The organism is Dialister sp. (genome assembly GCF_036343215.1).
Taxonomy (GTDB): Bacteria; Bacillota; Negativicutes; order Veillonellales; family Dialisteraceae; genus Dialister.
In genome coordinates this window covers 1-41,836 of the sequence record NZ_JAZASU010000007.1, presented here as the reverse complement: position 1 = coordinate 41,836, position 41,836 = coordinate 1, and the positions used below count along the sequence as shown (strand labels likewise).

The window sequence follows — 41,836 nt, the reverse complement described above, 5'->3', positions numbered from 1 at the left end:
TTGGAAATGATTCATTTTTTTATATAAAAAGGCCGCTTTTCCTTCGTAATGGCCCACCACAACTGCGAACTGATAACTAATAACTGATAACTTTTGTCCCTAAAGTTTTTAAAATAATGATTTCTATTTTTGTACACCCTCATATATGATTTCTATAAATAAAAAAGGAAATACGAAATTATCTCCCTTTCGTATTTCCTCTTTTTTATGAAGAAAGGTTATTCCTGCTTTGTGGAAATTCTGATTACTGCGAACTGATAACTGATCACTTTTATCCATACAGTAAAATCACATACAAGTCTTTATCGTATAAAGCTATCTTCTTTCCAATCTCGCCAGGATCCGGCTGGTGACGAGGGTCAGGATGAGGTAAATGATGCCGGTGGTAATGAAAGTTTCCCAGACCCTGTAATACTGGGCATTGGCCGCATTGGCCCAGTACATGAGCTCCGGTGTGGCAATGGTGGAAGCCAGGGAAGAATCCTTGATGAGGCTCACGAAGGAATTTCCAAGAGCCGGCACCACATCCCGGAGGGCCTGGGGCAATATGACATACCGCATGCTTTGGAAATGGGAAAGGCCCAGCGCTTTGGCTGCTTCCAGCTGTCCTTCATCTACAGAAAGGATTCCGCCGCGGATGGTTTCCGCGATGTAGGCTCCCGCATTGATGGAAAGGGCCAGCATGGAGGCGATTTCCCCATCCGGTTTCCGCATGAGAAGCGGAATGATTCCGAAATAGGCCACCAGAATCTGCAGGAGAAGCGGGGTCCCGCGGATGCTTTCAATGAAGCATACCGCAGGGACGGAAAGCCATCTTCTGGAGGAAAGTCTTGCCAGAGCCAGAAAAAGTCCCAGGAAAAATCCGATGATAATGGCCACGATGGAAAGTTTGATTGTGAGAATGGTCCCGGAGACGAAGAAAGGCGCATATTCTTCCAGAATCGATAATTTCAGGTCAAACATAGAGTTTCCTACTTTCCAAGTTTCTGCAGGATATCGTCAGCCGGTTTCGTCTTGAACCACTTTTCATAAAGCTTTGCATAGGTGCCGTCTTTGACGATTTCGGAGAGAGTCTTGTCCAGTCTCGCCTGAAGTTCTCCGCCCTTGTCTTTCGGATAAATGATGCCGAAATATTCCGGCGTGAAAGCCTCGTCATCATAAATGATTTTCAGGTGCTGGTCCGGGTACTGGGCCTGGATGGATTTCAGGGACGTTTCATCCCCCACATGGGCATCCACCTGGCCCCCAATAATCATCTGGATGGACAGCGGTGTCTTTTTAATGGAAGGATTGTTCTTCCCCATCAGTTTTTCCAGGGCAATCTGACCAGTGGAACCGTTCTGCACGGCTACGGTTTTGCCATTCAGGAGATCTTTGGCCGATTGTACATCGCTTCCTTCCGGAACGATGATGGCCTGGCGGGAAATGAAGTAAGGTTTCGAGAAAAGATAGGATTCTTTCCGTTCATTGGTAATGGTAATGCCAGAAATGGCAGCGTCGGCGGAATGGTTCCGAATCTGCTCGAAAATGGCTTCCCAGCCGGCATCGGTGATTTCCGTGGAAAGTCCTGCCCTTTTGGCAGCCTCATTGATGAGGTCGATATCAAAACCCACGATTTTCCCTTCCTTCAGGTATTCGAAGGGATTCCAGTTCGCATGGGTCACCAGGTGAATCTGTTTTGGAGATGAGGAAGAAGACGGCGCGCTTTGGCCGCAGCCGGCCATTATGAAACATCCTGCTGTCAAAAGCGCTGCGCCTGCCAGTAACCATTTCTTCATATTTCATTCCTCCTGTAACTTATTGTGATTTTTATTTTCAACCATTATACTCCCTTTTTAATTACAATACAAGTTGTTCATTAAAATAGGAGTTGTATGATTATCTGATTTCATACAATAAAAAAGTGAAACAGGAAATTCCCGTTTCACTTTTTATTTCTTAAGAGGCCCTATGGCACATAGGCCCTGGTGGCATGGCCTATGATGGAAAGGTGCATATCCGTGAGGAGGGCCATACGGATGGGGAGCACCCGGCGTGTTTCGGTGAAAATATCCACTTCCGCTTCTTTCATGGTCTGCATAAGGACAGAAATCTTTTCTTCCATTTCAGTAAGAAGGGCCACAAGTTCTTCTGCTTTCCTGATATTCTGCTGCATGACCACAGGAGAGGAAACGATCGGAGATTCCGCAGGCACAGGCTGCCGGCCGGAGATGAAGGCGAGGACCTCTTTCCAGGTGAGGATGGGTTTTCCGGAGAGTTCTCTTTCCACCCAGAAGAGGCGGATCACCATGAAAAGAGCGGAACAAAAAACGCCAAAGTCAAGACCCAGCCAGAAGGAATCGGCACCCAGAGAAGTATGGGCATCCAGAAAGAGGCTCATGGGAAAACAGCCGCCCCAGTAAGCCAGGACCATCAGTACGAAAGAAACGCGGGTATCTTTGAGACCGCGGAGAATTCCCTGAATCGGTGTGGAAACAGCATCGAAGAGCTGCCAGCCCGCACTGTAAATCAGGAACTGTCCTGCAATCAGGGCCACGGCGGCATCATCGGTATAAACGGAACCGATATGATTCCGGAAAAGTACGGTAAAGGAGGCAGTGAGTGCCGCACCTGAAAGGGCAACGATGAAACCGGCCCTTTTATAGCGGTACGCCATTTCCATATTTCCTGCGCCCACTTCGGTAGCAATCAGGATGGTAAGAGCCATGGAGCAGGAAACGGGAAGCATGTAAACGAGGGATGCGAAATTATCTGCAATCTGGTAGGCCGCCAGGGCATCGGTGCCATAACGGGCCAGGAATACGATGATGAGGGAGAAAAGGCTCATTTCCATGAAAATGGAAAGGCCGCTCGGAACGCCGACCACCAGGTATTCCTTCACGTCGGAGAGACGGATTTTCGAAGAGGCAAAAATCTGATTTCCCAAAAGGTCTTTCGATTTCAGGACCACCGTAAGGAAAAGTCCGAAAAGTACGGCATAAGTCAGCATGGTGGCAATGCCGGCGCCGATTCCTCCAAGCCTTGGTGCGCCGAAATGACCATAAATGAAGATATAGTTGAAGGCGCCGTTCACGAAGGGAGCCGCCATGAAAAGTTTCATGGAAATAGAAGTGGATCCGGCTGTATCGGTCAGACAGCGGAGGGGAATGATGAGGGATACGAAAAGGACCACACCTACCATGTTCAAAAGGTAGTACCGGGCAATATGTTCCACCTGAGGTTCCAGGGAGAGGGAATTCATGAGGGCATCGATGCCAAGAACATAGCCGAAAGCAAAGAGAGTCCATACGGCAAGTCCGATGACCACGCCGGTCCGTACGATATAAGGAAGCGATTCCTTATTCTTTTTTCCCAGAAGGTTTGCCATGAGCGGGGTTCCTGCCATGAGAAGTCCGATGAAGGAGGCCAGAAGCGGATAGAAAAGTCCGGCTCCTACCGATACTCCTGCCAGGTCATCAGCTCCCGCATGACCGGCCATGGTCGTATTGATAAAGGTTACTCCTGCCGTAGATACCTGGGCGATCAGGATCGGTATCATCACAGACAGCAGTTTATGAATATCTTTTTTCACGAAAAACATTTGAAATACATCTCCGGGATTCCATCAAAAAAGACGCCAGCGGCGTCATCATTGGAATTTCTGTAGATGTATAGAGCCTTCCGGGCGCACTCAAAAAAGGTTTTGTGCCTCAAAAGTAATCAGGCTCCATGGCCGCATGGGGTTTCCCCCATGCCTTCAGGCGAAGGAGAAAACCTGGTATCCCGTAAAAGATACCCCGTCGTTCAGTTTTACTTCGGTTACTTTCCGCCCGAATGGTTTCAGGGCGAAAAGATCCCATCCCCCTGCCCCGATGAAACCCTTGAAGAAGGAGGCAAAAGCAGAAAGGACCCGTTTGAAATTCATGTTCAATCTATCCGGTACGAGAAGGTTCGCGCCTTCCTGGTAGAAAAAGGCCATGGCAAAGAGCAGGTACATGCTTCCGTACATTTCAAGGTCCATGATTTCTTCGATTTCCATTTGTCTCCCTCCTTTCCAAAGGTATTAACAGTTAGTGCTATAAAAAATTTATCATTATTTTTATCAGCAATTTCAATAGCTGTATATAGTATACCCCAGCCGGATTAAAAAGGCAAATATTCCAATTCGTTTTAACTGAAAATCTTTCTTTATGATACTAAATAATCAGAATGGTGATTTGACGTGGATTTTACAAGAAATATTGGGAAATTCCGTATAGTTATGCGAAGGGCGGCATGAAAATGATTCAGATTTCCTCCGTTCTTTATTTGCCCATATTATGCAAAATAAGAATAAAAATAACCTCGTTCCCATGCGGATTTTCCCCCTGACCCCCCCATGAAATTAAAACACATTCCCATGAGACGCCGCCGATGGCGGGCATCCGTGGATTTTTATTTTATCTCTCCCCTCCGGCAGGGAGGAAATCACTCCGGGCTCTGCTTCTACCAGTGAAAAAAATTCTTCAAAATTTTTAAATTGGCTATTTCCGTTTCCTTTCATTTTCTATAAAATAGAGGCAAGGAATTGAACCCTTACGAGGTATCTCTTTATATATAAAGGAGGTATTATGAACCTATGAACAGGCTTAAAATTGCTTACTCCGACCATGCCTTTGAACTTTTCGGCGCCCTTCCCGGGCGGGAATCGCTCCGTGTGAATGATACGGACTTCACCGATGTGGCTGCCATCATCATCACCGACAGGGATACGGAAATCCTTGAAAATGAAATGATTTCCGCATTCAAAATCCCTGTTCTTCTCATCCGTACGAAAAAGGAACCGGTTTCTGATGAAGTCATACAGAAAGTCTATCGCGTCTTTGACCTGAACGATACGGACCGGGAATTCTATAAAAGGCAGGCTGAAAGCGCGGCCGCCCGCTATGAAGACGCCCTGCTCCCGCCATTCTTCAAGGATTTGAAGAAATACGTGGAAAACGGCTATGCCCAGTTTGACTGCCCCGGCCATCAGGGAGGCGCCTATTTCCGGAAACATCCGGCAGGCCGCGCCTTTTATGATTTCTTCGGAGAAAATACTTTCCGCGCCGATCTCTGTAATGCCGATGTGGCCATGGGGGATCTCCTCATTCATGAAGGCCCGGCCCTCTCGGCCCAGAAACATGCGGCCCGGGTCTATAATGCGGACAAGACTTATTTCGTATTAAACGGCACTTCCACTTCCAATAAAGTGGTGCTGAATGCCGTCCTCACACCGGGAGATATCGTCCTTTTCGACCGGAACAATCATAAATCCATCGCCCATGGAGCCCTTGTCATGGCGGGAGCCACTCCAGTCTATCTGGAAACGGCAAGAAATACCTTCGGTTCCATCGGCGGTATCCTGGATCACTGCTTTAATGAAGAGTATATCCGAAAACTGATTGCCGAAAAAGATCCGGAAAAGGCGAAGGAAAAACGGCCCATCCGGCTGGCCGTGATTCAGCTGGGGACCTATGACGGCTGTATTTATAATGCCCGGCAGGTGGTGGACCGGATCGGCCATCTCTGTGATTACATTTTCTTTGATTCCGCCTGGGTGGGCTATGAACAGTTCATTCCCATGATGAAGGACTGCTCTCCCCTCCTCCTTGATCTGGGGCCGAAGGATCCGGGGATTTTCGTCACCCAGTCCGTCCATAAACAGCAGGCCGGTTTCTCCCAGACTTCCCAGATTCATAAAAAAGATGCCCACATCAAAGGACAGGCAAGGTATGTTTCCCACAAACAGTTCAACAATGCCTTCATGATGCATGCTTCCACGTCTCCCCTTTACCAGCTTTTTGCAGCCCTCGATGTGAATGCAAAAATGCAGGAAGGCGAAGCGGGAAGAAAGCTCTGGCGGGATACGGTGAAACTGGTCATTGAAACGAGAAAACAGATTCTCCGGAACTGCCATTATATCTATCCCCTCGTTCCTCCCATGGTTTACGGAAAAAAATGGGAGGAGGGCGACACGGAAAAAATGGCCTCCGACATGAATTACTGGGCCTTCGATCCCGATGCGAAATGGCATGGCTTCAAAGGCTATGGAAAGGGCCAGTACTTCATCGATCCCATGAAACTTCTCCTCGTTACCGACGGAATCGATGCGGAAAAAGACTGCTATGAAGAATTCGGCATTCCCGGAAATATCCTGGCCGGTTACCTCCGTGAAAACGGCATCATTCCCGAGAAAAATGACCTGAATGATATCCTTTTCCTCATGACTCCTGCTGAAAGCACGACGAAAATGAATGATCTCGTGGCAAAACTCATCCGTTTCGAACAGCTCATCGATGAAGATGCGCCCATGTCCTATGTGCTCCCCTCCATTTATAAAGCCTATGAAGAGAAATACAGGGGCTATACCATCCGAAGGCTCTGTCAGGAAATGCACGATTTCTATAAGGACCGGGAAGTTTCCACCCTGCAGAAACGGCTTTTCCTCAAGGACTATTTCCCTGCCTATGCCATGAATCCACAGGATGCCCAGTATGAATTCATGCGGGGTCACGGCGAGCTGGTGGATCTGGAAAAAGCAGAAGGAAGGATTGCCCTGGAAGGAGCCCTCCCCTATCCGCCCGGCGTCCTCTGCGTCTATCCCGGTGAAAAATGGTCAAAAACCGCAGTCACCTACTTCCTGGACCTGGTGGAAGGCATCAATGCCCTCCCCGGCTTTGCTCCTGAAATCCAGGGAGTTTATGTACAGGATGGCCCGGACGGAAAAAAGCATGCTTACGGGTATGTGCTGAAGGAGTGATCAACTGTCAGCCGTTAGCTGTTAGCCATTAGCCATCAGCTGTTTATTAAAAACATAAAAATCGTCAGCCTCGTTCTGAGACTGACGGTTTTTTATTCTGCCTTTTTTATTTCCTCCTTAATCCGGTCCAGGCCGCCGAAAATGAAATCTTCGCTGATTCGGATCTGGGCTTCCAGATTCTGTTCTTCCCTGCCGGAAAGGCGATACAGGATGGACCCTGTCTGCTGATGCCCGGAAAGAAGAAGGAGAAAGAAGGGCGCCATGACGGTGAAGAAACATCTTGCCACGCGATCATCATCGGGCGGGAGCTGCAGATACTCCCCCAGGACTTTCGTAATCGTTCCCAGCTTGGCTCCGATGATTTTCGAAGTATATTCCATATAGAAAGGCGTGGGCTGCACCAGTTCACGGATGGCCACGCGGATCTGCCAGCTTTTGGAAAGAATCGCCTCTTTCAGGTAAATTTTCAGCAGATTTTCCAGTTTCTCCCGGGGGCTTGTGGAAGCATCCGCCACTTTTTTCAGTTCTGACAAAGGCAGGATATGGGTAAATACATTTTTCAGCACGGCCCGGTATAATCCGTCCCGGGTGCCGAAGTGATAATTCACGGCCGCCAGATTCGTGCCTGCCATTCTGCAGATTTCCTTGCTGGTGGTCCGGTCATAGCCCTGGTCTGCAATGAGGCGGCCTGCGCATTCGATCAGTTTATTTCTTGTTTCCTCCCCGTCTTCCCGGAGAGTTTTTTTCGTTTTTACCATAGGGCCTCCTCAGTTCAGGCTGTGACGGAAAAGGTATGCCGCCAGCGTCAGCGTCACTGCGGCGATACAGGTGAGGGGAATGAAATTCATGTAAAGGTCTCCCAGGGTCAGTCCCTCGAGATAAATTCTCCGGATGAGCTCCAGGGCAAACCGGAGCGGGTCGATGTAAGTCACGATCTGCAGGGCTTCCGGCATATTCCGGATGGGCGTAACGATTCCGGAAAGAAGGGCCATAGGAACCATGAAAACGATGGTATAGACCAGGACCTGCTGCATATTTCTGGAAATAGAAGATACGATGAGCCCGCAGCCCGTGGACGATAAGAGGTAGAAGAAAAGGGCCGTATAGAAAGTGCCAAAGGAACCGGCAAAGGGCACTTCAAACCAGAAATAGGAAATACAGAAAATAATGGTACACTGAATGAAACCGACAATGATGGGCGGTACGGCTTTTCCTATAAGGATAATGGCCGGAGAAACCGGAGCTACCAGCAATTGCTCGAAAGTTCCTTCTTCCCTTTCTCTTGCCACGGAAAGGCCGGAAAGGAGGAAAACCTGGGCAAAGCTCATGAGCCCGATGATGCCGGGCATGAAGAAATACCGGGTAATTTGGTTCGGATTGAACCAGGTGCGGGACTCAATCGTCACAGGAGACGTCCGTCCCAGGCGGTCCTGATTGTACTGACCCACGATCCTGGCCGCATAACCGGAAGCAAGGCCGCTGGTCATGGTATTTCTTCCATCCGTAATGATCTGGATGGGCGACCTTTCTCCCCGGTCCAGTTTTTTCTGAAAATCCTCCGGAATGACGATGGCCATGACCGCTTTATTTTGGGAAATATACTCTCCCATTTCCGATGGCGACTGAAGGGACGCCACCCGGTGGAAAAGGGTGGTTCCATCCAGCCTGGAAAGGAGATCGGCCGAGGCTTCACTGTGACTCATATCCACGGATACATAAGGGGCATCTTCCAGATTGTAATTGGCCGCATAACCGAAAAGGAAACCCAGGATAATGACCGGAACCACTACGATTCTCCGGGTGGCAGGATCTTTGAAAATGGAAAGGATTTCCTTCCGGCAGATGACGAGAAGCTGCTGAAGAATGAGCGCAAATCCTTCCATCATTCCACCTTCTTTCTGGTCATACGGAATGCGGCACTCACGAAAATCACCGCATAAAGGAGCAGGAGTCCCCCCTGCTTCAGAAGGATTTCCATATCCGTTCCCGAAAGGAAAAGGGACCGGATGCAGACAAGATAATGAGAGAAAGGAAGAATCTGCCCTACGGCCTGCACCACGATGGGCGTATTTCTAAGGTCAAAAATAAATCCGGAAAGCACAAAGCAGGGCAGGAAGGAAATGAGAAGGGAAAACTGGCAGGCCAGGAACTGGCGCTTTGTGATGGCCGAAATGACAAGACCGATCCCCAGGGCCACAAAAAGATAAATCATGGAAATCAGAAGGACTGCCGAGAGGGCGCCCTGCATAGGGACTTCAAAAAGAAATCTTGACAGCACCAGGCAGATTCCCATGCCAAGCAAAGCCACGCAGAAATAGGGCACCATTTTGGCAAGGACCAGTTCCATAGGTCTTACGGGCGTCACGAAAAGAGATTCAAAGGTCCCCCGCTCCCATTCCCGGGCCATAACAACTGATGTCAGCATGACTCCGATAATTGTCATAATCAGCATAATAAGTCCCGGAATAAAAAACCAGGTGGACGAATTGGCATCATTGAACCACATCCGGTTCACGATGGCTGCTCCCCCATAGCCGGCAAGGCCTTTCCGCATCATCCAGGAAGAAATCCCGCTTTCCACATAACCTCCCGTGCTCATGGCTGTCGCCGTTTCCACACCATCCAGAATGACCTGGATTTTTCCCCGTCCTTCATAGACAGCCCTGGAAAAATCGGACGGAATATCGATGAGGACATTCACTTTCCGGTCAAGAAGGAGCTGTTCTCCCTCCTGACGGCTGGTCACATAGGTGGGCTCAAAATAATCGGAGCCATTCAGGAAAGACACCGCATCCTGAGCAAAGGGGGAAGAATCTTCCAGGACCACGGCAGTGGGCACATTTTTTACATCCAGGGAAATCCCGTAACCGATAATGAGGATGAGCACGATGGGAAGCAGGATGCCCAGAAGGAGGGAGCTGGAATCCCGGGAAAGCTGGAGGAATTCTTTATAGATCAGCGCTTTCATGCGCCGCCGGAAACCTTCCATCACGCACCCTCTCCTTTCTCTCTTGCATTTTCCACGATGGCAATGAAAATATCGTCCATATCTGCTTTCGATTTCCCCAGTTTTTCACGGATTTCCGAAGAACTTCCGATAGCCAGCAGATGGCCGTTATCCTGAATCATGAAACGGTCACAGTATTCCGCTTCTTCCATGAAATGAGTGGTAATGATAATTGTGGTTCCCTCGGCAGCCAGGGTCGTAATCTGTCTCCAGAAATTCCGCCTTGCCAGGGGATCGATGCCGGAAGTAGGTTCATCCAGAAATAAGATCTTCGGCTCATGAAGGAGGGCACAGGCCATGGAAAGGCGCTGTTTATAGCCGCCCGGAAGATCTCCTGCCTTTCTGTCAAGCCGGTCCGTAAGATAAAACTGCTGAGACACTTCCTGAATTCTCTCTTTCAGCCGCTTCGGCGAAAGACCATAGACGCCGCCGTAAAACTCCAGATTTTCCCTGGCCGTCATATGGCTGTAGAGGGAAAATTTCTGGGCCACATAACCGATATTGGCCCGGGCTCTCGTCCGTGCCTTCCGAAGGTCCACACCGGCCACGGACAGAAATCCGCCGGTCTCCGGAAGAAGGCCGCAGAGCATTTTGAAGGTGGTCGTCTTTCCTGCGCCATTGGGGCCGAGAAGGCCGAATATTTCCCCCTTGTGTACCTCAAAAGAAGTATGGGCCACGGCAGTGAAATCGCCGAATTTCTTCACCAGGTCCTTCACGATGATATTGGCTTCACCGGAAGGTTTTCCTCCGCTTTCGAGCGCCTTCTTTTCTTCCTCCGAAGGCGGGAGCATTTCTTTTTCCGCCTGATGGAGAAGAATCATAAATCCATCTTCCAGCTGCGGAGCGGCCGGAGTCACTTTGAGATTTTTCCGGGTCAGATAAGGCACCGGTTCCGTCCCTTTCGTAATGAAATGGACTTCTCCTCCCCTTGGGACGGCATCCACGATATGGTCCCGGTCATCCAGCAGATGGGCCTGGAGGATTCTCGTAGGCATGCCTTCTTCCGGATAGACGCCAAAACACCGCCCTTTTCCGATATTTCTCAAATCTTCAGGACTTCCGTCCGAAAGGACATGGCCTTTATGCAGGACGTACACATGGGAGCACATTTCCGCTTCATTCATGTAAGCCGTGGAAACAAAGACGGAAAGGCCCTCTTCCTTCACGAATTCTTTCAGTATTTCCCAAAGCTCCCGGCGGGAAAGAGGATCCACCCCGACTGTCGGTTCATCGAGGAGGAGCAAATCCGGCGAACGGACAAGGGTGCAGGCAAGGCCCAGTTTCTGTTTCATGCCGCCGGAAAGTTTTCCGGCAAAACGGCCTGTAAACCGTTCGAGCCCCATCATTTCCAGAAGCCTTTTAAACCGCGCCGGCCGCCTCTCCACGGGAACGCCATGAAGGTCGGCATAGAGATTCATATTTTCCGAAACCGTCAGATCCTCATAGAGCCCGAATTTCTGGGGCATGTAGGAAATACGGCTCTGGATTTCCTCCGAATCCTTCACCGAATCAAGCCCCAGCACGGAAAGTTTCCCTTCCGAATGGTCCATGAGTCCGCAGATGAGACGCATAAGGGTCGTTTTTCCTGCCCCGTCAGGACCAATGACTGCCGTCAGTTCTCCCTGCCGGACAGAAAGGTCGATATGATCCAGGGCGGTCAGTGACCGGCTGCCGATTTTGAAAACTTTGGTCAGTTTTTCGGCAGAAATAATCCTGTTGTCCAAAGTCATCACCCTTTACAGCTTTACTTTGACCGTAGCCGGCATGCCCATGCGGAGTTTATTGTCCGGATCCGTCACATAAACCCGGACTTCATAGAGAAGAGCCGTCCGGAGTTCGCTGGTTTCCACATTTTTCGGTGTAAATTCAGCAGTGGAAGAAATATAGCCGACCTGCCCTTCGATGCCGTTTTCCGGGTCACTGTCGATATAAACCTCTGCCCTGCTGCCTTCATGAATTTTGCCCAGGTCTTTTTCCGACACATAGACGCGGACCCATTTCTTTGAATTTAAAGAAATACGGTACACCGGTTTCTGGGGAGAAGCCATATCTCCCACTTCCAGGAGACGGGAACGGACCACACCGTCGGAAGGCGCGATGAGCTCTGACTGGGAAAGATTGTATTCCTGGCGGGCCAGGGTGCTCTTCAGACTTTCCAGCTGGGCTTCTCCGGCTGCCACATCTTCACTCCGGGGACCTGCAATGGCAAGGTTATTGGCTTCTTCTGCCTGATTCATCCGGGCTTCTGCCACTTTCAGTTTCGTCCGGGCGTCTTCTAAAACCTGACGGCTTACGGATTTGCCTCCGGATGCGTTGTAGGCATCCAGTTTTCTCCGGTAATCGGCCGTGAGGAAATCTTTTTCTGCCCTGGCTTCATCCAGTTTGGCACGGGCCTGGGCCAGATCTTCCGTTCTTGTGCCATTGTGCAGTTTATCCACCTGGGCCTGCTGGGCGCCGATATTGGCCTTCGTCACCGCAATCTGGTGCAGCTGGTCTTCGGTTTCCAGTTTTGCCAGGACCTGGCCTTTCGTAACCCGGTCTCCTTCTTCCACAAACATTTCGGAAATCCGGTCGCTGTTCCGGAAAGCGAGGGACACTTCGCGAAGGTCCACATTGCCTTTGAGGGTAAGCTCAGACGCGGCCAGTCTTTCCGCACTTTTTTCTCTAACCATATAGAAACCTGCTCCCAGAATGACAAGGACAATAAGCAGGATGATAACCAGTTTTTTATTTCCTTTGATTTTTTCCATCATTTCTTTCTACCTCTGCCCTTACTTTCCTGCCTCAATCTCTTTGGCTGCCAGTGGTTTCCAGCCGCCGCCCAGGGCTTTGAAAAGGGAAATCATATCCGTCAGTTCCTGCCCTTTCGCCAGGGTGTATTGCTGGTCAAGGGCAAGATAGTGCCGCTCTGCATCAAGGACTCCCATATAATCGGAAAGGCCGTAATGGAACTGATTCTTTGAGAGCTCCAGCGCTTCTTTTGCTTTGTCCCGCCCCATTTCCAGGGAATCTTTACGGATTTTATCCTGGGATACAGAAGTCATGGCATTTCTGACTTCTATAGCTGCTTTAAGCACTGTATTTTCAAAGTCTGCCTGTTTTTCCGTTTCCCGCGCGCTCTGGATTTCTACCTGCTTTCGAAGGGCGCCCCCGTTAAAGAGCGGATAGGTCACGGATGGCGAAAATCCGAAAGCCCTGGCGCCGGAGGAGAAAAGGCCTCCGCCCAGTGCGGCAAAGCCCAAAAGGCCAAGAATGGAAAATTTCGGCTTCATTTCGGCCCTGGCTTCCTTTGTCTTTTCGATCTGGGCCATCCAGGCCATTTCGGCTGCATGGACATCGGGACGCTGGCGGAGCCAGTCAGCGGGAATGGCATTATACAGCTCCGCATCCATTTCGGGAAGGGGCGAAGGTTTCATCAGTTTTTCATTGAGTGCCCCCGGGATGGTCCCGGTAAGGATGGAAATACGGTTCAACGTGCCGGCGATCTCTTTCTTCAGTTCCGGGATCCTGGCTTCCGATTCATGGAGCGTATAAGAGGCCTGGTCCGCGGGAAGGGAGGAAAGAAGGCCTTTCTCTTCATTGACCTTCAATAGATTCAGATTTTCTTTCTGGTTTGCCATATGGGCTTCCGTCACGGTCAGTTCTTCCTGAAGGGTCCGGAGGGTGATATAATTCATGGCCACTTCTGCGGAAATGGATACCCAGGTGCTGTAAAGCATGCCTTCCTGAGCAGAGAGGGAATATTCGGAAGACTTCACTTTTGCCCGGTTCTTGCCCCAAACATCAAATTCCCAGGATGCATCGAGTCCTGCATAGCTCAGATTGTGATCATTTTCAATGCCCATGCCGGGCATCTGTTTCATGGGTTTCGGAGTGACGTCGGAAATCATTTCATCCGGCGCTTCTGCCCTTGCCCAGCCGGCGCCGGCCTGGATCCAGGGGACTCTCGACGCTTTGCTGATCCCTACGGCAGCTCTCGCTTCCCGTAGTTTTCCCCGGGCCCCGGCGAGATCCCTGTTGTTTGCAAGAGAAAGCTGAATCAGTTCTTCCAGCGTATCATCATGGAAAAGAGTCCACCATTGGGAAAGGACTTCCGATGGCAGGGCTGCTCCCTCTTTATGCAGATAAAAGGGATTTTCATACTGCGAAGCCATGGCCGTCCAGGAAGTCTTCCTGAAATCGGTCTCCTCCGCGTGGGCCTGTGGAAAAACACAGAAGGCAGCCATCAGTACCCATGCTGAAAGAGCTGCCTTTTTCTTTCTATTCATCCATTCCACCTCCATGATCCGGTATGGAATATGCCTGCCTGTGACAGGAGAATCATTTCTTTTATGCCGCCATTATATCAAATTCAAATTTGAATTTCAAATGTGGATTTGAACTATTCCTTATGACACATAAAAACCGGTAGAAATGAAAATTTCATTTCTGCCGGTTTCTATTTCTCTACTAAAGACTAAAAGCTAACGGCTAACGGCTAACGGCTAACGGCTAATGGCTCACTACTACTTCTTCAGTACTTTCACGATTTCACCCATGTATATGCTGTGATTGTTATTGGCATGACTGCCGGTATTCCAGGTTTCATAGACTTCATGGTTCGTGTAGAATTCTTCCTTCATTTCATGGGTATAAATCTTTCTGCACACGAAAATGAGGTCTGCTTCGGATACGCCTGCTGCCGTTTCATCGATGAATTCAGGATGAAGTCCGCTGCCTTCGAATTTATCCCCGTCCCGGCCGGAATGGGAACCCATGTAGCTTTCCTGTTTCTTATAGGATTCGGGCAGGAAGGAAAGGGTGAAATAATCCTGGGAGTCCAGAATGGTCTTCGTATAGCGGGTCTGGCGGATATAGACCGTGGCCACCGGTTTTCTCCACATAATGCCAAAGCCGCCCCAGGTAACGAGCATGGGGTTGTATTTTTCCTTATTTCCTGCAGTAACGAGGCAGTACTTCGTGAGATCGGTAAACGGATTGATGCCGCATTCGGCAACTGGAATTTCTTTAAAGGACATAGTATTTCTCCTCTCTTATTAAAAAATCTATGGAAATTATACCACATTTCATCTGTTCTTAAGAATGATATGGTAAAATAAATGCACCTTGAAAGGAGCAGTTCATGACTCAGAAACAAGCCGATTTACTACTTTTAAGCGCCGCCTTTCTCTGGGGCTCTTCCTATGGCCTCATGAAGCTGGGTGCAGAAACACTTACCCCCATTTCCATCGCTTCCATGCGCTGTCTTTTTGCTTTTCTCATCCTCTGTCCCTTTTTCCTGAAACGTTTAAGAAATACGACAGAGGAAATCCTGAAATACAGCGCCACCACCGGTTTTCTCATTGCCGGCGTTTTTATCGGAGTCATTTACGGAGTCATTGGAACTTCGGCAAGTACTGCGGGATTTCTGATTTCCACTTCCGTCATCATGGTGCCCATCCTTCATGCTTTATTTACACGAAAATGGCCCACCCTTCCCGTTTTGGCAGGAACCCTCATCGTCACGCTGGGACTTCTCATTTTTAATGGCGTTTCGAGCATCGAAATGGATACAGGTTTCATCCTCTGCCTTGGCGCCGCTTTTCTCTATGCCCTGGACATCCTTTTCACGAATGCTTTCGCCCGCCGCATCGATTCGCTCCTCCTTGGCATATGGCAGCTGGGATTTGCGGGCCTTTTTGCAGGGATCGTCAGTTTTTCCCTTGAAAATCCCGTATGCCCCTCCACTCTTAATGAATGGGTGAGCATCCTGGGCCTTGCCATTTTCTCCACCGCCTGGGGTTTCACCGTGCAGGCCATGGCCCAGGAATATACGACCCCTGAGCGGGCAGCCTTCATCTTTTCATTAGAACCGGTCTTTGCCGCTATTTTTGCCTGTTTCGTGCTGGATGAGGAAATGGGATTCACCGCCCTCATCGGGGCAGCCCTCATTCTGATTGGCGTATGGGTGGCGGGAATCAAGCGGAAAAATTGAAATATACATTATTTTCATAGGCTTTACCGGTTACGTTTTTAGTTCTTGGTTTTTAGTGAAATCAGGCGCCTGAGGCGCTTTTATATATATAAAAAAGGATTTGAAAGAGCAGAGACCTTTCAAATCCTTTTTAACAGATATTTCACAGGAGAGTTATTCTGATAACCTGCAGCCAGGCACTGCATGCTAAAACTAATTACTAATTACTAACTGCTAAATGCTAACGGCTAACGGCTGACGGCTAACGGCTGACAGCTTCATTATTGATTCAGCCCACCCACCAGTGTTTCCACATCAGAAAGCTCACACTGGAAAGACCCCTGCATGATATCCTTTCCGCCGCCCCGGCCGTGAAGCTGCTGATTCCAAACTTTAAGAAGCGGTTTCAGATTGATGCCCGGGCTGCCGATGGCAAAGTTGAGAGACTTTTCATCTTTCTTTGAAACGAGGAAAATGATTTCCGCTGCATTTTCTTCGATGAGGTATTCGCAGAATTTACGGAGTTCCATGGGGCCCATGCCATCTTCGGCAAGGAGCACTGCTTTCTTTCCTGAAGGAATGGAAGCCCTTCTCATGGTGAAGTACCGTTTGTTCATTTCATTGATTTTCTGGCGGAGCTCCAGTACGTCTTTTTCCACCTTTTCGATGGCTTTCACCGTTTCATAGGGTTTCACGGAGAAGCGGACCGCAATGTCCCGGTTCAGTTCATGGATGGTATCGTAATCTTCCATGGCCCTTCTGCCGCAGGTGATTTCCACGCGGACTCCACCCTTATGATTCATAAGGGAAAGGACTTTGATGAGGCCGATTTCACCGGTCCTCTTTACATGGGTGCCGCAGCAGGCGCAGATATCGCCTCCCGGAAATTCCACGATTCGTACCTTTCCGGTGAGTTCGATTTTGCTGCGGTAAGGAATGGTCTTCAATTCTTCCGGCGTGGGGAAGGTAATTTTCGTTTCCACATCGTCATAAATGAGCTGATTGGCTTCTTTTTCGATTTCTTTGGCATCTTCCCAGGTCATGGGACCATTGAAATCGATGGTAACAATCTGGTCCATGTGGAAACCCACATTGTCATACTTGAATTTCTTGTGAACCAGTCCGGAATAGATGTGTTCGCCGGAATGATTCTGCATGAAATCAAAGCGCCGCTGCCAGTCGATTTTTCCATGAACTTTTGCACCCACGGCGAGCGGCTTATCCGTATAATGGACCACCAGCCCCTCTTTCCGATGGACGTCCAGCACCTTCGCATCTCCCAAAGTTCCATGGTCTCCCGGCTGTCCGCCTCCTTCGGGATAAAAAGCGGTGTCGTCCAGAATCACCTCAAAATGTTTCTTCGCTTCCGTGCAGGAAACGACAGTGGCATCAAATTCCTTCAGATAGGCATCTTTATAAAAAAGTTCGCTCATTTCTTCCATGAGAAATTCCTCCTTTGTATTTTATTAATCATGACACAATTTCTGAAATTGGTCCAGTGGTTTTTGGAAATAAGATGGGCAGGCAGTGGTTGGCAGTCAGCAAAAATGACCATATATAAAAAACGTCTCTATGAATTTCAGGGCGCCACCTTCCCAAGTCCCCCGATAGTCCCGATATCCCCGATTCAAAAGTTGTTTTGGTAAAATATTTCCTGTGATATTCATCAATCCTGTGAAACACTCTGTAAAAACCCTATTTCCATTTGGTATAATAATAGTAATATGACTATTTGGTATTGGAGGAGTCTTCATGGAAAAAGAAGGGCAGTGCACCATCATTATGAATCCCACGGCGGGTCATGAACGGGCACCGAAGTATCTTCCCCTGCTGCAGGAAGTCCTAGAAACGCGTTTCAAAGAAGTAGAAGTCAAAATCACGAAAAAACCGGGCGATGCCACCACTTTTGCCAGGGAAGCTGCCCTGGCAGGACGGGATGTGATCTGCATGGGCGGAGATGGAACGATCAATGAAACCATCAATGGCATGGTTCCTGTAGACAGTTCCTCCACCTTTGGCTTTATTCCCTTCGGTACGGTCAACGATCTGGCCCGGGCCCTCCATATCCCCCGTTCCCCGAAAGGGGCCATCCGTATGCTGGAAACGGCAGTACGGACAAAAATCGATGTGGGCAAAGTGAATGACCGTTACTTCATCAACGTAGTAGCTGCCGGTTCCATTTCTGAAGCTGTAGGGAAAGTAACGATTAAAGAAAAGACCCTTTTCGGCTCCCTCGCTTATTTCATGAAAGGCGCCACGGTCCTCAATAAACAGAAATCCTACCATTTCAAAGTAGAAACGGATACGGGCCGTAAAGTCGAAGTCACTTCAACCCTTATTGCTGCCATGCTCACCGATTCCGCCGGAAGTTTCCATAATCTTCTTCCTCCGGAAGAGAGGAACAAGGGACTCATCAAACTCTGTCTCATGCATAATTTCGAATGGCTCTGGGCCATCAAATCGGCACCGAAACTCCTCTCCGGCATGCAGATGGGCCCGGATTTCCTCACCGTGGTTTCCTTCAAAAAAGCCCATCTTTCCATTGCGGAAAACGAACCCATCGCCACCAATGTGGATGGGGATCTGGGACCCACCTTCCCCCTGGATCTGGAAATCTTCCCGGACCGCCTCACCATTTTCACACCGAAAGACCCCGTGGAAGACCGGGGCATCCTGCCGAAATTTTCCAAAATGCACGTCCATCTGCCCTGGAGCGAAGAAGAGTAGTCAGCCGTTAGTTGTTAGCCGTTAGCAGTCAGCCTTCAGTTGATGGCTTGTCATTTCAGGAAATAAAAAAACAGTGGAAACCGGAAAGGGTTTTCACTGTTTTTATTTGGGAAATCAGAAGGAATAACGGGCAGTGAGGGTATAGGTTCTGCCGTCACCTACATAGTAATGGTTGGATACGATATCTTCATCGTAGTATTCACGGTCAAAGAGATTATTGATACCGAACTGGAGATTAAAGTTCTTTGTGAACTGATAGGCGGCACTGACATTCATAAGGAAGTAGGTATCTCTTGCCTTGAAATGACCGCTCTTCAGGCCTGCTTCAGTGCGGTCGGAAATGAACATGCCGTCCGCATTGAAAGTCCAGGCATCTTTATTGTAGGTGGTTCCCAAATGGAGCAGATGGCGGGGGATATCATAATTCTTGTCTCCGTCTACCTTGCCGATCTGCCAGGTATAGTTGATGTAGGAGGTCCACGCATCGCTGTGACGCTGGTTCAGGGAAAGTTCGAAGCCATGAGTCTTGGATTCGCCGCGGTTCTGGTACTGCTTGGTCTTTCCTGCAGGATCAAGAGGTTCCAGTCCGATATCATCCTTGGTCTTTGCATAGAATACGTCTGCATGGATATCGGTCTTGTTCCCAATCTTTTTCTTCAGGCCCAGTTCCCAGGTATCCGTGGTTTCCGGCTTCAGGGACGGGTTGGTTTCATACTTGGTGCCGCTTCTGTCTGCATAGCGGTATACCTGGTACAGGATCGGCGGATTGAAGGATTTGCCGTAGGAAATATAAGCATTGGTATTGTCATCAAATGCATAGTCCACGGACAGCTTCGGGGAGAATTTGTCATAGGAAGCGGAGCCGAATGTCTTGGCATCCTGTCCGGCATACTGGTTATAGCCGTCATATTTCTTGTAATGGTCATACCGGCCGCCTACGTAGGCAGTCCACTTTTTGGAAATAGCCCATTTATCCTGGAGGTAGAAGGCAAAGCTCTTATCTTTACCGCCCAGTCTCTGGTCTACTCCCTTGGATTTGCCGTTCCAGGATTTCCAGTCGGAAATTTCATTTTCAATGGTTTCGCTGAATTTGGACTGGGTATAAGCGCCGCCGAAGAGGACGGTATGAGCGCCCAGGGTCCAGCGCTTGTTTACATCAAAATTCCAGGTCTTGGACGGATAGGAAGTCTTCTTGCCTGCACCATTAAAATCGCTATCCAGTGCACCTTTTTTATTGCTGCGTGGGTACGTGTAACCATCTTTCAGGTAATCCACCATACCGATATGGGCATGGACCTTGTTCTTCTGGTCATTATAGGTCAGGGAGTGCATGTTATATGCTCTCCATCCTCTTGCCCCATAGAATGTGGTGGTGCTGGATCCATCTTTGAAATCAACGCCCGGCCACATGGTCGTGTTTCCTTTTTTCAGATAAGAAACAGGATCGTTGTATTTCCAGTCATAGTTGGAACGGACAAATTTATAGGTCAGTCTCTGGTTATCATTGAAATCATAACCCACATTGAAGCCGTAGCTCTCGGACATGACATGTTTCTTGCCGCGGTTGCCGGAAATCAGGTTTCCTTTTGCATCGGTTTCGTCCTGACCGGAAAGATATTTCTTCTGGGCCGATGTAGCGGAATTCAGATAATCTCTCCAGCCATCGGTGATATTGCTGTTATAGAAAGCGCCCACGGAAACTTTATCTTTCTTGAAGCCCAGGTTATACCCCTGATTAACAGTCGCATGGCTGCCATAGGTGACAAAGGCAGAACCATGAAGGCCATCCTGTTTCTGGGTCTTGGTGATGATATTGATCACGCCGCCTACGGCACGGCCGCCATAGAGAGCAGACTGTCCGCCGGAAACAACTTCAATCTTACGGATATTGTTCACAGGAATCATGTTCCAGTCCACGTCTCCGTTCCAGGCCGTATTCATCTGCTGGCCATCGACCAGGACAAGGATATTTTTGCTGTCATAGCCGCGAAGGCTTACGGTCCCTTCAATGGACTGGCTTCCGGAAACACCGGTTGCCATGGCGACTGCCTGAGCTGTATTCTGGGCATTTTTAGTCTGGATTTCTTTTTCAGTAACTACCTGAACCGTGGCCGGTACATCCTGAAGTCTTTCTGCCTGACGGTTCGCGGTGACTGTGATCCCCTTCAGCGTATACACCGGCATTCCTGCGGCATCAGCTCCATAAAAACCTCCCAACGCAAGGACTGCCAGAAAAGCTGCCGTTTTCTTACATGTGAATTTCATAAAAACCCTCCCTGAAAATATAAATGAGTACAAACATAACCATAACACAAAAAAGAGCATTTGTTAATATATTTTTACAGTCTGTTTTAATGAATGATTATTGATTTCCTCTGTACTCGTTGTCTTTCTCATTATATACCATTATTATATTTTGCAAAATTAATTTTATTTTTTATGATATTTTTTCAGAAACAAAAAATATTTCCATGCATTTATAAAAATAACAATGAGCAATCCCATACAAAAATGGCGCCCCAAGGGTGCCGCCTTCACAAACCACAAACCACGGACCACGGATCACGATCATCGCTATTATCTCTATCCTTCCCCCGTAATCCCGTCTTCCACCATTTCCCCCATACAAAATGGCGCCCCAGGGGGCGCCACCTTCACGAATCACGGACCACGGGCCACGGATCACGATCATCGCTATTGTCTCAAACCATATTCATCTCAATTGACTCTAAAAATCAGTTGTTTCCTACTCCCAGTTCGGATTCTATTACGGATGCGATATCATCCACAATCCTTTCGAGCTGGTCCGGTTCCCTGCCTTCACCCATGACGCGGATGAGGGGTTCCGTGCCCGATGCGCGGACAAGGATTCGTCCTTCTCCGGCCAGTTCATTTTCTCCTGCCCGGATGGCATCCATGATGAGGTCATTTTCTTCCCAGCCATTCTTACTGTAGACTTCCACATTTTTCAGGATCTGGGGATAGGTGACCATCAGTTTATTGAGGTCCGACATTTTTTTGCCGCTGTCCCGGAGAACCATGAGGGTCTGGACTGCCGTAATGAGTCCGTCCCCGGTGGTATTGAATTCCGGGAAAATGATATGTCCCGACTGTTCGCCGCCGATGGAATAATCATGTTTCAGCATTTCTTCCAGCACGTAGCGGTCCCCCACCTGGGTAGATACGGTCTGGCAGCCATGGGCCCGAAGGGCTTTGCCGAAGCCCAGGTTGCTCATGACGGTGCCCACGACCATATTGTCATGGAGACGGCCTTCTTCTTTCATCTTAAGGGCATTGATAACCATCAGATGATCGCCGTCCAGGACCTGTCCCTTTTCATCCACGAAAAGGCAGCGGTCTGCATCCCCGTCATTGGCGATCCCGCAGTCTGCGCCCATTTCCACTACTTTTTTCTGCAGGGTTTCGATATGGGTGGAACCGCAGCCATTATTGATATTGACGCCGTTGGGTTCATGGAAAATCGGAATCACTTCGGCTCCCAGTCCGGCAAGGATTCCGGGGAGGAAATCGGAAGCCGCGCCGTTGGCGGAGTCAGTCACGATTTTCAGACCTTTAAAGTCACCTTTGACGGTGCTCTTCACGAATTCTCTGTATTTGTCGGAAAGCTGCGGTACGTCACGGATGACGCCGATTCCGTCTCCTGTGGGACGGGCAATGGTTTCATCATGGCGGAGAATATTTTCAATTTCTTCTTCCGTCGCATCGGGCAGTTTATAACCATTCCGGTCAAAGAATTTGATTCCGTTATCGGGGAATGGATTGTGGGAAGCGGAAATAACAACACCTGCATCATAGCCTTCCACCCGGGTCAGATAGGCAATTCCCGGAGTCGGAATGACTCCCACCACGTCCACATTGACTCCGGAAGCACAGAGGCCTGCAGAAAGAGCTGCCGTCAGCATGGAACCGGAAATACGGGTATCCATACCGATCAGGAAACGATGCTCTCCCCTTGTCTTGCAGAAATAAGCGCCTGCTGCGCGGCCCAGCTGGTAAGCCAGTTCCGGCATAAGGGTCGAATTGACAAGTCCCCGCACTCCATCAGTACCAAATAATGTAACCATTTAAGTTCCTCCCAAAAATTTCAGAAATAACTTTCCAATCATACATCGAAAGAGCATTTAAGTCAAGCGGCATGGCGGAAGCCCCTTTGCTTCCTCTATTCTGTTTTATTTCCCTGCCGGAAAATCTCAGTCTTCCTCAATTTCCACAGTGACAGTCACTCTCGGAACAGCCACGGAACCGCCCAATGGAACAGGCACATTGATGGTCTGCCGAATCGTCTTGCTGGCCCCGGTCACATCAATAGGATTCATGGTGTGGGTGGTATTCTTTTCAAAGTAGGAAACCGGAGCCCGGATCGTCGCTACCGGAGGACTGATCGTTATCCTTCCCACTTTGTACCCTTTGGCAGGCTCTCCTCTTGTTTCTATACGGAGAGGAAGATTTCCCGTCTTCATTTCTTCTTTCATCTTCACGGCCACTTTGACCTGGCTGGGCATGATATCCAGGCCAGTCACCGTATTTCCTTCCTGATCCAGCACATTGACACTGTCAAATTCGACAAAATTCTTTTCTTTGCCTGCCAGGTTGACAGAAACCACAGCCCGGTCCGCCTGGGAAATTTTTGCAGAACTTCCGGCAATGGTAATCGTATCAGGAGTAACTTTTGTACTATCCAGTGAGAAATTCGTCTCCGGTGTACCGAAGGCCTGGACTTTCGCAGGAAGTGTCTTTACCGCATAGGTGTCCACATTCAGATTGAACGTCTGGGGCGTTACGGAAATGACGGTCTCATCGGAAGGCACGGAAACGCGAATCGGCGTATTCGGATAATCCCCGTCGGTAATGCCGGAAAGGTCTACATAAGCTTTGATATTGTCGGAACGCATGTAAACCATATCGCTCCGGGGCATACGGATTCTCACCTTGACGGAATTTGGCACATTGGTAGCCACCAGGGAACGGTCAAGATCTCTCGTTTCCACCGGTACAGTATAGGTATTTTCCACCATGGGGTTCTGCTCATTCATGACATATACCCAAAGGGCACAGGCCACGATGAGGCAGAGAAGTTTTGGAAGCCACCATTCTACACGGGTCCATTTCATTTCGAGGGCCTCCATTTCTGCAGCATGTCGCTGACTCCTTTCGGCTTGCTCTGTACCAGGAAATTGCGAAGCACGTTTTTCAGGCTGTCCGCATCCTGACCGCGATAGATATGGCCGCCATAGGTATAGGAAACAATGCCTGTTTCTTCAGAAACGACCACGATGACACAATCCGCCTGTTCGGACATACCGATAGCTGCCCTGTGACGGGTTCCCAGTTCCGTGGAAAGACTGTGGTCACGGGTGAGAGGCAGAAGGCAGCCGGCCGCCATGACCCTGTTTTCACGGATAATGACAGCCCCATCGTGAAGCGGTGTATTGACGATAAAAATATTTCCAAGAAGTTCTTTTGAAACAAGGCCTTCGATACGGATACCCGTATCGATCCGGTCATCCAGCCCCACACTCCGTTCAAATACGATAAGGGCACCGATTTTATTGGCTGACATGGTCATGGTTGCAGATACCACATCATCAATGACATGATCCCACTCCACTTCATTCATGACTCTTGAGGAAATATAAAATTTTCCCCGGCCAATCTGCTCCAGGGCCCTGCGGAGTTCCGGTTGGAATACTACGGGCAAAGCTACGATAAGCACCGTCATCAATTTGTCCAGGATCCAGCTGACCACATGGAGCTGGAGCCATCCGGAAAACACAGTAAGAAGGCCCAGAAAAAGCAGGCCTTTCAGAAGGGCCGTAGCCCGGGTATCGCGGATCAGTATGTAAATTCGATAAAGGAAAAAGGCTACCACCAGGATATCCAGTATATCCCAGAGCCTCATCGTCATGAATAATCCCTGAATCTGACTCAGCATGGAAGAATACTCCTGTATATATAATAAGTATTAAATAAATTTTTGTTTACACATATTATTTTATCATGAATACGGCGGTTAGGGAAATAGGATAGTCCCGGCAATCGGCAGAATCACCTGATTTTTATTTCTGTACCCGTCATGAAACTCCCTTCCCCATTTTCCGCAAAAGAAAAGACGTCCCGTTCCCCGGGGACGTCTTTTTATGATTCTGTTTTTCAGGGAAAACAGAGAATCCTTTATTTTCCGTAAGTATCCCATTCCATTTCCATGAGACGCCATTCCTGTTTCGTAGTATGGCCCTGAAGCTGTATGATATCTTTCTGCTGTTCTTCATTCTGGGAAAGGGCAGTTTCCGCTTCCCAGCGGATATCGTTCAGCTGGTCATCATACTGCTGAGCTTCGATATTCATCATCCGCTCCTGCAGGTCCGTGATGAGAAACTGCTGGTAAAGGACCATGGCAGCCAGAAGAATGATCACGATACAGAGAGGTTTATTCTTTTTCCAATACTCTTTCCAGACCATGGAAAATTATTTCCTCATCTCATCATCTAACTTGGTATTGTTATTCAGCAGAGCCAGGTGGTCTTTCGTGAATTCAATCCACAGGCGGGCTGCCCTGGAGAGGTAACGGCCTTTTTTCCAGATAGCATAGAGATGATGGGTCATGCGGGGTTCCGTCATGACGCGGGTCACTACTTTGCTGTCCTCACTGTTGGACGGGCAGAGGCGGGACGGAAGGATGGCTACGCCGAGACCGGAAGCCACGGTCTGGAGCATGAGCTCCCGCTGGCTGGTCTCAAATACGATTTTCGGGGTAAAGCCGATTTTCTTGCAGTTCGTGAGGATGTCGTCATGAAGATTGAAATCATCACGGTAAAGGACGAGAGGATAATCGGCAAGGAGTTTCATAGGAACTTCCCTGTTTTCTTCCAGTGGATAGCCCTTCGGCATGACCACGCACATTTCATCTTCTGAAAGGAAGAAGGATTCGAAATCCTTGTTCGGAATGGTGCAGATGATGCCTACGTCGATGATACCTTCCTGTACGGAGGATTCGATGACTTTGGAGCCGTGTTCATACAGTTTGATGGCGATCTGGGGATAGGTCTTCTTGAATTCACCCAGGAGCTTTGCGAAAACATGGGCATCGGTAATAGGGGGAAGCCCGATTTCGATGGTGTCCTGCTTCAGGTTGAATTCATTTTCAAAGTCCGATTTCAAATGCTCGAAGACGAAAAGGCAGCGTTTGGCATAATTGTAGAAAATCGTGCCGGGTGCCGTGATCTCCACAGTCTTTGCATTGCGGATGAAGAGGGTGACTCCCAGCTCTTCTTCCAGGGATTTAATCATGCGGCTGATGGCAGACTGGGAAATATGAAGGTTTCTTGCAGCTTTGGAGAAGCTCTTCTGCTGAGCCACTTCCATGAAATATTTCAAATGACGATAATCCATAATTCCTCCTCATGCATATCCGACGGTGAAAAATTCATTCCCCATCACCTTCCATCCTTGTACATTGGATGACTTTATTTTATAATTAAGGTGTGCAACCTGCACAGCCCGTCCTGCAATTTCTATGATTTGTATAGAATAAAGTCCGGATATCTATGCATATTTCTCATAGGATATTGTACAGGATTTTAACACATCTTGCAAGAGAAAGCACTGTCAAAAGGGATTATTTAAGACTTTTTTGAGAAAATATTTATTTTAAAAATCCGCCGGAGGATTCGCAAAAGTCATATTCCTTTCCATCTCCTGCAGGGGGCAGAAGTATTTTTCAAAGAAAATGGGAAGTATTTGAAAAAGGAGTGTTGTTCTGTGACAAAAGTAAAAACAATGGATGGTAATACAGCGGCTGCGTATATTTCCTACGCCTTCACTGAAGTCGCTGCCATTTACCCGATCACCCCATCCTCCCCAATGGCAGAATCTGTGGACGAATGGTCTGCCCATGGGAAAAAGAACATTTTCGGAGACACCGTAAGGGTCGTAGAAATGCAGGCCGAAGGCGGTGCTGCCGGCGCATTCCACGGTTCCCTCCAGGGAGGCGCCCTGACCACAACTTATACCGCATCTCAGGGCATGCTCCTCATGATTCCAAATATGTATAAAGTAGCCGGCGAACTGCTTCCTGGTGTTTTCCATATCGCGGCCAGAGCCCTCGCCAATCATGCGCTCTCCATTTTTGGCGATCATCAGGACGTTATGAGTGCCAGAGCTGCAGGCTGCGCTATTCTGGCAGAAGCCAATGTACAGGAAATCATGGATTTGGCCGGAGTAGCCCATTTGGCAGCTATTAAAGGCCGCGTACCTTTTATCAATTTCTTCGACGGTTTCCGTACGAGCCATGAAATTCAGAAGGTGGAAGTCCTGGACTATGACCAGCTTGCTCCCCTCATCGACCAGAAAGCCCTCTCCGAATTCAGGGCCCGCGCTCTTAACCCGGATCATCCGGTCATCCGCGGCACCGCTGAAAACCCGGATATTTATTTCCAGCATTGTGAAGCGGCCAACCCCTTCTACAATGCCCTTCCTGATATCGTTCAGGAATACATGGACAAGATTTCCGCCATCACCGGCCGGTCTTACCATCTTTTCGACTACTATGGCGCCCCCGATGCAGACCGCGTAGTGATCGCTATCGGTTCTGTCACCGATATCTGCAAAGACGTCACCGATGCCCTCAACGCCCATGGAGAAAAAGTGGGCGTCCTGAATGTTCATCTCTATCGTCCGTTCTCCGTGAAACATTTCCTCTCCCAGCTGCCTGAGACAGTAAAGAAAATTGCCGTCCTCGACCGTACCCGTGAACCCGGTGCCATCGGCGAACCGCTCTACATGGATGTGGTTTCCGCAGTTGCTTCTTCCGGCAGAAATATCAAAGTATGCGGCGGCCGTTATGGTCTGGGCTCCAAGGACGTCATTCCGGAAGATATCATGGCTGTCTATGAACATCTGAAGGATGAAAATCCACGTCACAACTTCACCCTTTCCATCGTGGATGATGTAACCAATCTTTCCCTTGCTCCCGTTCCGGTTCCTGAAATGGCTGGCAAACTGGTTTCCTGCAAATTCTGGGGCTTCGGCTCTGATGGTACCGTAGGCGCCAACAAGAGTGCCATCAAGATCATCGGTGATCATACCGATATGTATGCCCAGGGCTACTTCGCCTATGACTCCAAGAAATCCGGCGGCGTCACCATTTCCCATCTCCGTTTCGGCGAAGATCCGATCCGTAAGCCGTACCTCATCCGCAAGGCTGACTATATCGCCTGCCATCGTCCGTCCTATATTTATAAATACGACCTGCTCCGCGGCTTCAAACCGGGCGGTATTTTCCTCCTGAACTCTCCATGGAAGAAAGAAGACCTGGAAAAAGTTCTTCCTGCATCCATGAAGAGAAAGCTGGCCAGCCTCCATGCGAAGTTCTACATCATCGATGCCTTTGAAATCGCAAAGAACATCGGTCTTGGCGGCCGTATCAATATGATCATGCAGTCCGCCTTCTTCCATCTCACCCACATCATTCCTGACGAAGATGCGGTGAAATACCTGAAGGATTCCAATGAAAAATCCTATGGCAGAAAAGGACAGAACATCGTCGATATGAACAATGCAGCCGTTGATGCAGGCATGACCGGAATCGAAGAAGTAGAAGTTCCATTTGAATGGGAACATGCTACTACCGGCGGTTCCATTGCAAGAGCTTCGCGGCCGGACTTCGTAAAGAATGTATGCGATGTCATGAATCGGCAGGAAGGGGACGATCTCCCTGTTTCCACCTTCAAGGGCATCGAAGACGGCACTTTCCCCTCCGGTACCTCCAAGTATGAACGTCCATCCGCTGCCATTAATATTCCGGAATGGATTCCCGAAAACTGTATTATGTGCAACCAGTGCTCTGTAGTCTGCCCGCACGCCACCATCCGCCCGATCCTCGTCACCGAAGAAGAAGCGGAAAAGGCGCCGGAAGGATTTATCGTCAGAGATTTCAGAGGTCCTGTCAAAGGTCTGAAATTCCGCATGATGATCGATCCGGAAGACTGCTATGGCTGCGGTATCTGCGTCAATACCTGCCCGGCTCCGAAGAAAGCACTCGTCATGAAACCGGCTGAAACCCAGCTGCCGAAACAGAACCTCTGGGATTACGCAAAGAGCCTGCCGCCGAAGAAGAATCCTCTCGGCAAGACAAACCTCCGCGGTGCACAGTTCGAACCGACCTACTTTGAATTCTCCGGTGCCTGCGCAGGCTGCGGCGAAACCCCGTATATCAATATGGTTACCCGTCTCTTTGGTGACCGTATGATGATTTCCAATGCTACCGGCTGCTCCTCCATTTACGGCGCTTCCTCCCCGTCCATGCCTTATACAAAGAATGCACTCGGACAGGGTCCTGCCTGGGCAAACTCCCTCTTCGAAGATAATGCTGAATACGGCCTCGGCATGCATCTGGGCGAAGGCAAACTCCGTGAACGGCTGACCGAAAAGCTGGAAGCTGCCCTTCCATCTGCGGATGAAACCGTGAAGACCGCCATCAATGAATGGCTGGAAAAGAAAGATGTGGGCCTCGGCACCAGAGACAGGGCCGCCAAACTGGAAGATGCCCTCAATGCAGAAGTTTCCGCACATCCGGAATACAAGGAACTCCTGGACCTCAAAGATCATTTCGTCAAGAAATCCCAGTGGATTTTCGGCGGCGACGGCTGGGCTTATGATATCGGCTTCGGAGGCCTTGATCAGGTCCTCGCTTCCGGTGAAGATGTCAATGTCCTCGTCCTGGATACCGAAGTTTACTCCAATACCGGCGGACAGTCCTCCAAGTCCACCCCGGCCGCAGCGATTGCCAAATTTGCTGCTTCCGGCAAGAAGACAAAGAAGAAAGACCTCGGCATGATCGCCGTTTCCTATGGTTACATCTATGTTGCACAGATTGCCCTGGGCGCAGATATGAACCAGGCTTTCAAGGCCATTTCCGAAGCAGAAGCTTACCCGGGACCATCCCTTGTCATCGCTTATGCTCCATGCATCAACCATGGTTTGAAAGCAGGCATGGGCAAATCCTCTGAAGAAGAAAAGAGAGCCGTGGAATGCGGCTACTGGTGCAATTGGCGCTACAATCCAAGCCTTCTTGAAAAGGGCAAGAATCCCTTCCATCTGGACAGCCGCGAACCGAAAGCAAACTTCCGCGACTACCTTATGGGCGAAGTCCGCTTCGCATCGCTGGCTAAACTCTTCCCGGACAAGGCCGAAGAACTCTTCGCCAAGACCGAAAGAGATGCTAAAGAACGGCGTGCCAACTACGTCCGTATCCAGAAATCCTACGACCTGGCACTGGCCGAAAAGAAATAATTTTCCGGAAATAGAAATACCATGCTGCTAAATCTTCCATTCTCATAGATTGAAAGTGATCAGTGCGCAGTGGTAAGTATTAAGTGAAGGTGGACCGCTTCAAATTTTGACGCGGTCCATTTTTATATATCCAATATGGCACGCTTCCCTATTTTGCACGCCACATACACTTATTATTTTTCACTTACCATTTACCACTTTTTAATTACTAACCGATTTCTTATTACAATAAATTATTGTCTCATTTAAAATATTTCTATAAGGCTTCGCATTTAATGATTTCGATTCATGCGTTATACTATAAACAGAGGAATCTCAATATAGTCTCAAAGGAGGTATCCCATGGATTTAAAGACTCACAGAAAAGGCATGCTTCACGAACTGAAAAACGGCTTCTCCATTGACCTGACGGAAGAGGAGTACAATGCCAGGCTTCCGGAAATCCGGAAAATCGCGGAAGATCTCTACGTCAATATGGACGTACTGGACGTACTGGAAAAAGACTACAAGCTGAAACTTCTGGTCCTCTCCATTGCCTCCTGGTTCGGTTTCCATAATGTCACCGGCAAAGAACTTCTTGCCGCTTCCCATCTCCACAATAAAGATGGTCTGAACCCCATGAAATTCTTCTTTATGAAAGCAGGCTGGGCTCCCTACTATCTGGAATATGAATATGTGGATGAAATGGGCATCCCATTCCATGAAGTCATCGATACTTTCTATGCGGACGTGGAATTCTACATGGATATGTCGGACCAGCTCAAATATGTACGGTTGCCGAATGCGCTCCGAATCGTGTAATTTTGAACTAACCATCCTATCCGATCGTTCTTCGATCTTCGTTCTTCGATCTTCGTTATTCGCGATTCCTGGCCCGTGATCCGTGAGCCGGGGCAGTGGGCCGCATCCATTCATATGGCGGTCCCTTATATCATAATTTGCTGTTTATCCACCTTAAAAAGCTGTGAATGAGGATTTCCTCTTTCACAGCTTTTTAAGTCCCTGTCAATGATCTCCGTCCTGCGTTACGCAGCCGGTTTTCTCTTCATTTTCGATATGCAGGATCGTACGCCCCTTCATCCCATCGGGAGCTCCCCGGGATTGCATGAGTCATTTATCTCATTTTTCTCTTATACGATAGTACAGTCCCTCCGCTCTGCGGGCACCTCCCTGAACTTCGGGGAGGCTGTGCGGGGAGCGCCTGATAACCGATAGAATCGGTCGGTATGAAGAAGGATTTCGAAAATGTACATAACCGACAGCGTCCCGTGTCCCCCTGCGGGGGAAACTCCGCGAAGCGGTAAAGGGGGCTGCATATGGTACATGTCGGAGTGTCTCTTACTTTTCATGCGTACCGTAACCCATGGAATTTTTACGATAGGGAGCTGAATTTCCCTTCACTTTCCTCTTGTACGATAATTCCCCGCCTGTACACATTCCCCATAAAAATTGTCGGTGCATCAGCGCCGACACCTTCCCGCACCCCGCACCCCGTTTTTGCACATTCCCCATAAAAAAATCGACGCCGCATCAGCGGCGCCACCTTCACGGACCACGGGCCACGGATCACGGACCACGATCAGCACGTACGGGAATCATCACTCTCCGCCGATATGACTTTCACCTCCCACACATCCTCAAAGTAGATTCTCTTCCCTGCCACCTGGAGGACGCGGAAGATTTTGTCGATCTGCTCCACTTTCCCCGTGATGGTGCGGTAGGTATCGACGTCATAGTATGTGATGATGACCGTCATTTTCCGCTCCACCAGCTGGAGCTCTCCGGACAGTTTCCAGGCATGGTCTTCGGTAATTTCTCTTTTTTCTTCTTTTTCCCGTCCCGCTTCATAGAGCAGTTCGTCGTACCCCCTGAGACCGTTGAAAGGGAGAAACTGGCGGGCCCTGTTGTTATTCATGATGACCTCCTATGAGTGTATTACGCTTTCGAAGCGTTGCCTTCGGCAGGTAATCGATGCCTCGAAGGATGGCGTTTTTTCCAAATTTTCTTTTCACTTCCACCATCACCCGTTCCACGTTTTTCTGCTTCTCCTCTGCTGCCTCGGAACGGAAAAGGGAGAAATAACGGGGCACCGAGCCCGCCGGCACCACGTCATTCAGGGAAAGGTTGATGGTGCGGATACCCATGCCGGGAATGACTTTATCTTTATACAGTTTGTCGAAAGCTTTCCAGATGTCCTCGGGCACGTCGGTCCAGCTTTCAAGGCGTCTTGTCCCGCCGCTTCCCATGCGGGGCCTTCCCGAATACCCTGCATAGAGGGAAATGCCCTTCGTCACCAGGCATTCGTCCAGCAGCTGCTGGATCAGGGTTTCCGCCATTTCAAAGACGAGAAGCGACGCATCTTCATAGGTATAATCCTCGAAAAGCACCTGACCGTTACTGAGGGACCGGGCATCGGGCCGGTAGGCATGGATATCGGCGATGGTACAGGGTTCCCTGCCCCAGGCGTGATCGATGAGGAATTCCGCATTCACCCCGAATTCCCTATACAGCAGTTTCTCAGGAAGGAGCGTAATGCCATGAAGGTCGTAGACCCCGTATTTCGCCAGTCTTGCCGCGATGCCTCCCCCTATGTTCCACACGTCCGTAATAGGCCGGTGATGCCACATTTTCTCCCTGAAAAGGGCCTCGTCCAGGTAGACGATGTGGGTGGGAAGGTGCTTGGCCAGGATGTCCATGCCAATTTTGGCCAGAAACAGATTGGTCCCCACCCCGGCAGTGGCGCAGATGCCGGTCCGCTTGTACACCGCATCCATGGCCATTTTTGCAATCGACAAGCCATCTCTTTTATACAGGGCCAGGTAGGGCGTCACATGGACAAAGCATTCATCGATAGAGTAGGCATAGACGTCTTCTTTGGCAAAATATTTCAGGTAAGTCTTGTAAATGTCGGCAGACACTTCCATGTACATTTTCATGTGGGGCGGCGCGATGATGTACTTGTATTTCGAAGGGATTTCGTAAAGCCGGCAGCGGTTCCGGACCCCTTTTTCCTTCAATGCCGGGCTCACAGCGAGACACAGAGCCCCGGGCCCGCGGGTGGGATCTGCCACCACCAGATCTGTCCGGAATGGGTCCAGCCCCCGGGCCGCACATTCCACGGAGGCGTAGAAGCTCTTGAGATCGATACACATATATACCTGATTTTCCATAGGCCCTCCATAAAACGCATTTTCCGGAAATAAATGTTCTATATTTATTATAAAATGGTTGTTCTCTTTAATCAATAGAACTTTTTATTAGAAATATTTCCAACGCAAAAGAGCAATGCGTAGGGATGCATTGCTCTTTGTGTGGGAAAAACTATCGGCAGGCGGAGAAGAAATATTTCTTCCCGCCCGTCCCCATTATTTATTTTTCGAGTAGTCACCCCACCCGGCTTCCCTCTTCAGTTCTGCAAAGCAGTCACGGTCACTGAGGAAGGAAGGAAATCACCGTCCCCGATGTCCCGCATGGGACACCGACCCCGGGACAGTGATATTTCCTGAATTTCAGGCTGCCCGATTAAGCAAACGGAACCCATTTGCCGCCTTTAACCTGAAGTACGGCAAGATCCATCTTCGGATCACGGTTCTGGTCGAATTCGAATTTACCGGTAGCGCCTTCGAAGTCCTTAATCTTTGCCAGGGTATCACGGAATTTCTTGCGGTCGGTAGTGGTGCCGGACTGTTCAACTGCCTGATGGAGTACATACATGGCATCATAAGCCTGAGCTGCGAACTGATCCGGTTCATGACCGTATTTAGCAACGAATGCCTTTCTGAAATTCTGAGCTTTATCAGTCTTTCTTTCTGCATCCCACGGGGTTGCCACGAGGGTGCCGTCAGCAGCAGCTCCGCCCTGCTGGATATAAGCCGGGCTGTTGAAGCCGTTGTTGCCGACGATTGGCTGGTTCAGGCCCATTTCTCTTGCCTTCTTGACGATGAGGGCACCTTCCTGATAGAGACCTGCAACGCAGATGACATCCGGGTTGGAAGCCTGAATCTTGGTAAGCTGTGCGGAGAAGTCGGTATCCTTATCAGCAAAGGTTTCTACATCGACAACTTCCAGACCCATTTCCTTGTACAGTTCCTGATAAATCTTGGATTCGCCTACCATCTGGTCATTGTTGTTGGAGTACATGAGAGCGACTTTCTTGAAGCCCAGCTTGTCATGTGCTTTCTTCATGGTAACCGGAATAGCCAGTTTGCCCGGAATTGCATTTCTGAAAATGTAATCGCCGATATCGGTGATTCCCGGTGCAGTGGTGCCCGTGCCGAAAGCGACAACTTTAGACTGCTGGGCAATCGGGCCTGCTGCGAACATTTCGCCAGAAGTCATCGGGCCTTCGATAGCAAGGACTTTATCCTGTTCAATGCACTTCTTGAATGCGTTGATGGCTTCTGCCTTTACCAGTTTGGTATCGTAAGTTTTGAGATCGATCTTGACTTTGGTATTCGGATTCTTATTGATTTCTTCAACAGCCAAATCGACGCCTTCCTTCATGGCTACGCCATAAGCTGCGCCTGGGCCGGTGTAAGCGGTCACGAAACCGAGTTTAACAGTCTGTCCGCCGGCAGCTGCACCAGATGCTGCCGCTTTCTTTTCTCCACCGCCGCAGCCTGCAAATACGCCGACTACTGCACATGCAGCCATAGCTGCTGCCATACCTTTTAACCATTTTTTCTGCATAGTTCTTCCCTCTTTCAATAAAATAAAAATCAGATTTCCCAAAAGCCATAGAAAAAGCCTCCGCTGACTTCCATCAGCGGAGGCGCACATGCGCGGTACCACTCCCACTTATCACTTACGGACTTCAAGTTCTGGTACCCAAAATATAAGAGCCCCTACCTTCATCAGAAGATAGGGGCGAAATCGCGGTACCACCCTACATTATACTTTGTAGTCCTATTCGTAACGTGAATCAACGCCCGCACTTACTTAATTCAGTACAGGAGCTCTCGAGGGATAGTATGAATACTGTCATCTACCGGTTCGCACCATACACCGGCTCTCTGAAGATTAAGCAGTAAACCTTTTGTCTCGATCCTGGCTTTTCAGGTCATCTGGTTTTCTGAACATGTAAATATGATAAGCCATGAAACGTTTATTGTCAAGACCTTTTATGAAATAATTTATTCAGTGACAAGTGGGCAGTGGTAAGTGTTACAGCACCCCTTTTCCTCCCACTACCGTTAAGGTGGCTGATTTTCCCTCCGGTAATTCGTTTCATGTCATGGTTCTTCCCGATAAAAAGAAAGCTCTCTGAAACGAGAGCAGAATTGTATTGTTATTTGTATGTATGGTACCACGCAAAGCCCAAGCCGTACAGGGAGAAGTTAAAATTTCCCCATGGCCCGCCTCTGCAGCTTCACTTTATCCAGGGGAATGGAAAAATCATCGGCAAAAAGTTCATGGGTCACATAGAGGGGATCTATGCACTCCACAATCCGCTTCGCCGCATCCGTCGCGAAGGGCCTGTGCTGGTCCATGGAAATAATGTGATGCCGGATGGTTTCCACATTTACCACACCCGGGATTTTCCCTGCCACCCGGCGCTGGTATTCGCCGGACAAAGAACAGGAAAGATGAATTCCTTTAATCAGGGATTTCATGCTCCCCAGCCGCTTCACCACAGAGCAGATATACTCTGCCCCTTCCGCCTCGGATGTGAGATCCGGATTGGCCGCCATGAGGTGGCTTGTATCCAGCATGATGCCCACATTATTCCTGGAAATAAGGCCGAAGAAATAGTCCACTTCTGCCGGGTCCAGTTTATAAAGGCCGGGCCAGAACGTATTTTCAAAGAGCACCCATACGGAGGAAGGCACGGCATCACTCACCCGGTTGTATACTTCTGCCGTTTTTTCCAATACTTCCCGCTGGTATAGTGAAACTTGTGAGTCCATATTTCACGATTTCTGCAGTGCGCCGCATGCCATACCAGGTATTCCGGCTTTTCCGCCAGGGCCGCATGGATATTGTCCCGGATCATTTCGAGCCAGTCTTCGGCCGTTTCGCCGCCGAAATTTTCAATGACCGATTCTTTTATGGGAAAATCTTCAGCGAGGCCTTCCTTATTTCCCAGATAAAAATCCATCCACACCGGCCAGTAGGCCAGATGGCAGCCCACCGTGATTTCTTCTGCCGGACGGGCTGCCGGCACTCTTCCATAAATGAGGTTTTCAATGCCGTCAAGGCCCAGGCGGTCAAGAATTTCTTTGATATCCGGGATACGGTCATCCGGCATCATGTAATGACTGACGGTCTGTTTCATGGATTGTTCTTCGCTGCCTTTGCCAGGGCTCTTTCATAGGCTTTGGCGAAATAAGGAACAGGAATGCCCATCTCTTTTCCCATGGCTGCCATACGACCCAGAATCATATGGACCTCCGTATCGTCAGCCTTTTTCCCGCTGTCCAGATCCCGATAGAGGGACGTAATCGTATCTTCCGGCAGGCTTTCAAAGATATGGACGTAAAAATCTTCATAGTTTTCAGGGAAATGAACTCCTTTAGACTTCGCCACGGAGATCACTTCCCGCTCAGCCCCGTGAACGGCTGCTTCATATTCTTTAGAGGAGCGGACTTTCCCCACCGGTCCGTCAAAATAGCAGAAGAGGCAGGAATTGGTGCCCATGAGGGCATATTTCTCCCAGCTGGCCAGACAGATATCGTCCGTCACTTCCGCCGGAATACCGCCCCGGTTCAAAAGCGCTGCCGTTTCCCTCAGTGCCTTTGGCACAGGCCCCTTTTTCATGCCCATCACGATTTTTCCGTCTGCCGCCGTCTGCTGCACCATTCCCGGGCCTTCCAGATGGGAAAATACGCGGATCGTCCCATCAGCGATATGGCAGGGCGGCAGCCATTTTTCCATAAGCTCCGAGACGAGGACTCCGTTCAGAAGAGGCACTACCACCGTATTTTCGTCAATCATGGGCGCCATATCCCGGCAGGCCTCCTCGAGGCCATTTCCCTTGCAGGAAAGGATAATGACATCCATCCGGCCAAGCTCTACCGGGTCATGACTTACCCGTTTAGGATGAACCGTAAAGGTACCAAGAATCTTTGAATCCACCTGAAGCCCCCGGGCCCTGATGGCCTCAAGGCTCTTTCCCCGGGCATAGAAATACGTTTCTTCATGGACCCTCGCCAGGGCACCGCCCACAAAACCTCCGATGCCGCCGATTCCAAATACAAGTATTTTCATAGAGTTCCCCCCCCCATTCATCATTTGGTATAAATTTACTTTAGAATATGAGAACTCTTCTGTCAAATGAAAATAAAAAACCGGTCCCTTTCGAGATCCGGTTTTTTGTGTCTGAAGTGTTGGCTATTTAGAACATGAATTATTTCAGTTCTACAGTAGCGCCAGCGTCTTCCAGTTTCTTCTTCATTTCTTCAGCTTCAGCTTTAGCTACGCCGGTCTTAACTTCTTTCGGTGCGCCATCAACAACTGCTTTAGCGTCTTTCAGGCCGAGGCCGGTGATTTCGCGAACAGCTTTGATAACAGCGATCTTCTTGTCGCCGATTTCCTTCAGGATTACGTCGAATTCGGTCTTTTCTTCTTCAGCCGGTGCTGCGCCTGCTGCCGGAGCTGCTGCTACTGCTACAGGAGCTGCTGCGGAAACGCCGAATTTGTCTTCGATAGCTTTAACGAGCTGGGAGAGTTCCAGTACGGACATATTGCTAATGGCTTCAATAATTTCTTCGTTGGTCATTTTATTTTCCTCCATGGAATGATTTTATGCGTATCGATTACGCAGTTTCTTTCTGTTTACGCACTGCTTCGAGAGCATATGCGAGGTTCTGAATGTTGCCGTTGAGGGCACGTGCCAGTCCGGAAATCGGAGCCAGCAGGGTTGCTGCAACCATACCAAGCAGCTGTTCTTTGGATGGCAGATCTGCCAGAGCCTTGACGCCAGCCTGATCGATGACTTTGCCATCGAGTACGCCTGCTTTGATTGCAATAGCTTCAGTCTTGTTTTCCTTCAGGAATTCTTTCAGAGCTGCTGCTGGAGCAACCGGGTCATCTTTGCAGGTTGCCAGACCATTCGGTCCCTGGAGCAGATCATCAAGTCCCTGGAGACCAAGTTCATCAGCTGCGATACGGGTCAGTGTGTTTTTAACAACCTTGTATTCAACGCCGTGAGCCAGGAATTTACGACGGAGAGCCGTAGCGTCCTTTACGGTCAGTTTGTTGAAAGACAGGAGAACTACGCCCTGGGAAGAGAGCTTTTCTTTCATTTCTGCGACATAAGCTTCTTTTTCGGGACGAATCTTGACTTCATACTTTTCTTCGCTCATAAGTACACCTCCTCTGCTTTAGGATTTGTATTTACTACGTTAGCTAAAACGACCCCGCAAAGCGAGGTCGTGGTACTGGCATTCCAGTACTCAGCCTCGGGAGGCGGGCTTTCGCCCATTAAAACCTTGTTGCCGCCGGTCTTCAGCTAAGTGTAAATTCTTTAATTAAGCTTTTTTAGCTACTACGTTCAGTGGATCCAGGTGGATGCCAGGGCCCATGGTAGAGCTGATGGTGAGGCTCTTCATATAAGCACCTTTTACAGTGGAAGGACGAGCTTTCAGAATGGTGTTATAGATAGCCAGGAGGTTCTGTTTCAGTTTGTCTTCGGTAAAGGATACTTTGCCGATAATAACCTGAACGTTGCCTGCTTTATCGGTACGGTACTGTACCTTGCCGCCTTTGATTTCGTTGACAGCTTTGGTAACATCCATGGTTACAGTGCCAACTTTCGGGTTCGGCATGAGGCCTTTCGGTCCGAGGATACGGCCAAGACGGCCAACTACAGCCATCATGTCCGGAGTTGCTACTACGACGTCAAAGTCGAGCCAGCCCTGCATAATCTTGTCGGCCAGTTCTTTGCCGCCTACGTAGTCAGCGCCTGCTGCTTTTGCTTCGTCTTCTTTGTGGTCTTTGGCAAATACGAGAACTTTCTTGGATTTGCCGGTACCTGCCGGAAGAACGGTAGCGCCACGGAGCTGCTGATCAGCGTATTTCGGGTTGATATTAAGATTGAAAGCAACTTCTACAGTTTCATCAAACTTTGCGGATGCTGCTTCTTTAACCAGCTTTACAGCTTCGTCGATGTCATAGAGCTTATGACTGTCAACGATGGCTGCAGCTGCCTTCTGTTTCTTTGTCAGTTTTGCCATTGTTTCCTCCTATGTGGTCATTTGGGTTTTACCCTGCCACGAACGGGTCAGTCTTAGTCTACAACTTCGATGCCCATAGAACGGGCGGTGCCTTCAACGAGACGCATTGCTGCTTCTACAGTGTTGGCGTTGAGGTCAGGCATCTTTGTTTCAGCGATTTCCTTGACCTGAGCTTTGGTGACCTTACCAGCTTTTTTCTTGTTCGGTTCACCGGAAGCTTTTTCGATGCCTGCAGCCTTCTTCAGAAGGACAGCTGCTGGCGGAGTTTTACAAATGAATGTAAAGCTTCTATCTTCGAAAACAGTAATTTCTACAGGGATAACCAGGCCCACCTGTTTAGCGGTACGATCGTTAAAGTCTTTAACGAAAGCCATGATGTTAACGCCTGCCTGACCGAGGGCCGGGCCTACTGGCGGTGCCGGGGTTGCTTTTCCGGCTGCTACCTGCAGTTTTACTACCTTTGCAACTTTCTTTGCCATAATGTTACACCTCCTATCCGTATTGGGAATGTGGTACTTTCGGGCTGTAACGGGCCCTCCCACGGTGGGACGAGTCTAGTACAAGGCAGTCCCACAAGAGTATTTTTAAGGAAGCGGTTCAAAGGAGCCCGCTTCCAGCTCTATCGTAGTAGTTGTTCCGAAATTGCTGATGTCTGCCTTAATCTTTGCCTTGTCATCGGCAACTTCCAGAACAGTGGCGGTTCTATCTTCGAATACACCTTTGGTGATCCGGATGCGGTCACCGGCTTTTACATTGACTGCAGCCGGCTTCTTTGCGCTTTCGCCATTAATGATGCGTTCTGCTTCTTCATCAGAAAGAGGAATCGGTTTCGTGGTGGTTCCGACAAATCCGGTAACCCCCGGGGTATTTCTTACGACATACCAGCTTCTGTCATTGACTTCCATCTTGATCAGCAGGTAGCCCGGGAATACCTTGTGGGCAACCATTCTTGTCTTGCCGTCTTTTTCCTCTTCTTCTTCCTGGAGGGGCAGCAGGATTTCCAGAATGGTATCATCCATTCCCATGGAATGAACTTTACGAGTCAGTGTATCTTTGACCTTGTTTTCATATCCGGAATAGGTATGAATGACATACCAGCGGATATTCTTGGCACCTTCTGTAGGCTCGCCAATTTCAGTCGGAGCACTGACTTCAGTCTGATTTTCTGCTGCGATATTCTTATTCTTAGCTTCTGTATCCGACATTGTCTCTCTCCTCTCAGCCCACAGCGGTGACCAACAGTCTGGAGAGGCCGTTGAATACGAAGTCTACTGCAACAATCAGGAATGAAACTAAAACCACGGACACGATGGTAGCGATGGTGTAATGAATCATATCTTTCTTTTCAGGCCAAATGACCTTTTTCATTTCCATCTTGGTTTCTTTGAAAAACCGGGTCCATGACGAGTTAGCTTCCTGTGCTCTCTCTACCTGACTTTTTGTCGTCGTCTTACGCTTCGCCTTGGCCATGCTCACACCCCAGTTAACTCAAATTATTTGGTTTCTTTATGCAGAGTGTGTTTGTGGCACCATTTGCAGTACTTCATCATTTCGATACGTTCGGACGTATTCTTCTTGTTCTTGTTTGTACGATAATTGCGGCGCTTGCATTCTGTGCATGCAAGAGTAATTCCTTCACGCATTCTTTACACCTCACTCAATCTTTTTTGGCCCCAGGCCAATTAACATGCTTAATCAGTATATCATAAGCAATATATGCAAGTCAATAGAAATATTAAACTTTGCATTTAAAAAAGCCGGGCCATCCCAGCGAGATTATTGTACCATAACAGGTGATACATTGCAATGTATTTCTTTATACTTTTGGAAATAAAATCAGGCGTATCGTTATTCGTTGTTCCTTCTCCGCTCCGCCATCCGCACGGTCCGGAATGCAGGCACAAGCGGTTCATGCAGAACCACCGTCCGGGCAGAACCCTTCCATCTCACATGCGTGCCAGAGGACATATATAATTGCCCCTTTCAATATGTATTGCGGCCTCTATCCCTTTCCCCTTACCTCTTTTCCCTTTCCCCTTTGTTTTAGAGCCGCAGGCCGCCTCCTTCACTTGCCGCTTATCACTTTGTATGGCCGGCCGCTAATCACTAAAAACTAACAACTAATCGCTATATAAGTTTAATGAAAATCTAATAAAATAAAATTCTATTTTTGTACTATATAGTCAGAGCAGCGGGAAAGAGCTCTGGTGAAATCCTTCACAAACCTGAATGTACAGTATCGATCGAAACAGGCGGAGGGATGAATCCAATTAATTTTCTCAAAGCTCCATTGCGCGCAAGAAAAATCAACGAAACCCCGGTCGAAAGACAGGAAATCCCGGAATTACACAGTTCCCATACGACGTGACACTGGTCGGCCACCTCTGGTATACGGCAGCTCCGTCCCTGCATGTTCAGGCCACAGTCCCTCCGCCGATGGATTGTAACTGTTACTATTGGATTTCCCCGGTCTTTGGGCCGGGGTTTTTCTGTGTCATTTGTCAGTTTTATGGATAGAGTCAATTTCGATTTTCGGATGGCGGATTTGGGATTGCGGATTGCGGGAAGGTGGCGCTGCTGAGGCAGCGCATTTTTTATGGGGATTTTGCACAGGCGAGTTGAAAGACTCGTTCCGGTAACAATATGTCTCTGACCATGAGAGGCAAAACGTTACAGGCTCCCCAAGCTTACTATAAAACCATTATCCCGAAAAACCCAAAAAAGGGCGCACTTACCCCAGGGTCCATTTTTTAGCTTTTTTCAGTTAGAGATTGCCATGGTAGATGGAATTTCTCCGGCCCAACCCAATTTTATTAACCCTTTTAATAACGATTTTATTCGTTTTTCTCTGTCAAATGTATTTAGGTAGTTTGCTCCCAAGTCCTGAAATGGTACACGATTTTTTA

The 41,836-nt window shown here is 49.0% G+C and carries 37 protein-coding genes and 1 other annotated feature; of the genes, 5 read left to right on the top strand and 32 right to left on the bottom strand.

Annotation, left to right across the window (positions count from 1 at the left end; all coding sequences use genetic code 11):
• Nucleotides 1-315 precede the first annotated feature (315 nt).
• The 4 genes from VZT47_RS03555 to VZT47_RS03540 all read right to left on the bottom strand — a co-directional run bounded on the left by VZT47_RS03555 (nt 316) and on the right by VZT47_RS03540 (nt 4,018).
• Entirely contained in the window at nt 316-963 is a 648-nt protein-coding gene (locus tag VZT47_RS03555) for an amino acid ABC transporter permease (RefSeq protein ID WP_330223599.1), read from the bottom strand.
• Between the two features lie 8 nt (nt 964-971).
• Nucleotides 972-1,778 (bottom strand): transporter substrate-binding domain-containing protein, encoded by an 807-nt coding sequence (locus VZT47_RS03550; protein ID WP_330223598.1) that lies wholly within the window; start codon nt 1,776-1,778, stop codon nt 972-974.
• Nucleotides 1,779-1,948: 170 nt separating this feature from the next.
• A complete protein-coding gene (locus tag VZT47_RS03545; protein ID WP_330223597.1) occupies nt 1,949-3,580 on the bottom strand; it encodes an MATE family efflux transporter in 1,632 nt (543 codons plus the stop codon).
• A gap of 156 nt (nt 3,581-3,736) precedes the next feature.
• A complete protein-coding gene (locus tag VZT47_RS03540; RefSeq protein ID WP_330223596.1) occupies nt 3,737-4,018 on the bottom strand; it encodes a hypothetical protein in 282 nt (93 codons plus the stop codon).
• A gap of 579 nt (nt 4,019-4,597) precedes the next feature.
• Here VZT47_RS03540 and speC point away from each other — a divergent pair.
• The gene (gene speC / locus VZT47_RS03535) at nt 4,598-6,760 is read left to right on the top strand and encodes an ornithine decarboxylase (protein ID WP_330223595.1); all 2,163 of its coding nucleotides are present in this window, start codon (nt 4,598-4,600) and stop codon (nt 6,758-6,760) included.
• 92 nt (nt 6,761-6,852) lie between these two features.
• Here speC and VZT47_RS03530 read toward each other — a convergent pair whose 3' ends face one another.
• The 7 genes from VZT47_RS03530 to VZT47_RS03500 all read right to left on the bottom strand — a co-directional run bounded on the left by VZT47_RS03530 (nt 6,853) and on the right by VZT47_RS03500 (nt 14,785).
• A complete protein-coding gene (locus VZT47_RS03530; RefSeq protein WP_330223594.1) occupies nt 6,853-7,518 on the bottom strand; it encodes a TetR/AcrR family transcriptional regulator in 666 nt (221 codons plus the stop codon).
• 9 nt (nt 7,519-7,527) lie between these two features.
• On the bottom strand, nt 7,528-8,646 hold the full coding sequence (locus VZT47_RS03525; RefSeq protein ID WP_330223593.1) for an ABC transporter permease: 1,119 nt from the start codon (nt 8,644-8,646) through the stop codon (nt 7,528-7,530).
• Nucleotides 8,643-9,749 (bottom strand): ABC transporter permease, encoded by a 1,107-nt coding sequence (locus VZT47_RS03520; RefSeq protein ID WP_330223592.1) that lies wholly within the window; start codon nt 9,747-9,749, stop codon nt 8,643-8,645. Before VZT47_RS03520 ends, VZT47_RS03525 begins: the two co-directional genes overlap by 4 nt.
• Complete coding sequence (locus tag VZT47_RS03515) at nt 9,749-11,491, bottom strand: ATP-binding cassette domain-containing protein (protein ID WP_442877416.1); 1,743 nt, start codon at nt 11,489-11,491, stop codon at nt 9,749-9,751. The genes VZT47_RS03520 and VZT47_RS03515 overlap by 1 nt, the downstream gene beginning before the upstream one ends.
• Nucleotides 11,492-11,503: 12 nt before the next feature.
• The gene (locus VZT47_RS03510) at nt 11,504-12,520 is read right to left on the bottom strand and encodes an efflux RND transporter periplasmic adaptor subunit (RefSeq protein WP_330223590.1); all 1,017 of its coding nucleotides are present in this window, start codon (nt 12,518-12,520) and stop codon (nt 11,504-11,506) included.
• 18 nt (nt 12,521-12,538) lie between these two features.
• Complete coding sequence (locus VZT47_RS03505; RefSeq protein ID WP_330223589.1) at nt 12,539-14,035, bottom strand: efflux transporter outer membrane subunit; 1,497 nt, start codon at nt 14,033-14,035, stop codon at nt 12,539-12,541.
• A gap of 237 nt (nt 14,036-14,272) precedes the next feature.
• A complete protein-coding gene (locus VZT47_RS03500) occupies nt 14,273-14,785 on the bottom strand; it encodes a flavin reductase (RefSeq protein WP_330223588.1) in 513 nt (170 codons plus the stop codon).
• 104 nt (nt 14,786-14,889) lie between these two features.
• On the opposite strand from VZT47_RS03500, the gene VZT47_RS03495 reads away from it, so the two are divergent.
• Complete coding sequence (locus VZT47_RS03495) at nt 14,890-15,741, top strand: DMT family transporter (RefSeq protein WP_330223587.1); 852 nt, start codon at nt 14,890-14,892, stop codon at nt 15,739-15,741.
• A gap of 260 nt (nt 15,742-16,001) precedes the next feature.
• Here VZT47_RS03495 and VZT47_RS03490 read toward each other — a convergent pair whose 3' ends face one another.
• The gene (locus VZT47_RS03490) at nt 16,002-17,162 is read right to left on the bottom strand and encodes an alanyl-tRNA editing protein (protein WP_330223586.1); all 1,161 of its coding nucleotides are present in this window, start codon (nt 17,160-17,162) and stop codon (nt 16,002-16,004) included.
• Nucleotides 17,163-17,472: 310 nt separating this feature from the next.
• On the opposite strand from VZT47_RS03490, the gene VZT47_RS03485 reads away from it, so the two are divergent.
• Nucleotides 17,473-18,447 (top strand): diacylglycerol/lipid kinase family protein, encoded by a 975-nt coding sequence (locus VZT47_RS03485; RefSeq protein ID WP_330223585.1) that lies wholly within the window; start codon nt 17,473-17,475, stop codon nt 18,445-18,447.
• A gap of 114 nt (nt 18,448-18,561) precedes the next feature.
• Here VZT47_RS03485 and VZT47_RS03480 read toward each other — a convergent pair whose 3' ends face one another.
• From VZT47_RS03480 to VZT47_RS03450, 7 genes are all read right to left on the bottom strand, one after another.
• The gene (locus VZT47_RS03480) at nt 18,562-20,712 is read right to left on the bottom strand and encodes a TonB-dependent receptor (protein WP_330223584.1); all 2,151 of its coding nucleotides are present in this window, start codon (nt 20,710-20,712) and stop codon (nt 18,562-18,564) included.
• A gap of 172 nt (nt 20,713-20,884) precedes the next feature.
• Nucleotides 20,885-21,139, bottom strand: a complete 255-nt coding sequence (locus VZT47_RS03475; RefSeq protein ID WP_330223583.1) for a hypothetical protein — start codon at nt 21,137-21,139, stop codon at nt 20,885-20,887.
• Nucleotides 21,140-21,182: 43 nt separating this feature from the next.
• Entirely contained in the window at nt 21,183-22,532 is a 1,350-nt protein-coding gene (glmM, locus tag VZT47_RS03470) for a phosphoglucosamine mutase (protein WP_330223582.1), read from the bottom strand.
• A gap of 126 nt (nt 22,533-22,658) precedes the next feature.
• Nucleotides 22,659-23,579: a CdaR family protein gene (locus VZT47_RS03465; RefSeq protein ID WP_330223581.1), complete on the bottom strand. Its 921-nt coding sequence runs from the start codon at nt 23,577-23,579 to the stop codon at nt 22,659-22,661.
• A complete protein-coding gene (cdaA, locus tag VZT47_RS03460; protein ID WP_330223580.1) occupies nt 23,576-24,400 on the bottom strand; it encodes a diadenylate cyclase CdaA in 825 nt (274 codons plus the stop codon). The genes VZT47_RS03465 and cdaA overlap by 4 nt, the downstream gene beginning before the upstream one ends.
• Before the next feature lie 239 nt (nt 24,401-24,639).
• Nucleotides 24,640-24,927 carry a hypothetical protein gene (locus VZT47_RS03455; RefSeq protein WP_330223579.1) on the bottom strand — a complete coding sequence of 96 codons (288 nt, stop codon included), beginning with the start codon at nt 24,925-24,927 and terminating at the stop codon, nt 24,640-24,642.
• Nucleotides 24,928-24,933: 6 nt separating this feature from the next.
• A complete protein-coding gene (locus VZT47_RS03450) occupies nt 24,934-25,857 on the bottom strand; it encodes a LysR family transcriptional regulator (protein WP_330223578.1) in 924 nt (307 codons plus the stop codon).
• A gap of 387 nt (nt 25,858-26,244) precedes the next feature.
• Here VZT47_RS03450 and nifJ point away from each other — a divergent pair, with 387 nt between their 5' ends.
• A complete protein-coding gene (gene nifJ, locus VZT47_RS03445; protein ID WP_330223600.1) occupies nt 26,245-29,757 on the top strand; it encodes a pyruvate:ferredoxin (flavodoxin) oxidoreductase in 3,513 nt (1,170 codons plus the stop codon).
• A 342-nt stretch (nt 29,758-30,099) separates the two neighbouring features.
• Nucleotides 30,100-30,558 (top strand): hypothetical protein, encoded by a 459-nt coding sequence (locus VZT47_RS03440; RefSeq protein WP_330223577.1) that lies wholly within the window; start codon nt 30,100-30,102, stop codon nt 30,556-30,558.
• A 778-nt stretch (nt 30,559-31,336) separates the two neighbouring features.
• Here VZT47_RS03440 and VZT47_RS03435 read toward each other — a convergent pair.
• The 13 genes from VZT47_RS03435 to rpmG all read right to left on the bottom strand — a co-directional run bounded on the left by VZT47_RS03435 (nt 31,337) and on the right by rpmG (nt 40,573).
• A complete protein-coding gene (locus VZT47_RS03435) occupies nt 31,337-31,672 on the bottom strand; it encodes a hypothetical protein (protein WP_330223576.1) in 336 nt (111 codons plus the stop codon).
• Nucleotides 31,665-32,927, bottom strand: a complete 1,263-nt coding sequence (locus tag VZT47_RS03430; protein WP_330223575.1) for a Y-family DNA polymerase — start codon at nt 32,925-32,927, stop codon at nt 31,665-31,667. The genes VZT47_RS03435 and VZT47_RS03430 overlap by 8 nt, the downstream gene beginning before the upstream one ends.
• A gap of 352 nt (nt 32,928-33,279) precedes the next feature.
• Nucleotides 33,280-34,446, bottom strand: a complete 1,167-nt coding sequence (locus VZT47_RS03425; protein WP_296954338.1) for an ABC transporter substrate-binding protein — start codon at nt 34,444-34,446, stop codon at nt 33,280-33,282.
• Between the two features lie 170 nt (nt 34,447-34,616).
• Nucleotides 34,617-34,814, bottom strand: a binding site (T-box leader).
• A gap of 279 nt (nt 34,815-35,093) precedes the next feature.
• Nucleotides 35,094-35,627, bottom strand: a complete 534-nt coding sequence (locus VZT47_RS03420) for a hypothetical protein (protein WP_330223574.1) — start codon at nt 35,625-35,627, stop codon at nt 35,094-35,096.
• Nucleotides 35,594-36,031 carry a hypothetical protein gene (locus tag VZT47_RS03415; protein ID WP_330223573.1) on the bottom strand — a complete coding sequence of 146 codons (438 nt, stop codon included), beginning with the start codon at nt 36,029-36,031 and terminating at the stop codon, nt 35,594-35,596. The genes VZT47_RS03420 and VZT47_RS03415 overlap by 34 nt, the downstream gene beginning before the upstream one ends.
• Nucleotides 36,028-36,963: a ketopantoate reductase family protein gene (locus tag VZT47_RS03410; RefSeq protein WP_330223572.1), complete on the bottom strand. Its 936-nt coding sequence runs from the start codon at nt 36,961-36,963 to the stop codon at nt 36,028-36,030. The genes VZT47_RS03415 and VZT47_RS03410 overlap by 4 nt, the downstream gene beginning before the upstream one ends.
• 139 nt (nt 36,964-37,102) lie before the next feature.
• The gene (gene rplL, locus VZT47_RS03405) at nt 37,103-37,474 is read right to left on the bottom strand and encodes a 50S ribosomal protein L7/L12 (RefSeq protein WP_330223571.1); all 372 of its coding nucleotides are present in this window, start codon (nt 37,472-37,474) and stop codon (nt 37,103-37,105) included.
• A gap of 37 nt (nt 37,475-37,511) precedes the next feature.
• Nucleotides 37,512-38,060, bottom strand: a complete 549-nt coding sequence (gene rplJ, locus VZT47_RS03400) for a 50S ribosomal protein L10 (RefSeq protein WP_330223570.1) — start codon at nt 38,058-38,060, stop codon at nt 37,512-37,514.
• A 165-nt stretch (nt 38,061-38,225) separates the two neighbouring features.
• Complete coding sequence (rplA, locus tag VZT47_RS03395; RefSeq protein WP_330223569.1) at nt 38,226-38,930, bottom strand: 50S ribosomal protein L1; 705 nt, start codon at nt 38,928-38,930, stop codon at nt 38,226-38,228.
• 53 nt (nt 38,931-38,983) lie between these two features.
• Entirely contained in the window at nt 38,984-39,409 is a 426-nt protein-coding gene (gene rplK, locus VZT47_RS03390) for a 50S ribosomal protein L11 (RefSeq protein WP_330223568.1), read from the bottom strand.
• 105 nt (nt 39,410-39,514) lie between these two features.
• Complete coding sequence (gene nusG, locus VZT47_RS03385) at nt 39,515-40,135, bottom strand: transcription termination/antitermination protein NusG (protein WP_330223567.1); 621 nt, start codon at nt 40,133-40,135, stop codon at nt 39,515-39,517.
• 13 nt (nt 40,136-40,148) lie between these two features.
• Entirely contained in the window at nt 40,149-40,400 is a 252-nt protein-coding gene (gene secE, locus VZT47_RS03380; RefSeq protein WP_330223566.1) for a preprotein translocase subunit SecE, read from the bottom strand.
• Nucleotides 40,401-40,423: 23 nt separating this feature from the next.
• On the bottom strand, nt 40,424-40,573 hold the full coding sequence (gene rpmG / locus VZT47_RS03375; protein WP_330223565.1) for a 50S ribosomal protein L33: 150 nt from the start codon (nt 40,571-40,573) through the stop codon (nt 40,424-40,426).
• Nucleotides 40,574-41,836 lie beyond the last annotated feature (1,263 nt).

What these genes read in the sequence shown, in the direction of transcription:
- rplJ (WP_330223570.1), bottom strand. Translation starts at nt 38,060, where the DNA reads ATGAGCGAAGAAAAGTATGAAGTCAAGATTCGTCCCGAAAAAGAAGCT.
- VZT47_RS03485 (WP_330223585.1), top strand. Translation starts at nt 17,473, where the DNA reads ATGGAAAAAGAAGGGCAGTGCACCATCATTATGAATCCCACGGCGGGT.
- VZT47_RS03545 (WP_330223597.1), bottom strand. Translation starts at nt 3,580, where the DNA reads ATGTTTTTCGTGAAAAAAGATATTCATAAACTGCTGTCTGTGATGATA.
- VZT47_RS03530 (WP_330223594.1), bottom strand. Translation starts at nt 7,518, where the DNA reads ATGGTAAAAACGAAAAAAACTCTCCGGGAAGACGGGGAGGAAACAAGA.
- glmM (WP_330223582.1), bottom strand. Translation starts at nt 22,532, where the DNA reads ATGGTTACATTATTTGGTACTGATGGAGTGCGGGGACTTGTCAATTCG.
- VZT47_RS03505 (WP_330223589.1), bottom strand. Translation starts at nt 14,035, where the DNA reads ATGAATAGAAAGAAAAAGGCAGCTCTTTCAGCATGGGTACTGATGGCT.
- VZT47_RS03490 (WP_330223586.1), bottom strand. Translation starts at nt 17,162, where the DNA reads ATGGAAGAAATGAGCGAACTTTTTTATAAAGATGCCTATCTGAAGGAA.
- VZT47_RS03465 (WP_330223581.1), bottom strand. Translation starts at nt 23,579, where the DNA reads ATGAAATGGACCCGTGTAGAATGGTGGCTTCCAAAACTTCTCTGCCTC.
- secE (WP_330223566.1), bottom strand. Translation starts at nt 40,400, where the DNA reads ATGGCCAAGGCGAAGCGTAAGACGACGACAAAAAGTCAGGTAGAGAGA.
- VZT47_RS03500 (WP_330223588.1), bottom strand. Translation starts at nt 14,785, where the DNA reads ATGTCCTTTAAAGAAATTCCAGTTGCCGAATGCGGCATCAATCCGTTT.
- VZT47_RS03415 (WP_330223573.1), bottom strand. Translation starts at nt 36,031, where the DNA reads ATGAAACAGACCGTCAGTCATTACATGATGCCGGATGACCGTATCCCG.
- rplA (WP_330223569.1), bottom strand. Translation starts at nt 38,930, where the DNA reads ATGGCAAAACTGACAAAGAAACAGAAGGCAGCTGCAGCCATCGTTGAC.
- VZT47_RS03440 (WP_330223577.1), top strand. Translation starts at nt 30,100, where the DNA reads ATGGATTTAAAGACTCACAGAAAAGGCATGCTTCACGAACTGAAAAAC.
- cdaA (WP_330223580.1), bottom strand. Translation starts at nt 24,400, where the DNA reads ATGCTGAGTCAGATTCAGGGATTATTCATGACGATGAGGCTCTGGGAT.
- VZT47_RS03435 (WP_330223576.1), bottom strand. Translation starts at nt 31,672, where the DNA reads ATGAATAACAACAGGGCCCGCCAGTTTCTCCCTTTCAACGGTCTCAGG.
- VZT47_RS03540 (WP_330223596.1), bottom strand. Translation starts at nt 4,018, where the DNA reads ATGGAAATCGAAGAAATCATGGACCTTGAAATGTACGGAAGCATGTAC.
- VZT47_RS03495 (WP_330223587.1), top strand. Translation starts at nt 14,890, where the DNA reads ATGACTCAGAAACAAGCCGATTTACTACTTTTAAGCGCCGCCTTTCTC.
- VZT47_RS03475 (WP_330223583.1), bottom strand. Translation starts at nt 21,139, where the DNA reads ATGATCGTGATCCGTGGCCCGTGGTCCGTGATTCGTGAAGGTGGCGCC.
- VZT47_RS03480 (WP_330223584.1), bottom strand. Translation starts at nt 20,712, where the DNA reads ATGAAATTCACATGTAAGAAAACGGCAGCTTTTCTGGCAGTCCTTGCG.
- VZT47_RS03425 (WP_296954338.1), bottom strand. Translation starts at nt 34,446, where the DNA reads ATGCAGAAAAAATGGTTAAAAGGTATGGCAGCAGCTATGGCTGCATGT.
- nifJ (WP_330223600.1), top strand. Translation starts at nt 26,245, where the DNA reads ATGGATGGTAATACAGCGGCTGCGTATATTTCCTACGCCTTCACTGAA.
- VZT47_RS03510 (WP_330223590.1), bottom strand. Translation starts at nt 12,520, where the DNA reads ATGATGGAAAAAATCAAAGGAAATAAAAAACTGGTTATCATCCTGCTT.
- VZT47_RS03410 (WP_330223572.1), bottom strand. Translation starts at nt 36,963, where the DNA reads ATGAAAATACTTGTATTTGGAATCGGCGGCATCGGAGGTTTTGTGGGC.
- speC (WP_330223595.1), top strand. Translation starts at nt 4,598, where the DNA reads ATGAACAGGCTTAAAATTGCTTACTCCGACCATGCCTTTGAACTTTTC.
- VZT47_RS03555 (WP_330223599.1), bottom strand. Translation starts at nt 963, where the DNA reads ATGTTTGACCTGAAATTATCGATTCTGGAAGAATATGCGCCTTTCTTC.
- VZT47_RS03520 (WP_330223592.1), bottom strand. Translation starts at nt 9,749, where the DNA reads ATGGAAGGTTTCCGGCGGCGCATGAAAGCGCTGATCTATAAAGAATTC.
- VZT47_RS03450 (WP_330223578.1), bottom strand. Translation starts at nt 25,857, where the DNA reads ATGGATTATCGTCATTTGAAATATTTCATGGAAGTGGCTCAGCAGAAG.
- rplL (WP_330223571.1), bottom strand. Translation starts at nt 37,474, where the DNA reads ATGACCAACGAAGAAATTATTGAAGCCATTAGCAATATGTCCGTACTG.
- VZT47_RS03550 (WP_330223598.1), bottom strand. Translation starts at nt 1,778, where the DNA reads ATGAAGAAATGGTTACTGGCAGGCGCAGCGCTTTTGACAGCAGGATGT.
- rplK (WP_330223568.1), bottom strand. Translation starts at nt 39,409, where the DNA reads ATGGCAAAGAAAGTTGCAAAGGTAGTAAAACTGCAGGTAGCAGCCGGA.
- rpmG (WP_330223565.1), bottom strand. Translation starts at nt 40,573, where the DNA reads ATGCGTGAAGGAATTACTCTTGCATGCACAGAATGCAAGCGCCGCAAT.
- VZT47_RS03455 (WP_330223579.1), bottom strand. Translation starts at nt 24,927, where the DNA reads ATGGTCTGGAAAGAGTATTGGAAAAAGAATAAACCTCTCTGTATCGTG.
- nusG (WP_330223567.1), bottom strand. Translation starts at nt 40,135, where the DNA reads ATGTCGGATACAGAAGCTAAGAATAAGAATATCGCAGCAGAAAATCAG.
- VZT47_RS03525 (WP_330223593.1), bottom strand. Translation starts at nt 8,646, where the DNA reads ATGATGGAAGGATTTGCGCTCATTCTTCAGCAGCTTCTCGTCATCTGC.
- VZT47_RS03430 (WP_330223575.1), bottom strand. Translation starts at nt 32,927, where the DNA reads ATGGAAAATCAGGTATATATGTGTATCGATCTCAAGAGCTTCTACGCC.